51 protein-coding genes (2 of these 51 cut by a window edge) are annotated in these 57,538 nt (G+C 57.2%); 30 read left to right on the plus strand and 21 right to left on the minus strand.

Features of this window, described 5'->3' with window-relative positions:
* From IE156_RS15965 to IE156_RS18460, 3 genes are all read right to left on the minus strand, one after another.
* Window positions 1-1,163, minus strand: partial view of a porin gene (locus IE156_RS15965; protein ID WP_189393640.1) — the 5' portion only. It extends 22 nt beyond the left edge of the window; the window shows 1,163 of its 1,185 coding nt (coding positions 1-1,163); the start codon lies at window positions 1,161-1,163; its stop codon lies beyond the left edge, outside the window.
* A 169-nt stretch (window positions 1,164-1,332) separates the two neighbouring features.
* Window positions 1,333-2,256 (minus strand): dihydrodipicolinate synthase family protein, encoded by a 924-nt coding sequence (locus IE156_RS15970; RefSeq protein WP_189393641.1) that lies wholly within the window; start codon window positions 2,254-2,256, stop codon window positions 1,333-1,335.
* Between the two features lie 36 nt (window positions 2,257-2,292).
* Window positions 2,293-3,207, minus strand: coding sequence for a Rid family hydrolase (locus tag IE156_RS18460; protein ID WP_229841428.1), 915 nt, complete (start codon window positions 3,205-3,207; stop codon window positions 2,293-2,295).
* Between the two features lie 360 nt (window positions 3,208-3,567).
* On the opposite strand from IE156_RS18460, the gene IE156_RS15985 reads away from it, so the two are divergent.
* From IE156_RS15985 to IE156_RS16000, 4 genes are read left to right on the plus strand one after another with little or no spacing between them, the layout of a single operon-like run.
* Window positions 3,568-4,104 (plus strand): helix-turn-helix domain-containing protein, encoded by a 537-nt coding sequence (locus IE156_RS15985; RefSeq protein ID WP_189393642.1) that lies wholly within the window; start codon window positions 3,568-3,570, stop codon window positions 4,102-4,104.
* A 43-nt stretch (window positions 4,105-4,147) separates the two neighbouring features.
* Window positions 4,148-5,377: an NAD(P)/FAD-dependent oxidoreductase gene (locus IE156_RS15990; RefSeq protein ID WP_189393643.1), complete on the plus strand. Its 1,230-nt coding sequence runs from the start codon at window positions 4,148-4,150 to the stop codon at window positions 5,375-5,377.
* Window positions 5,370-5,660: a (2Fe-2S)-binding protein gene (locus tag IE156_RS15995; protein ID WP_189393644.1), complete on the plus strand. Its 291-nt coding sequence runs from the start codon at window positions 5,370-5,372 to the stop codon at window positions 5,658-5,660. The genes IE156_RS15990 and IE156_RS15995 overlap by 8 nt, the downstream gene beginning before the upstream one ends.
* A complete protein-coding gene (locus IE156_RS16000; RefSeq protein ID WP_189393645.1) occupies window positions 5,653-7,086 on the plus strand; it encodes an NAD(P)/FAD-dependent oxidoreductase in 1,434 nt (477 codons plus the stop codon). Before IE156_RS15995 ends, IE156_RS16000 begins: the two co-directional genes overlap by 8 nt.
* A gap of 81 nt (window positions 7,087-7,167) precedes the next feature.
* On the opposite strand, the gene IE156_RS16005 is transcribed toward IE156_RS16000, so the two are convergent.
* The 7 genes from IE156_RS16005 to IE156_RS16035 all read right to left on the minus strand — a co-directional run bounded on the left by IE156_RS16005 (window position 7,168) and on the right by IE156_RS16035 (window position 15,089).
* Window positions 7,168-7,842: a GntR family transcriptional regulator gene (locus tag IE156_RS16005; protein WP_189393646.1), complete on the minus strand. Its 675-nt coding sequence runs from the start codon at window positions 7,840-7,842 to the stop codon at window positions 7,168-7,170.
* A gap of 71 nt (window positions 7,843-7,913) precedes the next feature.
* Complete coding sequence (locus tag IE156_RS16010; RefSeq protein ID WP_189393647.1) at window positions 7,914-9,686, minus strand: TRAP transporter large permease; 1,773 nt, start codon at window positions 9,684-9,686, stop codon at window positions 7,914-7,916.
* Window positions 9,683-10,282 carry a TRAP transporter small permease subunit gene (locus IE156_RS16015; RefSeq protein ID WP_189393648.1) on the minus strand — a complete coding sequence of 200 codons (600 nt, stop codon included), beginning with the start codon at window positions 10,280-10,282 and terminating at the stop codon, window positions 9,683-9,685. Before IE156_RS16015 ends, IE156_RS16010 begins: the two co-directional genes overlap by 4 nt.
* Before the next feature lie 161 nt (window positions 10,283-10,443).
* On the minus strand, window positions 10,444-11,454 hold the full coding sequence (locus IE156_RS16020) for a PDR/VanB family oxidoreductase (RefSeq protein ID WP_189393649.1): 1,011 nt from the start codon (window positions 11,452-11,454) through the stop codon (window positions 10,444-10,446).
* A 51-nt stretch (window positions 11,455-11,505) separates the two neighbouring features.
* Window positions 11,506-13,011, minus strand: coding sequence for a Rieske 2Fe-2S domain-containing protein (locus IE156_RS16025; protein ID WP_189393650.1), 1,506 nt, complete (start codon window positions 13,009-13,011; stop codon window positions 11,506-11,508).
* 34 nt (window positions 13,012-13,045) lie between these two features.
* A complete protein-coding gene (gene ilvC, locus IE156_RS16030) occupies window positions 13,046-14,062 on the minus strand; it encodes a ketol-acid reductoisomerase (RefSeq protein ID WP_189393651.1) in 1,017 nt (338 codons plus the stop codon).
* Window positions 14,063-14,183: 121 nt separating this feature from the next.
* Window positions 14,184-15,089 carry a LysR substrate-binding domain-containing protein gene (locus IE156_RS16035; RefSeq protein WP_189393652.1) on the minus strand — a complete coding sequence of 302 codons (906 nt, stop codon included), beginning with the start codon at window positions 15,087-15,089 and terminating at the stop codon, window positions 14,184-14,186.
* Window positions 15,090-15,258: 169 nt separating this feature from the next.
* On the opposite strand from IE156_RS16035, the gene IE156_RS16040 reads away from it, so the two are divergent.
* Together IE156_RS16040 and IE156_RS16045 are read left to right on the plus strand one after the other, a co-directional pair.
* A complete protein-coding gene (locus tag IE156_RS16040) occupies window positions 15,259-16,098 on the plus strand; it encodes a class II aldolase/adducin family protein (RefSeq protein WP_189393653.1) in 840 nt (279 codons plus the stop codon).
* Window positions 16,099-16,170: 72 nt separating this feature from the next.
* Window positions 16,171-17,253, plus strand: coding sequence for a TRAP transporter substrate-binding protein (locus IE156_RS16045; RefSeq protein ID WP_189393654.1), 1,083 nt, complete (start codon window positions 16,171-16,173; stop codon window positions 17,251-17,253).
* Here the strand turns inward: IE156_RS16045 and IE156_RS16050 are convergent.
* The 3 genes from IE156_RS16050 to IE156_RS16060 all read right to left on the minus strand — a co-directional run bounded on the left by IE156_RS16050 (window position 17,248) and on the right by IE156_RS16060 (window position 20,464).
* The gene (locus IE156_RS16050; protein WP_189393655.1) at window positions 17,248-17,949 is read right to left on the minus strand and encodes a GntR family transcriptional regulator; all 702 of its coding nucleotides are present in this window, start codon (window positions 17,947-17,949) and stop codon (window positions 17,248-17,250) included. The two genes, IE156_RS16045 and IE156_RS16050, sit on opposite strands and share 6 nt — an antisense overlap.
* A gap of 68 nt (window positions 17,950-18,017) precedes the next feature.
* Window positions 18,018-19,109, minus strand: a complete 1,092-nt coding sequence (locus IE156_RS16055; RefSeq protein ID WP_189393656.1) for a porin — start codon at window positions 19,107-19,109, stop codon at window positions 18,018-18,020.
* Window positions 19,106-20,464 (minus strand): MFS transporter, encoded by a 1,359-nt coding sequence (locus IE156_RS16060; protein WP_189393657.1) that lies wholly within the window; start codon window positions 20,462-20,464, stop codon window positions 19,106-19,108. The genes IE156_RS16055 and IE156_RS16060 overlap by 4 nt, the downstream gene beginning before the upstream one ends.
* A gap of 257 nt (window positions 20,465-20,721) precedes the next feature.
* On the opposite strand from IE156_RS16060, the gene argE reads away from it, so the two are divergent.
* The 11 genes from argE (at window position 20,722) to IE156_RS16115 (ending at window position 32,420) form a co-directional block, all read left to right on the plus strand.
* Window positions 20,722-21,891, plus strand: a complete 1,170-nt coding sequence (argE, locus tag IE156_RS16065; RefSeq protein WP_189393658.1) for an acetylornithine deacetylase — start codon at window positions 20,722-20,724, stop codon at window positions 21,889-21,891.
* A 58-nt stretch (window positions 21,892-21,949) separates the two neighbouring features.
* A complete protein-coding gene (locus IE156_RS16070; RefSeq protein WP_229841430.1) occupies window positions 21,950-23,143 on the plus strand; it encodes a pyridoxal phosphate-dependent aminotransferase in 1,194 nt (397 codons plus the stop codon).
* Window positions 23,144-23,470: 327 nt separating this feature from the next.
* Window positions 23,471-24,628: an ABC transporter substrate-binding protein gene (locus tag IE156_RS16075; RefSeq protein WP_189393659.1), complete on the plus strand. Its 1,158-nt coding sequence runs from the start codon at window positions 23,471-23,473 to the stop codon at window positions 24,626-24,628.
* Between the two features lie 79 nt (window positions 24,629-24,707).
* Window positions 24,708-25,553, plus strand: coding sequence for a branched-chain amino acid ABC transporter permease (locus IE156_RS16080; RefSeq protein WP_229841432.1), 846 nt, complete (start codon window positions 24,708-24,710; stop codon window positions 25,551-25,553).
* Window positions 25,550-26,530 (plus strand): branched-chain amino acid ABC transporter permease, encoded by a 981-nt coding sequence (locus IE156_RS16085; RefSeq protein WP_189393660.1) that lies wholly within the window; start codon window positions 25,550-25,552, stop codon window positions 26,528-26,530. Before IE156_RS16080 ends, IE156_RS16085 begins: the two co-directional genes overlap by 4 nt.
* Window positions 26,527-28,140, plus strand: coding sequence for an ATP-binding cassette domain-containing protein (locus tag IE156_RS16090; RefSeq protein WP_189393661.1), 1,614 nt, complete (start codon window positions 26,527-26,529; stop codon window positions 28,138-28,140). The genes IE156_RS16085 and IE156_RS16090 overlap by 4 nt, the downstream gene beginning before the upstream one ends.
* Window positions 28,133-29,650 carry a class I adenylate-forming enzyme family protein gene (locus IE156_RS16095; protein WP_189393662.1) on the plus strand — a complete coding sequence of 506 codons (1,518 nt, stop codon included), beginning with the start codon at window positions 28,133-28,135 and terminating at the stop codon, window positions 29,648-29,650. Before IE156_RS16090 ends, IE156_RS16095 begins: the two co-directional genes overlap by 8 nt.
* Complete coding sequence (locus IE156_RS16100) at window positions 29,650-30,021, plus strand: hypothetical protein (protein ID WP_189393663.1); 372 nt, start codon at window positions 29,650-29,652, stop codon at window positions 30,019-30,021. The genes IE156_RS16095 and IE156_RS16100 overlap by 1 nt, the downstream gene beginning before the upstream one ends.
* Window positions 30,022-30,023: 2 nt before the next feature.
* Entirely contained in the window at window positions 30,024-30,824 is an 801-nt protein-coding gene (locus IE156_RS16105; RefSeq protein WP_189393664.1) for an alpha/beta fold hydrolase, read from the plus strand.
* 12 nt (window positions 30,825-30,836) lie between these two features.
* A complete protein-coding gene (locus IE156_RS16110; RefSeq protein ID WP_189393665.1) occupies window positions 30,837-31,604 on the plus strand; it encodes a GntR family transcriptional regulator in 768 nt (255 codons plus the stop codon).
* A gap of 27 nt (window positions 31,605-31,631) precedes the next feature.
* Window positions 31,632-32,420, plus strand: coding sequence for an enoyl-CoA hydratase/isomerase family protein (locus tag IE156_RS16115; protein ID WP_189393666.1), 789 nt, complete (start codon window positions 31,632-31,634; stop codon window positions 32,418-32,420).
* Between the two features lie 16 nt (window positions 32,421-32,436).
* On the opposite strand, the gene IE156_RS16120 is transcribed toward IE156_RS16115, so the two are convergent.
* From IE156_RS16120 to IE156_RS16130, 3 genes are read right to left on the minus strand one after another with little or no spacing between them, the layout of a single operon-like run.
* Window positions 32,437-33,192, minus strand: coding sequence for an arylmalonate decarboxylase (locus tag IE156_RS16120; RefSeq protein ID WP_189393667.1), 756 nt, complete (start codon window positions 33,190-33,192; stop codon window positions 32,437-32,439).
* Window positions 33,193-33,209: 17 nt separating this feature from the next.
* The gene (locus tag IE156_RS16125; RefSeq protein ID WP_189393668.1) at window positions 33,210-34,178 is read right to left on the minus strand and encodes a Bug family tripartite tricarboxylate transporter substrate binding protein; all 969 of its coding nucleotides are present in this window, start codon (window positions 34,176-34,178) and stop codon (window positions 33,210-33,212) included.
* Window positions 34,179-34,225: 47 nt separating this feature from the next.
* A complete protein-coding gene (locus IE156_RS16130; RefSeq protein WP_189393669.1) occupies window positions 34,226-34,954 on the minus strand; it encodes a GntR family transcriptional regulator in 729 nt (242 codons plus the stop codon).
* Between the two features lie 284 nt (window positions 34,955-35,238).
* On the opposite strand from IE156_RS16130, the gene IE156_RS16135 reads away from it, so the two are divergent.
* Window positions 35,239-36,165 (plus strand): DMT family transporter, encoded by a 927-nt coding sequence (locus tag IE156_RS16135; RefSeq protein ID WP_189393670.1) that lies wholly within the window; start codon window positions 35,239-35,241, stop codon window positions 36,163-36,165.
* Between the two features lie 34 nt (window positions 36,166-36,199).
* Window positions 36,200-37,417: a CobW family GTP-binding protein gene (locus IE156_RS16140; protein WP_189393671.1), complete on the plus strand. Its 1,218-nt coding sequence runs from the start codon at window positions 36,200-36,202 to the stop codon at window positions 37,415-37,417.
* A gap of 172 nt (window positions 37,418-37,589) precedes the next feature.
* On the opposite strand, the gene IE156_RS16145 is transcribed toward IE156_RS16140, so the two are convergent.
* From IE156_RS16145 to IE156_RS16155, 3 genes are all read right to left on the minus strand, one after another.
* Window positions 37,590-38,567 carry a tripartite tricarboxylate transporter substrate binding protein BugD gene (locus tag IE156_RS16145; protein WP_189393672.1) on the minus strand — a complete coding sequence of 326 codons (978 nt, stop codon included), beginning with the start codon at window positions 38,565-38,567 and terminating at the stop codon, window positions 37,590-37,592.
* A 220-nt stretch (window positions 38,568-38,787) separates the two neighbouring features.
* Window positions 38,788-40,311 carry an MFS transporter gene (locus tag IE156_RS16150; RefSeq protein WP_189393673.1) on the minus strand — a complete coding sequence of 508 codons (1,524 nt, stop codon included), beginning with the start codon at window positions 40,309-40,311 and terminating at the stop codon, window positions 38,788-38,790.
* Window positions 40,312-40,395: 84 nt separating this feature from the next.
* Window positions 40,396-41,097, minus strand: a complete 702-nt coding sequence (locus IE156_RS16155) for a glutathione S-transferase (protein WP_189393674.1) — start codon at window positions 41,095-41,097, stop codon at window positions 40,396-40,398.
* Window positions 41,098-41,221: 124 nt separating this feature from the next.
* On the opposite strand from IE156_RS16155, the gene IE156_RS16160 reads away from it, so the two are divergent.
* The gene (locus IE156_RS16160; RefSeq protein ID WP_189393675.1) at window positions 41,222-42,214 is read left to right on the plus strand and encodes a 5'-nucleotidase; all 993 of its coding nucleotides are present in this window, start codon (window positions 41,222-41,224) and stop codon (window positions 42,212-42,214) included.
* A gap of 85 nt (window positions 42,215-42,299) precedes the next feature.
* Here IE156_RS16160 and IE156_RS16165 read toward each other — a convergent pair whose 3' ends face one another.
* A complete protein-coding gene (locus tag IE156_RS16165) occupies window positions 42,300-43,040 on the minus strand; it encodes an IclR family transcriptional regulator (RefSeq protein ID WP_189393676.1) in 741 nt (246 codons plus the stop codon).
* Window positions 43,041-43,291: 251 nt separating this feature from the next.
* Between IE156_RS16165 and IE156_RS16170 the strand changes: the two genes are divergently transcribed.
* Together IE156_RS16170 and IE156_RS16175 are read left to right on the plus strand one after the other, a co-directional pair.
* Window positions 43,292-44,887: a sulfatase-like hydrolase/transferase gene (locus IE156_RS16170; RefSeq protein ID WP_189393881.1), complete on the plus strand. Its 1,596-nt coding sequence runs from the start codon at window positions 43,292-43,294 to the stop codon at window positions 44,885-44,887.
* Between the two features lie 61 nt (window positions 44,888-44,948).
* Window positions 44,949-45,932, plus strand: a complete 984-nt coding sequence (locus IE156_RS16175; protein ID WP_189393677.1) for a Bug family tripartite tricarboxylate transporter substrate binding protein — start codon at window positions 44,949-44,951, stop codon at window positions 45,930-45,932.
* Window positions 45,933-46,161: 229 nt separating this feature from the next.
* Here IE156_RS16175 and IE156_RS16180 read toward each other — a convergent pair whose 3' ends face one another.
* Window positions 46,162-46,620: a MarR family winged helix-turn-helix transcriptional regulator gene (locus tag IE156_RS16180; RefSeq protein WP_189393678.1), complete on the minus strand. Its 459-nt coding sequence runs from the start codon at window positions 46,618-46,620 to the stop codon at window positions 46,162-46,164.
* Window positions 46,621-46,873: 253 nt separating this feature from the next.
* Here IE156_RS16180 and IE156_RS16185 point away from each other — a divergent pair, with 253 nt between their 5' ends.
* From IE156_RS16185 to IE156_RS16220, 8 genes are all read left to right on the plus strand, one after another.
* On the plus strand, window positions 46,874-49,078 hold the full coding sequence (locus IE156_RS16185; protein ID WP_189393679.1) for a thiamine pyrophosphate-dependent enzyme: 2,205 nt from the start codon (window positions 46,874-46,876) through the stop codon (window positions 49,076-49,078).
* Between the two features lie 23 nt (window positions 49,079-49,101).
* A complete protein-coding gene (locus IE156_RS16190) occupies window positions 49,102-50,607 on the plus strand; it encodes an indolepyruvate oxidoreductase subunit beta family protein (protein ID WP_189393680.1) in 1,506 nt (501 codons plus the stop codon).
* A 232-nt stretch (window positions 50,608-50,839) separates the two neighbouring features.
* Window positions 50,840-51,355 carry a MarR family winged helix-turn-helix transcriptional regulator gene (locus tag IE156_RS16195; RefSeq protein WP_189393681.1) on the plus strand — a complete coding sequence of 172 codons (516 nt, stop codon included), beginning with the start codon at window positions 50,840-50,842 and terminating at the stop codon, window positions 51,353-51,355.
* A 96-nt stretch (window positions 51,356-51,451) separates the two neighbouring features.
* Entirely contained in the window at window positions 51,452-51,895 is a 444-nt protein-coding gene (locus IE156_RS16200) for an acyl-CoA thioesterase (RefSeq protein ID WP_189393682.1), read from the plus strand.
* 129 nt (window positions 51,896-52,024) lie between these two features.
* Window positions 52,025-54,361, plus strand: coding sequence for a bifunctional salicylyl-CoA 5-hydroxylase/oxidoreductase (locus IE156_RS16205; RefSeq protein WP_189393683.1), 2,337 nt, complete (start codon window positions 52,025-52,027; stop codon window positions 54,359-54,361).
* Between the two features lie 21 nt (window positions 54,362-54,382).
* Complete coding sequence (locus IE156_RS16210) at window positions 54,383-55,507, plus strand: cupin domain-containing protein (protein ID WP_189393684.1); 1,125 nt, start codon at window positions 54,383-54,385, stop codon at window positions 55,505-55,507.
* 94 nt (window positions 55,508-55,601) lie between these two features.
* A complete protein-coding gene (locus IE156_RS16215; RefSeq protein WP_189393685.1) occupies window positions 55,602-56,525 on the plus strand; it encodes a fumarylacetoacetate hydrolase family protein in 924 nt (307 codons plus the stop codon).
* A gap of 15 nt (window positions 56,526-56,540) precedes the next feature.
* Window positions 56,541-57,538: the 5' portion of a carbon-nitrogen hydrolase family protein gene (locus IE156_RS16220; RefSeq protein ID WP_189393882.1), read on the plus strand. Its footprint extends 31 nt past the window's final position; only the first 998 of its 1,029 coding nucleotides appear in the window; its start codon is at window positions 56,541-56,543; its stop codon lies beyond the right edge, outside the window.

The following is a 57,538-nucleotide window of genomic DNA, read 5'->3' on the forward strand; positions in this document are numbered from 1 at the left end:
ACGTACAACTGGGTGGCGCGCGCGTCAGGCAAGAAGGTCAGGTTCTTGGCGTAACCACCGTACACGTACACCATGGTGCGCTTGGACAGGTCGTACTGATAGCCCACCGAGTACACATGCTGACGTTTGGTTTGCGCATTGGGGCCGGTAATGCTCTCTGGCAAGTTGCGTGGATCAGCCATGTTCCAGCCTAGCGAGAAGCGGCCTCCGGCCAATGGCGTGGTTACACCAAAGGAGTAGGAGTTGATGCGCAGGCCCGGCACGGCAGCAAAGGATGGCAGCGGGTTGGTGACGTTGCTCAGGCCAAAGACCTGGGTGGCGAACAGACCGTCACGAGTCTGGCCGATACCGGCAAACACTTTGACCACATCAAAGTCATAGCTGGCGGCACCGGCCCAGGCGCTGACGCGGGTGGAGTCTGCAGCAGGACGCGAACCGCTGGCGGACTGTTTATTGATGTGCAATTGGTCGTAAACCAAGGCTGCACTCAAGGGGCCGTTGTTGTAGCGCAGACCGGTGGTGACTGCACGGATATTGCTGTCCTTGCTGTTGGTGCCGTCCGGGCGCTCGCTATCCCATTGCTGCTTGCCGTTGATATTGAAGGAATAGCCAATACCGAACTGAAAGCCGTTCAACGTGGGCGATTGGTATTGGATCTGGTTGTCGTAACGCACCGTGTTGGCCACGCTGAAGGTCGATCCAAAGCCCACAATCCCGCCACCGCCACCCAAGGGGTGAGCCATGCTGAAGTATTCGGTCGGCATATTGTTCTTCAGACCGAAATCCACCTGACCCCAGTCCTCGCCAGCCAGACCCAGTGTGGCTTGGCGGCCGAACAGGCGACCACCCTGAATGGATTGGCCGGTGGGCACATCAAAGCCGCTTTCCAGCACAAACTTGGCTTGCAGCCCGTTGCCCAGATCTTCCGTGCCGCGGATACCCCAGCGGCTGCCAAAGTGCACACCGCTATTGGGGCCCAGACGCGAAGTCTTGAACTCGGTAGCATCAGTCCGGTCCCGGCTGTAGCTGCTATTACCCTTGTTCATGTCGTAGCCAACACCCGTGTCCAGAATCCCGTACAGGGTGATGGACGCGTGGGCTGCCGAGCTGGCCATCAGTAAAAACAGGGCAGTACTGACGGCGGTTTTATTTCTTGTTTTCAATTCCTCTTCTCCTTCGTGGTAGATAAAAAAAACGTGCAGCAATCCCCCTACCGCCAGTGATGCGGTAAGAAACGGGCGCAACAAAACAGACAGGGCTATAAAGCCTGCGTGGTGTGTGCCAGCGAAGGGGGTAAGGGGGCGAGTGCCAGAGGCACCCGCAACAGGGGTCTTAGATCAGTTCAAGATCGACCAGGGTTTGGCGTATCAGTTCTATCTCGCTGTCTTCGACCTCCAGAATGGGGCGGCGTACGTAGGGTTGCACGGGCACGCCGCGCATCTTGAATGCAACTTTCAGTACCGCGGGTGAGGAGCCATAGCGGCCAATCAGCTCGGGCGTGTACCAGCTTTGCAAAATTTGTATGTCTTTCTGGCCGCAGGCACGGGCGGCGGCGATCTCACCGCGCCAGATGTGATTGTAAAAATCCGGCTGATAGCGGCCCAACACACCACCGGCGCCAATCGTGCCATCCCCATCCACGGTTTGCAGCAAGGACAGGCCATGTTCATCCATGCGAAACCCGTAGACGCGCACTTTGTCTTTGAGTCGGAACAGAGTCTTGATGAATTGTTCGATGCTGGGACTGGATTGCTTGATACCGACCACGCCATCAATGTCAGTCAGCTGTTCCAGCAGGTCGACCGACAGATCGATGCCGGTGCCGGCAGGCCAGTTGTAAATCACGATAGGCAGGCTGATGTCCTTGGCAATCTGCTGATAAAAAGCCAGGATTTCCTTGTCATTGGGGCGTACATACGGCGGCGGTGCAACCACCACTCCTTCGTAGCCCAAGGCCTGTGCCTGCTGAGCAAGCGCGATGACTTCGGCCGGTGTGTAGCCGGTACAGCCTGCCAGTAAGGGCAGCTTGCCACGCATGGCATCGGCACTGGCGCGGAACAGATCTACTCGTTCCTGGTTGGACAGACTGGTCCATTCGCTGGTGGTGCCGCCTACAAACAAACCGTGCATGCCCTCGGCATGCAGCCATTCCAGCATGCTGTGCAATGCCGGTACATCCAGCTGTCGTGCTTCATCAAAAGGGGTGATGATGGTCGGGATGTAGCCCTTCCAGTTCACCCTGTGTTTCTTACTCATGTGTGTCACTTGTATGGGTTAAAGAAAAGAGGGGCCTTATGGCAGACGAGCCGTTGCTTCGATCTCGACCAGCATGTCAGGCAAGGCCAGATTGGCGACGCCCAGCAAGGTGTTGGCTGCCGGTTCAGCCCCTTCATAAAATTCGTTGATCAGCGCGCAGATCGGGCCCAATTCTTCGGGCGTATGGCCGACCAGGTAGGTGCGTAAACGCACGACATCGTGGGCGCTGGCTCCGGCCTCTTTCAGGACCGTTTTCAGGTTTTGCAAAGCCTGGCGGGTTTGTGCAATGCGATCGCCCTTGCCCACCAGTTGCCCCTGGCCATCCCAGGCAACTTGCCCGGCCAGATGCACCGTGCGGCTGTTGTCCTGTACGACGGCGTGCGAGAAACCAAACTGGGTGCTGTTGTAGAGCGATGCAGGGTTGATGCAGTCGCGGCTTTTAGGTGCGTTCAGGGGCTGGCTGCGTTGAACCAGCTCAAAAATATTGCCCCAGGGGTCGGTGAAGTACTGGAACTGGGCGCCGGCGGTCGGGCCGGAATCAAAGGCGATGCGGTCCAATACTGTGCAGCCGTGCTGTTCAAGCTGTGCTACAGCCTGATCCAGATCAGCCACCAGAAAACCCAGATGGTGTGCACCCACATGGTTGGACTTCAGAGCCCGTTGGGTATCGCTGGCAGGCTGTTCGTAGGCGAACAATTCAATATGAAAACCATTGGGCAACACTAAAAAGGCCAGTTCCAACTTGGCATCAGACACATCCAGATGTGCATGAGTCCAGTCTTTGCCTAGGGCGGAACGAGGTAGATCCGCACTATTGATAGGCCCCAGACGGTAGAGCTGGCGGGCGTCAAACAAACGCTTGTAAAAGGCAATGGCCGCATCCAGGTCCGGCACTGTCCAGGCAGCGTGATCGATTTGTTCAATAGCCAGTGGCAAAACAGGCGATGTCATGAAGTCTCCGTTTATGCCCTTGCAGGGCCTGTACACAGGATTGTGCAATAATACTGCACATAATTTACAGGTCAATAATACTTTAGGCTTTTAGTTTTTTGTTGAAAAACCAGACTACGTATTTTCCCTAGTAAAATATTTGTTTATAAACAATGGCTTGTAATTATTGTTTGATGCTGTGATGTTTTTTGAAGGCATGAGGTGCTTGTGCGCACGTGTAAAGTCTGGAAGAATTCAGCACTGAAACTGCACGGTTTGTGCAGTTTCAGAACATGCATTTGCACACCATTGGGCAGCCTCTCATACCCTATAATTCGTGAAGTTCGGCTACACATAACTACACGAACATAGGACTTCAGAATGATAGGCAAACGACTTCATGAGCTGCGCGTGGCCAAGGGTCTGTCCCTGCGAGAGTTGGGACAGATGGTCAAGCTCTCGCCCACGCTGCTCAGTCAGGTAGAACGCGGTGTTACCACACCGAGTTTGACGACCCTGCGCAAGCTCAGCGGGATCTTTGGGGAATCCATGTCTTCCTTGTTCATGGATTCCAGCAAGGGACCGTCGGTATGGATTAGCCGCCCTGGCGAGCGCATGTTGTTGCGTGGCCCGCGCGGTGGTGTCGTCTATGAACGGCTGACCCGTGGCAATGGCGAGATGGAAGTGTTTCGGGCTGTTTACGAAGTGGGTCAACAGTCTATGGACGATATGTCGCACCCGTCCCTGGAAAGCGTGTACGTGGTCCGGGGTGTCATTACTGCAGAGATTGATAAGGTAAGTTTTGACGTCAAAGCTGGTGAGAACATCAGCTTTGATGCACGCCAGAACCACCGTTACCTAAACCGGGGGACGGAGGAGGCTGAAATCATCATGTCGATTACCCCGCCTGTGCCCTGAGTTGTCGTGATCTGGGGTGAAGGGTGTACCGCATTCCTACACTATGAGCCCCAACCCAGATCCTCTTTCCCCTATTTCCGCCTGTTCCCCCGGCACCCTGCCCGCCCGGACCGATGTTCTGATCATTGGCGGTGGGCTGCTGGGCTGTGCCGCTGCGTATTACCTGAGCCTGGCGGGCGTGCCCGTGACCTTGATCGAGCAAGGGGAGCTAAGCCTTCAAGCGTCTAGCCAGAATGCGGGCAGCCTGCATTTCCAGATGGAATACCGCATGATCGAAGCGGGGCTGCAGGCCAGTGCCCGCGCTCTGCAAGCCATGCCTTTGCATGTAGATGCGATTGCCCGTTGGCGCGCTCTGGAGGATCAATTGGGCGTGTCCGTGGGAGTACGACAGAAAGGCGGTTTCATGCTGGCTGAAACAGCACAGCAAGCTCAGGTTCTGGAACAAAAAAGCCGTTTGGAAAACCAGGCTGGTTTGCAGGTTCAATTATTGGATCGGCACGCTTTACAAGCCAAAGCGCCCTATTTGTCGGACTCCGTGTTGATGGGGGCGTTTTGTGCTGACGAAGGCAAAGCCGACCCGCGCCGCGCCAGCCTTGCGCTGGCTGCCGCTGCCCGTGCCTTGGGCGCACGCATTGTCAGCCAATGCCGTGTGGTGGACCTGAGGCGTGTGGGTTCAGATTGGCAGGCCGAAGTGGCTGGTGGTGCCCAATGCCGTAGCACCCAAGTGCTGATCGCTGCTGGCGTCTGGTCCGGTCGTATCGCCCAGATGACCGGCGCTCAACTACCTGTTACCCCCATTGCATTGACCATGACGGCCACAGCGCGCACGGCTCCCTTTATGGATTATTTGTTCCAGCATGTGGGGCGGCGACTGTCTTTGAAACAAACCGCTGAAGGCACCGTGCTGATTGGCGGGGGGTGGCCTTCCAAGCTGCACCACCGTCACGGCATTGCGGATCTGGAGCGTAAACCCAGTATTTGCTTGGATTCCCTGCAGCGCAGCGTGCAGACCGCCTGTAGCGTGGTTCCCCACTTAGCAACGCTTCCTGTCTTGCGTGCCTGGACAGGAGTGACAGCGCTGGTTGCGGACCAACTGCCCTTGCTGGGCCAAGTGCCGCACCGGCCCGGTTTGTTTATCGCGACGGGGGGTGCCGCTTTTACCCTGGGTTTGACCTACGCCCACCTGTTGGTGGAGCGTATGTTGGGTCAGCCGCCTAGTCTGGATATTTCTGCTTATGATCCCGATCGCTTTAGGAGTTTGACCTTTGCCTGACGCACAACGCTTGTTGCAAAAACGCCAGCGCTTCGAGCCTGCCGTGGTGACTATCAATGGTCGTGAGACATCCTGTTATTTGGGTGAAACCGTGGCAACCGTCCTGCTGGCAGCCGGAGTCGGTGCCTTTCGCCGTACCGCCAGTGGTGCGCCGCGGCGTCCGGTGTGCAATATGGGTGTGTGCTTTGACTGCATCGTGACCATTGATGGTATGCAGGGACTGCGCAGTTGCATGACGCCGGTGCGTACCGGCATGCAGATCGAGGTGGCTGACGATGTATGAAGTATTAGATTTGTTGATTGTCGGGGCAGGCCCGGCAGGACTGTCTGCCGCCCGTATCGCCAGCGCACAGGGTTTGACGGTGGCGGTGGTGGATGAGCAAGCACGCTTTGGTGGGCAGGTTTTCCGCCAGGCCCCCGGGGAGTTCGCGGCGGCTGATCCTGATTCGATGCACACCTACCCCTTTTCGCACAGCTTGTTTGAATGGGCACGTGGCTCTACAGCAGTGCAATGGCACTTCAGCACCTTGGTCTGGGGGATTTTTGATGACCAGCAGGATGAACATCTGCGCCAGGTCGGGATTGCGGGACCCAATGGGGCAAGTGTATTGAAAGTACGCCGGGTGTTGATTGCTGCGGGTGCGTACGACTTGCCCGTGGCCTTTCCCGGTTGGACCTTGCCGGGGGTGCTTACGGCCGGTGGAGTACAAACCATGATCAAAAGCCAAAGCCTGATGCCGGGACAGCGTTTCTTGCTGGTCGGCGGTCATCCCTTGCTGCTTTTGGTGGCTGAACTATTGTTGGATGCGGGCGCACAGATTGCCGAAGTGGCGATCTCCCGCAGCTTGCCTAAGATGCGAGAGATGCTGCGGGCTACGCGGGCACTGCCGGGGCAGTCCAGACTCGTTAAACAATTGATTGCCATCCTGTGGAAACTACGCCGTCACGGTGTGCCTTTACGCTTCGGTACAGGGATTGCGCGTGTAGAGGGAAAAGAGTCAGTACAGGCGGCCATACTGTGCCAGCTGGACCACAATTGGCAGGCCATTGGCGATACACAGCGCCGTGTAGACGTGGATACGGTGGTGGTGGGTTATGGCTTATTGGCCAGCACAGAGTTGGCGCGGCAGGCAGGGTGTGGCGTGTATTGGGACAGTGCAGCCGGGGGTTGGTTGGTAGAGCACGACGATAGGCTGCGCAGCTCTCAACCCGGTGTGCTGGTGGCTGGTGAGCAGACGGGTATTGCGGGCGCCTTCAATGCGCATTTGCAAGGAGAACTGGCCGCTTGGCAGTGCGTGCTTGAGCTGACTGAACAGGCGTACGAGCCTATCGAGCACACCTTGTTGGGCTTGATGGCACGCTTGAAGCGCAACCGCCGGTTTACGGATACCGTCATCACGCTGTCTGCTCCTAAGCTGGACGCACTGACCCAACGTATCACCCCGGATACCGTGGTGTGTCGTTGCGAAGAAGTGACCGCGCAGGAAGTGACTCAATTTCTGGATGCACACCCCTACGTGACAGATATCAACAGCATCAAACTGGCTTGCCGTACTGGCATGGGCATGTGCCAGGGGCGTTACTGCCAGCATACGGTGGCGCAAATGCTGGCCAGTCGTTTGGGCTGTGGCATGGAGCAAGTGGGGATTTATAAAGCCCAGGCGCCAGTCAAACCAGTGCCGGTGATGGCTTTGGCAAATATGGAATGAGACGGAAGTAGTCGCTTCTTGGCTCTACCGACGACAAACCGCCCCTGAAAAGGGGCGGTTTGTCGTTAAGTCTTTCTTTACTTAGCTTGGCTGTTCCAGGATTTCCTGTAAGCGGCTCAACAGTTTGTCGCTGGCATTATTCATGTGCCGTTCGCAGATAGCGATCGCGCCTGCCTCGTCGCCGGAGGCGATGGCAGCGGCCAGTTCTTCGTGTTCGTCCCAGATGGACATGCGCTGTTCGGCCGATTGCAGTACTGCGCCCATCACACGTCGCAGGTGAACCCAGTGTACTTGGGCGCTTTCGGCAATCATAGGATTGCCGGAGGCCTCGTAAATTGCTTTGTGAAAGGCTTCATCGGCTTCGATCATGGCGCGTACATCATGTCCGCGTGCCACTTTACGGCCCAGGCGGATCAGGTCCGGGTCCAGGATGGCACTTTGCTGGGCTGCCAGCTTGGTCGCAAGAGCCTCCAAGGCACCCCGTACTTGGTAAAGATGACCGATATGGTGCAGATTCAATGGGGCCACCATGACACCGCGGCCTTCGGCATCCTGCAGCAAACCATCTTTCTTTAGCAGTTGAATGGCTTGTAGTACGGGTGAGCGTGACACCTTGAGCTGTTCAGCGATGTCTTCCTGCGTAATCCGTGAACCGGGGGCCAGTGAACCGTCGCTGATGGCATCGAGCAGGATGCGATAGACCTCGTCAACATAGTGGGGACGGGCCTGCAACTTACCGGAAAGCTTGGCATGCATGAGGTCTGGAACTCCGATACAAACTAAAAACAGGTTGGTGCCGCGGCATCGCCGCGGCGATGGGTTTTACATCAAGGGCTGGATCGCATGGATTGTAATAACACCGCCATGGGGTCGTGATCCGAGCTCGCTTGTGCCTCAAAGGGATTGCTTAGCGGATCGTCTGCCCGCCTTGCATCCAGGGAATCCAAATCAGGTGCTGGACGGTTCAGCTGGAGCAGGATTTCTTCTTCGCTCAGGCTGACGGTCTTGTGTAAACCCCCTGTGACCAGTTGTGGGTAAGCAATGACGATACCGACCACCAGCAATTGTAGTACGACGAAGTAGGCCGAGCCCTTCCAGATCTGCTGAGTACGAACCCTCGGAATAGTTTGCTGGCTAACTGGATCAATATAGTCGGATCGAGGTGCCACGCTGCGTAAATACAGCAAGGCAAAACCGAACGGGGGGGTCAAAAAGGAGGTCTGTAGCACCAAGGCAATCACAATGCCGAACCAGATCAGGTCTATGCCCAGACTGTTGGCAACGGGTGTTAGCAAGGGCACCACAATGAAGGCAATCTCGAAGAAGTCCAGAAACATGCCCAGTACAAAAATGATGGCACTGACCGCAATGACAAAACCCAGTTCGCCGCCGGGAATGGCGTCAAACAGATGTTCTACCCACAGGTGGCCGTCCGCTGCACTGAAGGTAAAGCTAAAGACGGTGGAGCCGATCAAGATGAACATCACGAAGATGGCCAGCTTGGCGGTGTTTTCCAGAGCTTGATTGAGCAAAGACCAAGTCAGACGCTTGCGTGCCAAGGCTAACACCAGTGCACCAATGGCGCCCATCGCTCCGCCCTCGGTTGGGGTGGCAATGCCGAGAAAAATAGTGCCCAAGACCAGGAAAATCAAAATAACAGGTGGTATCAGGGCAAAAACAAAGCGCTCGGCCAGATGGGACAGCAATCCCCAGCCCGTGACGCGGTTGACTGAGGCAAACAGCAGAGCACTCAGGGAGGCCACGATAAGGGCGGTAATGGCGATTTGATCGCTGGGTGCGTGTGCCGGTTTGGAGAAAACCTGTGCCATGACTTCGTTATGCAGGCCAGCCCAGGTAAAACCGATGAAGGTACAGACCAGTACCAGCATTCCCAGTGAACGTCGTCCGCTGGCACCGGTGGCCGTGGTTTGGCTGCGCGCCTGTTCGGGCAGAGCGGGCATCCAGGATGGGCGTAGCAAGGCCAGAACAACGATGAAAACAATGTAGATGACCAGCAGCAAGAGACCAGGACCCAAGGCTGCCGCGTACATATCGCCGACCGAGCGTCCTAATTGGTCAGCCATCACAATCAGTACCAAAGAAGGAGGCAGGGCCTGAACCAATGCGCCCGATGCCGTGATGACACCACTGGCGATTTCCCGCTTGTAGCCATAGCGCAACATGACGGGCAAAGAAATCAGGCCCATGGAAATCACGACTGCAGAGGTCACCCCTGTAGAGGCGGCCAACAAAGCGCCGACTAGTACGACTGAGACGGCCAGGCCACCACGGACAGCGCCAAATAACTGGCCCATGGTTTCAAGTAGGTCCTCGGCCATGCCTGAGCGTTCCAGGATGATGCCCATCAAGGTGAAAAAGGGAATGGCCAGCATGGTTTCGTTTTGCATAATGCCAAAGATGCGCAGCGGCAAAACCTGGAACAGATTGGTGGGAAACAGCTCCAAGGCGATCCCCAGTACGCCGAACACCAGACCGGTGGCTGCCAGACCGAAGGCCACGGGAAAGCCGGTCAGCAAGAGCACAATCAGGCTCAGGAACATGATGGGGACGAAGTAGTCCGTAATAAAAGTGGCGATCATCGCGGCACCCCGCTGGTGGTGGTGGCGGAGAGGGCCTCAGTCGGTACTGCTATGGGGGTGTCCTGCGAGCCTTCTTCGGCAATGCTGTCTACGCCCTTGCCGATCAGGAACAGAACTCGTTTAGCCAGTTCGGCCAGGGCTTGCAGCAGCAGCAAGCTAAAGCCGGCCGGGATCAGTAGATAAGCGGGCCAACGCACTAACCCGCCTGCATTGCCCGACATCTCGCCAGAATGCCAGGCGGCGGTGAAAAAGCCCCAGCTGAGGTGGATAACGAATACACAGAAAGGGACCAGCACCAGAAGGATGCCCACGACATCGACCAGATTGCGGCCGCGCGCCCCCAGACGGGTGGAAATGAAGTCGATACGTACGTGGCTATTACTTAAGAAGCAGTAGCCGCCACCCAACAGGAAAACGGCTGCGTACAGATACCACTGGGCTTCCAGCATGCCGTTGGAACTCAGATCAAAGGCCTTACGGGTGATGGCATTGCTGGCGCTTAACAGGGTGGTGGCCAGCAATAGCCATTTGATGATGAAACCGATACCTCGGTTCAGGTGGTCTATGCCCCCCACCATGGTTTTTAATGCTGTCATTTTGTCTCCGCGAATATTGTTGTGATCCTTGTCGTGCTGCAAGGGAGTAATGCGTGAATGGCGGCGCATGGGCCGCTGACAGATAGCGTGTTGCTCCTTGGTCAACAAATGTGCTGCGTCAGTGTGCAGTGTCCTGGCGGGACCAGGACTGGCAGGATGGCTTAGAGGTCCAGGACCAGAACTCCCGAGCGGGCTCGGGACACGCAGGCCGTCAGGCAATGGGCCTGCTCGTCGGGACTAAGGATGTAATCCTGATGATCCACCTCGCCTTGCAGGTAATTGACGCGGCACGTGCCGCACAGCCCTGAGACGCAGGAGGTGGCAATGGGCACCCCGGCCTGGTTCAATGCATCGCTTAAGGTCTGCTCAGGAGCCACATCAATACGTTGGCCGGTACTGGCGATCTGGGCGATAAAGGCCCCCGCAGGCAAGCTGTGGGTATCGGCAGCCGGTTCGGGTGCTTTGAAGTGTTCGCAATGCACCGAGCCGGTGGGCCAGTGTGCGCTGGCCTGGGAACAGGCCAGCATGAAACCGGCAGGACCGCAGTAATACACATGGGTGCCCTCGGGAGCCTGGGCCAGCAAATCTTTCAGATTCAGGCCCTGTTCGGGGTTGCCATTGTCCAGATGGAGATGCAGCTGGCCTTGTGCTTGCCAGGCGGCCATATCTGTACCAAATGCGGCAGTGTCTGTGTTGCGGGTGCAGTAGTGCAGTTCAAAAGGCTGACCCTGGGATTCCAGAAAGTGGGCCATGGCCTTGATGGGGGTGATCCCAATTCCTCCAGCCAGCAAGATGGAGCGCCGGGCTTTGGGGTCCAGCTGAAAATGGTTGCGGGGGGGGCTGATGGTGATGATTTGCTGCACGTGAAGCGCATCGTGCAAGGCACGCGAGCCGCCCCGGCCGTTGGCGTCGCGCAGGACGGCGATCACGTAGCGGTGACGCTCATGCGGTGGGTTGCACAGCGAATACTGACGTATCAGCCCAGGCTGGATGTGTACGTCTATGTGGGCTCCCGCCTCAAAGGCGGGGAGCTCGCCACCGTGTGGGCAACTCAGCTCATAGGAGTTGATGCCCTGTGCTTCGTAGCGAATTTGCCTGATTCGCAGGGATAGTAGCCCGTCCTGAGTGGTGACCGCCTGGACGGGGGTAGCGGGTTCTGCAATAGCGTTCATGGCGCTCTCCGTGAGGGTACCCGTCCGCAAGCAGACGGGTGCGACTGGCGATCAGGATTCGGCAGCGACGCTGTTTAGCGACTGTTGCAGTTCTTGCATGCTTTGTTTGACGAAAGCTTCGCGCTCAGCCCCTTTCAGGCCGTCGGCGGAAGTCAGAATGCGTACGATTTCGCGTGTGGCATGACGGCGACGTGCCACTTCCTGAGCCAGATCCTCGGATTCGGGGATTTCCAGCACATTGCCCGAGCAATAACTGTTTGGTGCGCCCCCGCAGTCCCGCAGCCATTGGGCGAAGCCTTCAGGCGTGGCGGCCGGGTTGGTGCCACGCAAAGCATCGCGCAGCATCTTGCGGAACATATACAAGCCTGCGTCGAACTTGGTCGGGTTTTCCAAGGCATGGACGGCAATGGGGCGTTGGCTGATGATGGCCTCGTAGTCGCCGGGCGCCTGCTGGCATTCCTTATAGTTGTGACGGGCACGGTGATCGCCCGGGATAGGGGGGAAGTCTTCCAGCTTGTAGTCCCCAAAGCGTTCGGGGCGGCGCATGGCAACCTGCCCTTCCAGGAAGTCGATGGTCTCGTAACCCACCATGTCTTTATTGCCCACACCACGGGTATCAATGCCTGGGCCCATGACACGCCAGCCAATCATCTTGCTGTTCAGGTCGTCGACTGGAACAGTCCAGCGCACAATATGAAAGCGGCTGAAGAATTTCTGTTGTGAGCCATCTTCCGAGGTATAGGCGTGCAAGCTCAGGTTCGGCAGAATCTGGTGCTGGACCCGGATGAACAGATTGTCTTTGCTGGAACGGCGGGCACCTGCGCAGGCCAAACTGCGACCGTTGTGGACGGGGATGAACTGCATGTCCGGGGCCACTTCCATGGAGGCCGCACCGACTTCGTCAAATGTCGTCCCTTGGTAATTGCCGCCCACCACGTTTTTGGCTGCATGTAGTGCCGTAGGGTGGAAGTTGTCCGCCGAGTTATCTTGGACTTGCAGCCAGTTGCAGTGCTGAAAGTTGCTAAAGGCCACCAGCTCGTCACCGGGCAGAACGGTGAAGTTTTCCTCCCACTCGGGGAAAGGCGGTTCGGCATCGGGAGGGCCCATATAGGCGAAGATCAGGCCGTGGCGCTCGAAGGCTTTGTAAGCGCCCTGGCGAATGGAGCACGCGTATTTTTCGCCCTCGGCCTCTTCACCTTTGGGGTACGGCACGTGCAGACAGGTACCGTCCACATCGAACACCATGCCGTGATAGCAGCACATAATGCCCTTCTCTTGAATGGCACCGTATTCCAGCGAGGCGCCGCGGTGCGCACAATGGGCGTGCAGCAAGCCGATCTGGCCACTTTTGTCGCGAAAAGCCACCAGCTCTTCACCCAGGATTTTCAGAAAACGGGGGGTATCGGTCAGTTCGGCAGCCATGCAGACGGGATGCCAGAAGCGACGCATGTATTCGCCCATCGGTGTGCCTGCCCCTACTTCGGTCAGCTCAGGGTCGTGGTCAGGGGTGCGGTTGGTGTAGTAGCCGCCAAAGGGAATCAGTTTTTTCTCAATCATGTCGGTCCTCGTGTGCAGATCAATGGTGGAAGGGTCAGGCAACGTTGCGATCAACCAGGGCTTGGGCGTTGATCCAGGGCATCATGGCGCGCAGTTGCTCGCCAACAATTTCAAGACGGTGGCGCTGGTTCAGGCGGCGATGGGCGTTCAGGCTGGGCTGCCCTGCCCGGCTTTCCAGAATGAAGTTCTTGGCATAGGTGCCGTCCTGAATATCCTGCAGCAGTGCTTTCATGGCCTGGCGGGTGGCCTCTGTCACGATGCGCGGGCCAGCCTGGTATTCACCAAACTCGGCATTGTTGGAAATGCTGTAGTTCAGGTTGGCGATGCCGCCTTCGTAGAGCAAATCCACGATCAGCTTGAGTTCGTGCAGGCATTCAAAGTAGGCCATCTCTTCGGCATAACCTGCCTCGACCAGAGTCTCAAAGCCGCACTTGACCAAGTCCACCATGCCGCCGCACAGAACGGCTTGCTCGCCAAACAGATCGGTTTCAGTTTCTTCGCGGAAGTCGGTTTCAATGACACCGGAGCGGCCGCCTCCGTTGGCAATGGCGTAGGACATGGCCAGGTCACGGGCCTGACCGGAGCGGTCGGCATGAATGGCAATCAGGTGCGGCACACCACCGCCTTCCACGTAGGTGGAACGTACGGTATGGCCGGGAGCTTTGGGGGCGACCATGATTACATCCAGGTCCTCGCGGGGCTGCACTTGGCCGTAGTGGATGTTGAAGCCATGGGCAAAACCCAAGGTGGCTCCAGACCGGATATGGGGAGCGACATCCTGCTCGTAAACGCGGGCAATATCCTCGTCGGGTAGGAGCAACATCACAATGTCGGCTTGCTGGACAGCAGTCGGGATGTCAGCGACGGTCAGACGGGCGATGGCAGCCTTTTGACGTGATGCGCTGTTGGGGCGCAGGCCCACAACTACCTGCACGCCCGAATCACGCAGATTCAGTGCGTGAGCATGGCCTTGAGAGCCGTAGCCAATGATGGCAACCCGGCGTTGTTGCACCAGGCCCAGGTCGCCGTCCTTGTCATAAAACACCTTCATACTGTCTCCTTTTGGTGAGTTCTGTGTTCTGTATACAGAGTTCAGTATTGTGGGGTGTTATTCGAGGTGTCAAGCAAAAATCCGGAGAGCGGGGGAAATCCCTAGGGCTGGATGGAGCGGCTTAGCGCAGTGGGGTCAAGCTGGCTTCGCGCAGCAGCCAGTCGCGTAGATGTTCGATGCGTTTCAAGGTGTCGCGCTGGTTGCGATAGTAGAAAAAATGCATCTCGCGTTGCAGAGTGCGCTCGTTGGGCGCGGGCAGGATCAGCAGCTCACGGCTGGCCAGTTCGCGCTCCGCAAATCGCACTGTTTCCAAGGTCACACCCAGTTGGTCGACCGCTGCCGCCACGGCCATCGCGCCTCGGTCAAAAGACAGACGCGGCCCAGGAGGCGGCGCCATACCATTGCTGCCAAACCAATCGGCCCAGCTGACGGGGCTGATGGTGGAGTCGATCAGTGGCAGATGCAGATACCAGGGCTGGTGCAGGGCCAGCGTGGCATAGAGTTTGGGCGAGCATAAAGGCAGCAGAGGTTCCGGATGCAGGGATTCCACGACCAGCCGGGGATCATGACGCGGGGCATGGGCGTAGCTGATGACGCAGTCTATGTCGGTGGCTTGATGCAAGTCAGGCGGGGTGGCGTCGGTGCGCAGGTGAATGGCAAGACCCGGATGTTCGCGCATGAAGGCGTGCAAGCGCGGCCCCAGCCACTTTACGGCCAAGCTGGGTGCGCAATGCACTGTGAGTGCTGGGGTGGCACTAGCCTGGCCTTGGGTTTCTTCGCACAGTCGGGCTAGCTGGTCCAGCAGCGGTGCCAGTTCTCGATAGAACTCCTGCCCGTGGCTATTCAGGCTGACACGTCGGTTGTGCCGCACGAACAGGCTGCGGCCCAAATGGGTTTCCAGACTTTTGACTTGGTGGCTGATTGCCGAGGGTGTCAGGTGCAGTTCGTCCGCGGCCATACTGAAACTCTCTAGCCGTGCGGCGGATTCAAAGGCGCGTAACCAGGCGAAATTAGGGATGGACCGCATGGGGGAAATCCAATTAGATGAATATTTTTAATCAATAGCTGAAAAACCTTCGTTTGTCATTCATGGTTTTCGACCCCTACCATGAATTTACGTTTTACCCGTACGCTGCGCTGGATGGGCTGGCGTGCGGGCAACGCAATATCTTGCCGAACCCGAAGGAGTGCTTCCCATGAACGCAAAACCCAACATCAATGAAATACTGGCCATGACGGGCCGAAAATCGATTTATCAGCCCGAGCAACAGGGCCTGATCTACCCTGACGAGCCTGAGTTTGATTCTTTTGAAGAAGCTCGCACGCATTTGAAGCAACGCCTGGTGGCGGCCTGCCGCGCCTTTGCCTTGCATGGTCTGGACTATGGTTTTGCGGGTCACCTGACCGTGCGTGACCCCGAGCATTCTGGTCTGTACTGGACCAACCCGATGGCCGTCCATTTTGCCGATGTGAAGGTCTCCAACCTGATTTTGGCGGACCACGAGGGTAAGGTCATCGAAGGAGATTACGCCATTAACCGTGCTGGTTTTGTGCTCCATGCCGCCGTGCATGAGGAACACCCTGACATTGTGGCTATGTGCCATGCGCATACGGTTTACGGCACGGCTTTTGCCGCCTTGGGGCAGGAAATCCTGCCTATTACCCAAGATGCTGCCGCCTTTTTTGAAGACCATGTTGTCATTCGCGAAGAGGCAGGTCAGGTGGCAGTAGAAACCAAAGCGGGTCATAAGGTAGCTAATGCCTTTGCCGGCGTGAAAGCGGCGATTCACCAGAATCATGGTCTGCTCACTGCCAGCCGTCACAGTATCGAGGCGGCGGCCTTTTGGTTTATTGCCCTGGAGCGCTGTTGCCAGCAGCAATTGATGGTGGCGGCCACCGGCCTTACGCCCACACTGGTCACCCCTGAGCGCGCTCGTTATAGCCGTGAACACGTGGGCAGTGAATACATTGGCTGGCTGCACTTTCAGCCCATCTGGGAAAACTTGCTGCGCACCCAGCCCGATATGTTTGATTGATACGTCCCACTCGCAGCCTGATCCGTTGGGGGCAGGCTGCCTATACCCATAATCAGAACGAGGAGACATAACGTGGAACGACGAGCACTACTAAAACTGACCGGCCTGGCCGGCATTGTGGCCAGTGGTATGGCCCCGGCTGTGGTCAAGGCGCAAGAGAACCTGCGCTGGCGTCTGGCATCCAGCTTTCCCAAGCATCTGGATACCATTTATGGCGGTGGGGAGGTCTTTGCGCAGAAGGTGCGTGAGCTGAGCGACGGCAAGTTCAATATCTCTGTGCATGCCGGTGGTGAGCTGATGCCGGCTATGGGCGTGGTGGATGCCCTGGAGCAAAACTCGGTAGAAGCGGCGCATACCGCACCCTATTATTTCTTTGGCAAAAATGAAGCCTTTGCCTTGAGCTGTGCCATCCCTTTTGGGATGAACTCTCGCCAGTTGACGGCGTGGATGTACCACGGCAATGGCTTAAAGCTGACCCGAGATTTTTATGCCAACTACAACATCGTTAATTTCCCCTGTGGGAACAGCGGTGTGCAGATGGGGGGCTGGTTTCGCAAGCAGATCAATACGCCCGAGGACGTGCGCGGCTTGAAGATTCGTATTGGCGGCCTGCCCGGGAAAGTGATTGAAAAACTGGGCGGTATTCCCCAGAACATCGCGGGGGGCGAGGTGTATCAAGCGCTGGAAAAAGGCGTGATTGATGCGGCGGAATGGGTGGGGCCGTATGACGATTTGCGTTTGGGCTTTCATAAAGTAGCGCCCTACTACTATTACCCCGGCTGGTGGGAAGGGTCAGTGGGTCTAGATTTATTGGTCAACAAAAAAGCGTATGACGGCTTGTCACAGCATTACAAAGATATCGTCGCGGCTGCCAGCACGTATGCACACGTGGACATGCAGGCTAAATACGATGCGCGCAATCCCGGCGCCTTGAAAGAGCTGGTGGGTCAGGGCGCCAAAGTCCTGCCTTTTTCCAAGGAAGTGTTGGATGCCTCGTTTAAGGCCAGTCAGGAGCTGTATGCGGAACTGAACGAAAGCAATCCGCAGTGGCGCACTATTTATGCCGACTACCGCGCTTTCCAAAAAGATGAGCTGCTTTGGTTCCGCTTCGCCGAAGCCCGCTTTGACCAATACATGCAGACCGTGTCTTTATGATCCCAGGGCGGGGGCGGTATCGATTTGCTGTCTACGCAAGAAATACGAAGCCTCCGCCAACTTCAGAAAATCCACCATTTCACTCCGTGCACGCTCTGGATCGCCACTGGTCAGGGCCTTGCCCAGCTTCTCCAGCGCCTCCACGGTGATGTGATAGCTGTTGGTGTCGGTTGTATTGGCAAAGCGCACTTGGTTGGCGTGGTCGGCGGACATGGCGATGGCGTCCAGCAGGCGCTCGTTGTGTACGCATTGCAGCCAAGCCTGGCGAAAGCTGGCGTTGGCACTGAACATTAACGCCGCGTCTTTGTGCACCATGGCCACTTTGGCCAGATCTATCGCTTTACTAAGGCCTGCATTTAACTGATCGCGGTCCGCGATGTTGACAGCCAGAGCGGCGGCAGCGGGTTCCAGAATGCGGCGCAGCTCGAAGATATCGCGCACCATGGCGTCGGTCAGCACGGGGACCTGAAATCCCCGTGTGGTGCTGTTCAGTAATCCTTCGTTAACCAGTCGCAGCAGGGCCTGCCGCACGGGCATGCGGGTGCAGCCAAAGCGCTCGGCCAGCTCGTAATCCAGCAGGCGGTCTCCGGGGTGCCAGTCGCCCGCGTTCAAACGCTTGCGGGTGTCCCGATAAATGGTGTCCACCAGCGTTTCTGCTTTGCTTGCCTGGGTGGATTTACTAGTCGAAGTCGCCATACGAAACCGATCAGAAAAGAATGGATGATTGTATCGTACAGACCCCGCTGCGCTGACCGGGTTTGTGCCTAGAACTTGGTCCGTATCCCCACCCTTAATAAGGTCTGATTACGTCCCGTAGAACTGGGCATGCTGATGACGTTGGCGGTAGCGCCCTCGCCTTGTGCGTGCTGGATAATCGCCTGGGTATAGATATCCGTGCGCTTGGACAGGAAGTAGTCTGCTGTCAGGTTCAGCTGATGGTATTTGTTCGAACCCAGAGTCGTCAGCCCATAGCCCGGCCCCAATACCAGATTGGGTGCCGCGCGCCACGCAAAACCCAGCTGGTAGTTGCGGAAGGTGTGGTTCTTTTGCTGGCCATCGGGGGCCACGTACAACGCTTGAGAGAACACGCCATACACGGTGATTTTGTCGAAGGCGTAGTTGGCTCCTATGCCCCAGTCGCGCAGGTAGCGGCCACCGACCCGATTGGATGCACCACCGCCAGTCAGGGGGCTGATGTCCAGGCTGGCTTCCTTGACTTCGGTATAGGCGGCCCCCGTCGCAAAGTTGCCGTTTTTATAGTTGGCCGTAAAGCTGATGGTGCGTCCGGTTTGAGCTTGGCCTTCGCGTCGTTCCGGGAAGCCGTACATGGCACCCAACTCTACGCCGCCAAAAGAGGGCGTCACGTATTTAACGGATTGATTAACCCGTTGGCCGCTCATTCGGTCGTTATCCAGCGGGCTGTTGGAGTAACCGCCTGCTGACCAGGTCGGGGTGTAAAAGGCTTGCAGGGTATCGGTGAAGAAGTCGTACTGGCGGCCCAGTTTCAGGCTGCCTGCGTAATCGGACTTCAGGCCCAGCCAGGCTTGTCGGCCCCACAATGCCCCGCCCTGACCCATTTCGCCCGTTGCCATGGAAAAGCCGTTTTCCAGTTGGAAGATGGCGCTCAAACCATTGCCCAGGGATTCGGAACCGCGCAGGCCCAGGCGGTTGCCCTGCATCACACCGGTATCCAGCGTGGTTTTGGAGGGGCCATTGGCATTGCTGATCCAGGTCAGGCCCGCGTCCAGAATCCCATACAAGGTGACCGTGTTGCTGGTTTGGGCGATGGCGCTGGGGCTCAGCGTAGCCAAGCCAATACAGCCAGCAACAGCCAGTTTTAGGTGGCGGCGCATCATTGGGCACCGCCTTTGCTGGGAACGGCGTTCAATTTGCCCGCCTGATCCAGGGCGGTTTGTTGGCGAGCAGACGGTAAAGCAAAGACGCACAGCCCACCCAGCACGGCCAGACCGGCGATGGTCAGCACGGCGCTGCTGGTGTTGCCGCTCATCTCTTGAGCCAATCCCATGGCATAGGGGCCAAACAAACCACCTAATGCCGCTACGGCATTGATCAGCGCATAGCCGGTTGCAGCGGCGCGGCCACTCATGAAATTACCGGCCAGGGCCCAGACCAGTGGGGTGCCACCAATAAACATGGCGGTGGCGATGATGACGCCAATAATGCGGACCGTAGGATCGGGGGCCAAGGCGGTCAGCAGCAGGCCTATGGCGCCACCGGCGCAGGCGATGGCCAGATGCCAGCGTCGTTCGCCAAAGTAATCAGAGGAGCGGCCCAGAACCAGCATGGCCAGGGCTGAAGCGGCATAGGGCAAGGCGGCAATATAGCCAATATGCGTCAGGCTCTTGATGCCTGCTTCTTGAATGATGGTGGGCGTCCAGAAGATTACGGCATAAATACCCAGATTCAGGGAAAGCAGCACGCAAGCTAGCCACCACACATTGGGTTTGCCCAGCACTTCAGCAATTTTGTCTTTCCGGGGCAGTTCGCGTTGCGCGTCCTGGTTCAGCGTATGCAGAAGCGTTTTTTCTTCCTGGCTAAGCCACTTGGCGTCTTCCGGACGGTTGGGCAAGGTGACCCACAGCAAGGCGGCGACAAAGACGGCGGGCAGGCCCTGCAACAAGAACAGCCATTGCCAGTTATGCAGGTGTGCCGAGTCGGAAAACACGTCCATGATCCAGCCCGACAGCGGGCCCACAATCATGCCGCCCGCGGCGGCTGCCGTGACCAGCGTAGCCATGACACGGCCTTGGCGTTGCGGCGGAAACCATTGCGCCAGGTAGTACACCACGCCAGGCAGAAAGCCGGCTTCAGCCACACCCAGCAGGAAGCGGATGATATAGAACTGCGTGGGGGTGGTGACGAACATGGTCAGCACGGACAGGATGCCCCAGGTGATCATGATGCGTGTCAGCCAGGCGCGTGCTCCAAAGCGATACAGCAAGAGGTTGCTGGGGATCTCAAACAACAAAAAGCCCACAAAGAATATGCCTGAACCCAGGCCATAGACTTCCGCTGAAAAATTCAGGTCTTGCAGCATTTGCAGCTTGGCAAAGCCCACATTGACGCGGTCGATGTAGGCAACGATGTAGCTGATGAACAAGATGGGCATCAGCCGCCAGAGAATTTTGCCGAACAGCAGATCTTCGGCCTTGGAGGGGGCCGGGTCTGCGGGGCGCGATTGTTGTCTCATAGTAGTCCTTATTGGTAATCGCAGTAAGTGAATTCAGTTGAACTCAGTTGTGGTGAATATATTCATTTTCATACTTGATGGTCAATAAGAACTATAGGTATAAAGCAACTGCTTGATTTATTAGTTAATTGAATTTAAAGGAATTTATAAAAATAAAAAGGCAAATTTCTAGTACAAACACCTAGATGCGTTGACACTCGTATACCTGCTCTATAAACTGAATTCAGTTTTGAATAATAGCAATAAGGAGCAGGCATATGAGCAGTCAGGTGGCCCCCTCGGCCCAGGTGATTGAACACGTTTCGTCCCTGATTGGCTTTGATACGGTGAGCAGGAACTCCAATCTGGCATTGATTGAGTGGGCTGCCAATCGGCTCGAATCGGCCGGAGCACAAGTGCGTTTTGATTACAACGAATCGCGCTCCAAAGCCAATCTGCTGGCGACCTTTGGGCAGGGACCCGGCGGTGTGGTGCTATCCGGCCATACGGATGTGGTGCCGGTGGATGGGCAGGCATGGTCAGGCGATCCTTTCCAGGCCCAGATTCGGGATGGGCGGCTGTTTGGCCGTGGTGCCTGCGACATGAAGGGTTTTATCGGTGTGGCCATGGCGCAGGCGCAGAGCCTGGGCTCGATGAGGCTGCGCGAGCCCGTGCATTTGGCTTTGAGCTACGACGAAGAAGTGGGCTGTCTGGGTATTCCCGGCCTGATCGAAGAAATGCGTAAAGCAGGCATCCAGCCCAGTGGCTGCATTGTGGGCGAGCCCACCAGCATGCGGGTGGTAGCCGCCCATAAAGGTGGCCGTATTTACCGCTGCCGTGTCAAAGGCTGCGCCGCGCATTCTTCTTTGACACCGCATGGGCTGAACGCCATTGAATATGCTGCCAATCTGGTGTCGCACATTCAGCATCTGGCTGATGAGGAAGCCAATAGCGGTAAGCGCATCGAAGGGTTTGATGTGCCCTTCTCCACCATTTCCACCAACACGATTTCGGGTGGCAATGGCATGAATATCATCCCGGCCCACTGTGAGTTCTCCTTTGAGTATCGCTACCTGCCGGGCGTGGACCCGGACGGCTTCATCAGCAATTTGCGTCGCTTTGCTTTTGAGCAGGTCTTGCCGCGCATGAAGGCACGCCATGGTGATGCCGCCATTGAGTTCGAGTGTCTGGGCAGCATTCCTGCCCTGGACGATGAGGAAAGCCAGGAACTGAAAAAAATGGCTATGGCCTTGCTGGGTGAATCGGCGGCACAACGCGTGGCCTATGGCACAGAAGCGTCGTTTTTCCAGGAAGCGGGTGTACCCAGCATTGTGTGCGGGCCCGGCTCTATCACCGTGGCGCACAAGGCTGATGAGTACGTCAGCCTGGAGCAATTGGCGGCCTGCGAGTCCTTTTTGGGCAAAGTGATCCAGTCCTTGGCTGCTTAGGGCGGGATAGTTTCCGGCAGGCGCAGTGGCCTGCCTTATTCTGAAGGAAAATTTTTTCATGAAGCTAGCAAAACGTATTACCGGCACCTCTTTGAAATCCTTTGGCATGTACGAGCAGGCGGCTCGTTTGCAAGGCGATACCTCGGACTTGATTCATCTGGAAGTGGGCCGTCCGCATGCCGACACCCCCGTGGCAATCAAACAAGCGGCTGCCGATGCCCTGATGCGTGGCGAGGTGCATTACAGCGATTTGCGCGGTGTGCCCGCCTTGCGCGAAGCCTTGGCCGCCAAGCTGCGCACGCAAAACAAGCTGGATGTAGGCCCGGATGATGTGCTGGTTACCAATGGGCTTACCCACGCCTCCTTTGCCGCCTTTTTCGCTACTCTGGACGAGGGCGATGAGGTGATTTTGCTCTCACCGCACTACCCGCAGCACATTGGCAAAATCGAGCTGGCTGGAGCAAAGCCCGTGTTGGTGCCCTTGAACCGCGAGCAGGACTTTGCCATTGATCCGGCCGCCATCGAAGCCGCGATTACGCCGCACACTCGCATGGTGGTGCTGGTGAATCCGGCCAATCCTACCGGCCGCGTCTATCGCCGCAGCGAGCTGGAAGCGCTGGCGCAATTGGCCATCAAGCATGATCTGATCGTGGTGTCGGACGAAGTCTACGAAGACATTACCTACGACGGGGCCGAACATATCAGCATCGCCTCCCTGCCCGGAATGCAAGAGCGCAGCGTGTCCATGTTTGCCTTTACCAAGTCTTACGCCATGGACGGCTGGCGCATTGGTTATCTGGCCGCGCCTGCCTGGTTGATGCCCGGCCTGTTGAAGATCACCGCCAATGACGTCACCCATGTGAATACCTTTATCCAGGCGGGGGCGCTGGAGGCCGTGGTGGGACAAAAAACCGCCCTGCGCGAGATGATTGCCGAAGACGACACGAAGCGCCGCATGATGCTGCAACGCCTGAACGCCCTGCCCAATGTCAGCTGCGCCCATGTGGAAGGCACGATTTATGCCTTTGCGGATGTACGCGCTACCGGTGTGCCTTCGCAAGAGCTGGCCGAGCGGCTGCTGAATGAGGCCCGTGTGGTGGTTGAGGCAGGTAGCTTTTACGGCCCACAAGGCGAAGGCTTCTTGCGCCTGTGCTTTGGCTCCGCCTCGTATGAGCAGATCGAGCAGGCTATGGATCGCTTGCAGTTCTTTTTTGCTCAGCTGGAAACACAGGCCAGCCCAAGCGCTGCTTGATGCCTTAATTCTGTGGGACCAGAAGGCCGCTTTCTGTCATGGAAAGCGGCCTTTCTTTATGTCCGGTGTTTATGGGATGCTGTAGCGCCCCTCACTACAAATGCACGCCCCCGTCATTACTTTTTCTTATAAATATATAGGCTAAAGTCCGTACAAATAAGCCGACAGCGACTCTCGGTGTTTTCCCTTAAGTTTTAACAAATCCCCCTATAGATCAGCGTTATAAGGTCATTATCAATCCATATTTCCGTAGACAAGTATTGCCTCCTTATTATATTGTTCGTATCAAACAACAATTATGTCCGGTCAATTAATAGGAGCAGGTCCATGAAAAACGGGATTCGGGGTGTACTGGCAGCAGCAGGGATGGTGGCCGCGCTAGGCGCGCAGGCTGAAACGCTCAAGCTGGGTGTAGTGGGAGGCATGACAGGTCCAGGCGCACCGTGGGGTCTGGCCATTGATGGTGGCGTGAAAATCGCCGTGGACGAGATCAATCAGGCCGGTGGCCTGGCTGTGGGTGACAAGAAGTACACCGTTGAAGTGCTGACTTATGACGACCACTACAAAGCAGCAGACGCGGTCACCGCCACCAATCGTCTGATTGATCAGGATGAAGTGAACTACATCATCGGCCCGATTGGTTCGGCCTCGGTCATGGCCATGAAGCCGATTACCGAGCGCAACAAGGTCATCATGCTGTCCAACAGCTACTCGACTGAGGTGCTGGATGCGAACACGAAATATATGTTCCGCGTGCTCCCTACTCAGTACGAATACAACCGCCAGTTGATCGGCTGGTTGAAACAGGAACGCCCCGAGCTCAAGCGTCTGGCAATTTTGTCGCCTAACGATGCTACCGGCTGGAGCACGCAAAAAATCCAGACCGCCGCTTATAAGGACGCCGGTTACGACGTAGCCGAAACCAAGTTCTTTGAACGCTCGCAAAACGACTTCCGCACCTTGCTGACCAGCATTCTGGCCAAGAACGTGGACTTCATTGAACTGGATACGGTGCCACCCGGCCCGGCCGGCATTGTGATTCGTCAGGCGCGTGAAATGGGCTTTAAAGGCCAGTTCACCAAGTTTGGCGGCAATAACGTGGCTGAAACAGTGAAGTCCGCCGGTGCAGACAATGCGCAGGGCACTTTGGTGTACCTGTCAGCAGACCCATCCAGCGAGCCTTACCAAAAGCTGAGCCAGTCCTACGCCAAAATCCACAGCAACAGCATGGATGACTTCGTTTTCTACTTCTACGACGCCACCCATTTGCTGTTTAAGGCGATCCAGGAAGCAGGCACTGTGGATGATACCGACGCTGTTCGTGCTCGTATCGAAGCTAATAACAGTTTTGACGGTATTCAAGGCGCCATTGTCTGGGGTGGCAAGGACGTGTACGGCGTCAACCATCAGATCGCCACACCGGCCTATCTGGGCGTGATCGAGGGCGGCAAGGCCAAGGTCATCAATAAGTTCGACGCCCGCTAATTACCGGTTTTGTTTCAGTACGCACTCCGCCACGGCGGTGGAGTGCACCTTAATACGGTTAGCAATTATGCAGATCGCAATGCAAATCGCCATCATCGCCCTGATGTCCACCTTTGTGTATGCCCTGGTTGCCCTGGGTTTCACGCTGGTGTTTGGCATCTTGCGGGTGGTGAACTTCGCTCACGGCGAGTTCTACATGCTGGGCGCTTACGCCATGTATGTATTTTATGGTCAGTTTGGCTGGCCTTACCTGCCCTCTATCGCGGCCGCTGCCGTGCTGGTGGGGTTCCTGGGTTTACTGGCTGAACGTGGCCTGTTCCGTCGCTTTGTGGGTGACGAAATGGGCGGCATGATCATGTCCCTGGCATTGGCCATTACTTTGCAGGCTGGGATCTCGCTACTGTTCTCGGTGGATGAGCAGTCGGTACGTCGTCCGGTTGAGGGTGCCTGGCAGATAGGCCAAGCCTTCTTTGCCAAGGATCAATTGCTGATCGTGGGCATGAGTGTGCTGGCCTTGGCAGGCTTTTATTTCCTGATCGAACGCACCCGTGTCGGCATGACGATTCGCGCTGTGGCGCAGGATCGGGAAGTGGCGCGTCTGCAAGGTGTCAGTTCCTGGAAGATCATGGCCCTGACCTTTGCCTTGAGCTGTGGTCTGGCCGGTTTGTCCGGCGCCTTGATGGCCCCGGTCTACACCGTGCACCCCTATATGGGCGAAGCCGTGGTGGTGAAGGCCTTCATTATTGTGGTTTTAGGTGGTTTGGGCAGCTTGCCCGGTGCGGTCATTGCCGCCCTGATTCTGAGTGTTACCGAGGCCGTGGCGTCCACTTTCTATAACGCCACCGTTGCAACCATGCTGTCCTTCTTGATTGTGATGGCTGTGCTGTTGGTTAAACCCAGTGGCCTGATGGGGAAATCGTCATGAGCGCGATCAAAACAGCTTCTTTTTATCCGCGCGACGGTGCTTTGCAATGGGCCTGGCATCTGGTCCTGATCGTGGTCTTGTTGGGCTGGCCCGTGTGGGCCGGGCAACCGCGCTTCTTTCTGCATTTGGCCATTATGGTGTCCCTGTACGCCTGTCTGGCCATGAGCATGAATCTGGTTTTGCGCATTGGGCAGCTCTCGCTGGCCCATGGCGCCTTGTTTGGGCTGGGGGCGTATGCCTCGGCCATTTTGAGTCGAGATTATGGCTGGTCTTTTCCAGCCGCGTTTTTGGGCGCCGGAGTATTGACGGCAGCATTAGCTGTGATCACCGGCCCTATTTTTATGCGTATCAAGGGTGTGCATTTCGCGCTCTTGACCTTCGCCCTGGGCGAAGCCGTGGTGCTGTGCTTTATCGAGTTCCACGAACTGTTTGGTGGCAATAACGGCTTTGGCCAGATTCCATCCCTGCAAGCCAGCTTGCCAATTCCCGAGGGACGCTACGGCGTGTATCTGGTGACGGTCAGCTTTGCTTTGGTGGTGTATTTCGTGCTGCGGGCCCTGTACCGCCGCGAATGGGGCATGGTGGCGGACTCCTTGCATCAGAACGAACAGCTGGTGCGTTCGGGTGGGCTGAATGTGCTGCGTTTTCGGGTCAGCGTGTTTGTACTGAGCGCCCTGATTGCTGGCTGGACGGGCAGCTTGTACGCCCATTACCAGGGCTATATCTCGCCGGATTCTTTTGGCTTCTGGACTGCGGTGAACGCCGTCATCATGAATGTGCTGGGTGGTGTGGGTGCTTTGGCCGGTGCGGTGATTGGCGCTGCCATTTTGATCCCCTTGCCCGAGCTGCTGCGTGATTTGCAGCAGTACCAGCGCCTGATCTACGGCCTGACCTTGATTCTGTTGCTCTTGTTCATGCCGCAAGGTCTGGCTGGACTGTGGCGTAAGTGGCGCGGCGCGCGCAAGGAGGCAGCATGAGCGTGCAATTGAACGTCCAAGGCTTGAGCCGAAATTTTGGTGGCATCCGAGCGGTGGATGAGGTGTCTTTCAGCACCGCACCCGGCCAGATTACCGGCGTTATCGGCCCTAACGGTGCGGGTAAAACCACCCTGTTTAATCTGATTGCAGGCACGACCCGACCCAGCGCTGGTGCTGTCACCATGGATGGCGCAGCCATTACGGGCCGACCTGCGGCGTATCTGGCCCGTCAGGGTCTGGTGCGTACCTTCCAGATGACGCATGTGTTTGCCGGTCATACCGTATTTGAAAACCTGTACCGGGCCGCCCTGTTTCGTCAGTTTCCTTCGCCCTGGTTGTTGTTTAACCCCTGGGGTGTGCGCCGTGGTCGGCAGGAAGCGGCGCGGCAAGCGGAACAGGCTTTGGCCTTGATTGGTCTGGAGTCGGTTGCCAACGAGCAGGCCGATTCTCTGGCCTATGGTTTGCAGAAGATTTTGGGTGTGGGCATGGCCTTGACCGCCACGCCCCGCCTGCTGTTGATGGATGAGCCCGCCGCCGGTTTGAACCCGGTAGAAACCGTGGCAATGGCCGACCTGATTGAACGCATTCATGCCAGCGGTATTGATGTGGTGGTGGTCGAGCACGATATGGGCTTGGTGATGCGTTTGTGTCAAAAGCTGGTGGTGTTGGTCAATGGCCGCTTGCTGGCCGAAGGCCCCACTGCTCAGGTGCGCCAGGACCCACGGGTCATTGAAGCCTATCTGGGGGCCGACCTGGACAATGAGCCAGGGCTGGAACCGCTTGTTGAGAGCAAGGTGTATCAGGGCGGTATGGGCCGTGGGACGCAGGCGTCTGCTTCCCATCAGAATGGCATACCCGCCATGCCACCCAAGCCCGCTCCCATGCTGGAAATCAAGGATTTGAGTGTTTCCTATGGCGCAGTACGTGCCTTGGGCAAGGTCAGTTTTGCTGTTGAAGAAGCCAGTGTGTGCGCGGTCATTGGTGCTAATGGCGCTGGCAAATCCACCTTGATGAAAGCCATCAGCGGTTTGGTGCCGGTTGCCGGGGGCGAAATCCTGATGGAAGGCCAGCCCATTCAGAACTTGAGTGCCGAACGACGCGTGAATCTGGGCATTGCCTTGTCACCCGAAGGCCGCCGTTTGTTCCCCGAACTGACCGTGCGCGAGAACCTCTTGATGGGCGCCTATCTGCGTCGTGATCAGGCTGACATTACGGTGGATCTGGAACGTATTTACGCCTACTTCCCGCGCCTTCTGGAGCGCGAGCAAAGTCAAGGCCGTCACCTGTCCGGTGGGGAGCAGCAAATGTGCGCGATTGGCCGTGCCTTGATGTCCAGGCCCCGCCTGCTCTTGCTGGATGAACCTTCTTTGGGCCTGGCCCCTGCCGTCACCCTGGAAGTGGCCCGGGCGATTCGCCAGATCAGCCAGGACGGCACCACGATTGTGCTGGTGGAGCAAAACGCTCGTCTGGCTTTGAAGCTGTCCAGGCACGCCGTGGTGCTGGAAACCGGGCGCTTGAGCCTGGCGGGCGACAGCAAAGACATCATGAATAACCCACAGATTGCGGCGGCCTATTTGGGCCATGCCGCAGAGGCTTCGCATCATGCCTAATATTTACCAGGTCGCCATGTTTAACGCCGAGCGCTACCCCGACAAGGTAGCGGTCTCGGACGAGCGACAGGCTCTGTCCTTTGGCCAGTTTTGTGCCCGTACGCGTGCCTTGTCGGCCTATTTGAAAGGCTTGGGGGTGAAGCCGGGGGATCGGGTGGCCATCATGACACCTAACTCCATCGATTACCTGGCTCTGTTGCATGCCACTGCCGTGGGTGGTTTTTCGCTGGTACCGGTCAATACTCGTTACGGTGCGGCCGAACTGCGCTACTTGCTGGACGATGCCCAGCCCACGGTGTGTATTGTGGACCCGGCCTACCGCGCTTTGCGTGAGCAGATCGAGCAAGAAGGCGGTTTGAGCAGCGCTGTGCAGTGGCTGGAACACCTGCCGGAGTCCTTGCCCGACCATCGGGCCGATGACCCGGTACAGCACCGCTTTGGCCGTGTGGGCGATGAGGATGTGGCCATCATTATGTACACCTCGGGCACGACGTCCTCCCCCAAAGGGGCCATGCTGACACACGGTAATTTGTCGGCCAATGCCGTGAACTACATCATGGAGCTGGGCATTGATGCCAATAGCCGTTCGCTGCTGGCGACGCCGCTGTTCCATATTGGTGGTTTCGGGGTGGTGAATGGCCCCATTCTGTATGCCGGTGGCAGCCTGCATGTGGTGCCGCGCTTTGAAAGCGATGCGGTTATGGATGCGCTGCGCTTGTACCAACCTACGCATGTGTTTTTGCTGTCGGCCATGTGGGTGGGTTTGACGGATCATCCGGACTTTAAAGACCTGTCCCTGCCCGGTGCCCAGTTTGTACAAACGGCTGCCGCGCCCTTGGGCCAGTGGCGTCAGGATTTGATTCGCACGGTGTTCTCCAATGCGGAATTCAGCTGGGGCTTTGGTATGACGGAAAGCTGTGTCACCACCATCAAGAATCGCTATACGCAAGAGATTCTGGAGCATCCCGGCTCTATTGGTTATCTGTGGCGGCATGTGCAGTATCGATTGGTGGATGCAGACGGGAAGGTGTTGCCCGATCAGCGTGGCCCCGGTGAAATGCAGGTGCGCGGCCCGACTGTATTCAAAGGCTATTGGCGTCAGCCAGAGTTGACGGCCCAGGTGCTGGATGCAGAAGGCTGGCTGCACACGGGCGATCTGATTCGTGTGGACGATGAAGGCTTTGCCTATTTCATGGGCCGTAGCAAAGATATGATCAAGACTGGCGGGGAAAACGTGGCCGCGCTGGAAGTAGAAAACTGTCTGGCCAGCCATACCGATGTGCGTGAAGCGGCAGCGTTTGGTCTGCCCCACGAATATTGGGGCGAGGAACTGGTGGCAGCGATTGTGCCCGCCAATGGCCGCGAGCCGGATGTGGAATCGCTGCGCGAGTTTTGCCGTCAAAAACTGTCTGGCTTTAAAGTACCCAAACGCATCTTTATTGTGGATTCCCTGCCTCAGTCCTCGTCGGGCAAAGTGCAGAAGTTCCTTCTTCGACAAAGGTATGTCTGATGCAGACTTCGTTATCTCTGTTTGACCCTGCTGTGCTGAGCGCTTGGGCGCAACGCGCCAGTGCGGATAATTTTGTACAGCAGCACAGTGTGCTGGCTGATGTATGTGTGGCGCTGCGTAATACCGAAACGGGCGAGAAACTTTGGCTGGCCGTGTCTGAACAGGATGTGCAGGCGGGCACCGGCCCGCGCGAGGTGCCCTTCTGGCTGGAAGGCGATAGCGCCGCTTTTGCCGATCTGGCCCAGGGCTACCCCTTTAACCGTCTGGTGCGTCAGCATAGGCTGGTGGTGGGGGGCGATTTGCGCGCCTGCGTGCAGAACTGGATGTTGTTGTATGCCCTGACCCGTCTGACGGGCGAGCTGGAGGTCTGACCATGCCTTATGTGAAAACTGCGGATGGTATTCGTGCCTATTACGATCTGGCCGGTTCTGGCCCGGCCTTGGTGATGGTGCACGGTGCCAGCCAGGACAGCTTGTCCTGGCAATATGTGCTGGAGCACTTCGCCCCCTTTTACACGGTCTATGCGCTGGATCTGCCCGGTCATGGCAAGAGCGGCATGCCAGTGGGTGGGCCGCACACGGTCACGTCGCAAAACGCACAGTATTTATTGCAGTTTCTGGATGCCGCAGGCATTAGCGATCCGGTTTTGATGGGCCATTCCATGGGCGGTGGCGTTGTTGCACAGGCCGCTGCTATTGCCCCCGAACGTATTCGTGGCCTGGTGCTGGTGGATGGCGCCTCGGTGAACGTGGTGAAGTCCTCGGGCTATAACCCGCGCATTCTGGAGATGGCGCGCATCAATCCGGGCGACTGGTTTGAAGTGACTTTCCGTACCTTGATGGGTACTTTGTCTGATCCAGCCCGTGCGCTGGAAGTGGTGACAGACGCCCGGCGCTGCATCCCGGCCGTGGCCTTTGCAGATATCTGCGCCTTTGGCGGTTTTCGCATGGAACAGATTCTGGATGACATACGCTGCCCGGTGGTGATTGTGGAGGGCGGCGAGGACTGGTCTGTACCGCCAGAGTCCGCCAGAGAGGTCGAACGCTTGCTGCGAGAGGGCAAAGTTCCGGTGGAGTATATAGAATGGCCGGGCATCGGGCATTTTCCCCAAAGTGAATGCCCTGAACAGTTCACCCGTGACACCTTGGCAGCCATGCGCCGCCTGTCTCTTTAAGCTGAAACCCGTATGGCAAACAACGAATCCCAGTCCAACGCCAAACCTACTCTGTATCAGAACATGAGCGATCGCTTGTTGGAGCTGATCCGTTCGGGCCATTATCCCGTCGGTTCCAAGCTACCCACCGAGATGGAGCTGTGCGAGATGTATGGCGTGGGGCGGCATACGGCACGTGAAGCCATACGCAAGCTGACCGATCTGGGTTTGATCGAGCGGCGCCGGCGTGCCGGTACCACGGTGATTCGCCAGCATCCCAAGCCGCAGTTTGGTCTGGCGCTGGACACCACGGACCAGTTGCAACGCTATCTGGAGTTCACCGATCTGCACGTGCATAAAAAGGCCGTCTGTGTCGACAAGCAGCCGCCTGAAACCGCGCTGGACGGTGAACCGGGTGATTGGGTGAAGGTGGAAACCTACCGCAGTGTGCCGGGCAGCAAGCGTGGCATTTCCTGGACAGATATTTATCTGCGCAAGGAATACCAGGCCGTGGCCGAGCTGATTTCGACTCAGCCCGGCGGTGTGTATCCTTTGTTGGAAGAGCATTGCGGTGAAGTAGTGGAAACCATCGAGATGGAGATTTCTGCCTCGCGCTTTCCGCCGCATGTCGCTCGTTTTCTGGGCTACGAGGACTCTGACCCCGCTTTGCTGATTATCCGTACCTTCCGCAATCTGGCCGGCAAGGTTATGGAAGTGGCGGTCAGCTTTTACCCACCTTATGAATTCCGCTACCTCACACGCCTGTCGCGCAGTGATGGCAGCCATCGCTCGCAGAGCTGATTTTTCCGAACCTTTGGGGAGACATTCATGAAACGCAAATATGGCCGCAGTGTGACGGTCAAGGTGACGGGCGACCATGCGCTGGTGCGCTTTGATCGTGGCGTGAACCGCAATGCTATTGATCAGGACACCTTGCTGGCCTTGACGCAAGTGGCGCAGGACCTGGCCTTGTCGCTGGAAATTCACACCGTGGTGCTGACCGGGGCCAAGGATATTTTCTCGGCCGGGATTGATCTGAAAGACCCGCAAAAATGGAACGACGAACAGGCCGGTTTGCTGGAACGCCGCGATGTGGCCCAGCGCGGTGCTCGCCTATGCCGTTTGTGGGAAGAGTTGCCACAGCTGACTATTGCCGCCATTGAAGGCGCAGCCGTAGGTGGCTCGGTGGCGTTGGCACTGGCCTGTGACTGGCGGGTGGCCTCGCAGTCGTCCTTTTTGTATCTGCCCGAAGCTAAAGTGGGCCTGAACATGGGCTGGGGCGCGATTCCGCGCATGGTGAATATGCTCGGTGCAGCCCGTACCAAGCGAGCCATTTTGCTGGCAGAGCGCTTTGGTTCTGCCCAGGCGCTGGACTGGGGTTTGCTGGATGAAGTCTGCGAACCCGGCCAAGCTGTGACAGTGGCGCAGTCGCTGGCACAGCGTGCGTCGGAGTCGCCTGCAGCGATCATCCGCATGACTAAAGAGGCAGTCAATCAGGTCGCCAATGCCATGAACCGTTTGGGCATTTATATGGATGCCGATCAGGCCCTGGTGTGCCGCGACAGTGTAGAGGGAGCCCAGGCGCGTGCGGGCTTTTTGTCACCGAACCGCGCCTAGGTAAAGCGGCTTGTGGTCAGGCTGTTTGGCGCTCTTGTGCCAAACGTCCCATCGCCTGTGGCCATAAATCCAGCCCGGCAGTGGCCACCAGATCCCAGAAACCCGCAGGCGAGCTGGACACGACCGTCACGCCCAGCTTGTCTTCAACCTGACGCACGGCTTCCAGTGAGACCAGACCGCCACAAGACAGCAACAAGCCTTGCGCTTGACCGGGGGCCTGTTCCTGAGCCATGTCCCAGGTTTTCAGACACAGGTCTACCAACTCCTGCGTGCTGATTTTTGCCATGGCCGTGACGTCATTGACACCCAAGCCATAGGCGCACACGGCCTGAATCTGGTTCTGGCCCAGGAAGTGGACCAGACGCTGGTTCACGTCATCGATATAGGAAGATGCGACGGCCACCCGTTCGATGCCACTGACACGCAGGCCGCGCAAAATGGCATGGCTCATGGTGGAGCATGGCAGGCCGGTGGCTTCACGCAGGCGGGCCACCAGTTCCTCGTTAAAGTCCGTGCCACGGTAAAAGCTCAGTGAGGTTCCCATCAAGGACACCGCCTGGGCGCCACGGGCCGCCAGTTTCTGGGCCGCCTCGACCACTTGGTCGATAACCTGGTCATAGCCTTCCTTGTCCACCGAGCTGAGTGCCAGTCCTTGGGCGATGAAGTCAATTTCCGGGTACATTTCCGGGCCTTCCGGAGGCACCAGACCAGCGGCAGGTGGCACGATCAAGCCCAGTACGGGGCGCTTGGCGTCAGAGTTGTCAGTCGTCATAAAAGTAGCTGCTAGTGTCATTGTTTAAAGTCGAGCTGGGCGGTCTTGATGACATTGGCCCAACGTTCTGTTTCTTCGCCCAGCCATTGTTCGGTGGCCTGGGCATTTTTATAGCCAGCTACCGAGCCTTGGGCCAGGAAGGCGTCCTGTACTTGTTTTTGCTGCATGCTGTTTTCCAGCGCTTTGCTAACCGTGGCGATCAGGGCCGGGTCCACGTTTTGCGGGGCCAGCATGAACAGCGAAGGCGTTACGCTGTAGCCAGGAAGGGTTTCCGACACGCTGGGCAGGTCGGGCATGCCGGGAAAGCGGCGCTCGGACAAGGTAGCCAGCAGGCGGATGCGACCGGAGTTAGCCAGGCCAATCGATGAGGCCAGACTGGCAAAAGACATGGACACTTCACCCGAGGCCAAGGCTTGGCTGGCTGGCGCACCACCGCGATAGGGCACGTGGACCAGTTCGCTTTGTGTCTGCATGGCAAACAGTTCGCCACCCAGGTGGTGGACTGAACCTACACCCACCGAGGCAAAGGTCTCCGTCTGTGGGGGAGCCTTGCGAATGGTTTCGATCAACTCAGCCACGGTTTTAATCGGGCTGTTGCCGGGGACGGCCAAGGCTAGATCGGACTGGCCCACCATGCCAATGGGCGCGAAGTCGCGCTGCAAGTCATAGCGCAGGGCTGGGTAGATATAAGGGGCAACCAGCAAGGAGGTATCGGCAAACAGCAGCGTGTTGCCATCGGCCTGGGACTTGGAGACGTAGTCGGCTGAAATCGTGCCGCCCGCACCGGACTTGTTTTCCACAATGACGGTGCGGTCCAGCTCCTTGCTCAGGGCCTGGGCAGTGACGCGGGCCAAGGTGTCAACTCCGCCGCCGGGGGCAAAACCGACGACCAGACGAATGGGTTCAGCGGCGTGCAGCGCAGCCAGAGGGGTTAATGTCAGGGCGAACGCGGCCAGCGCCCGCCGTGTGAAACGGCTTGCAAACATGAGAAAGTCTCCTCGGTATGAGTGGTGGTTTTTAGCTAGTTATTTGTTCAGTGCCGCATGTAAAACCCGGCCAAAGGGTTGAGCTGGGCGTTGAGCCAGCTATAGCGCTCGCGCTTGTCGAACTCCCATTTCTCGGGATGGGCATGGGCGACACGGCGCAGAGACTCTGCACCGGACAGCACATGGCTGGCCGCCGCTTGCATGGCACTGGGGCCGTCGCGTTGGGCCAGGGCCTGAGTCAGTGCCTGATGTTCATGCCAGGACTGCTCCATGCGGTTTTCCTGATCCAGATGGCGGTGGCGGTAAGGGTTGGTCAAACGGCGCAGGTGTTCAATTTGCTGCACCATGAAAGTGTTGCCCGCAATGCTGTGAATCAAGGCGTGCAGTTCGGCGTTATAGGTGGCGTAATCGCTCAGACTTTTGTCCTGCAAGGCCTTGGCCCCACGCTTTTGCAAACGCTCCAACTCGCGAATCTGGGCATTGCTGATGCGGTAGGCCGCCAGTTGGGTGCAAGCACCTTCCAGCAAGGCCAGGGTTTCCAGCATTTCTTCCAGTTCTTCAATCGTATGCTGGGTTACAAAAATGCCAGCACGCGGGGCGATGCGTACTTGCCCGGTGGCCGCCAATTGCAGCAAAGCTTCGCGGACAGGAGTACGTGATACCCGGAAAAAAGTGCACAGCAAGGCTTCGTCAATGGCGCTGCCCGGCGGCAGATCACCGCTGGCAATGCGGTGCTCCAGTTCGATTCGTACTCGGTCGGTATTGCTTAGCGTCATGTCGGTCTCCGAAGCCTTTTACTATTTTTTAGGCTTAAATGATTCTATGTAGAGCTTTTTGATATATCAATTAAGGCTTGCCCGAGGGTAAAGAAATCTCGGCCCCGTTTTGATTCGGGTGGATTTCGCGGATAATCAATTTTTTCTACCGTTCCCAAGTCCCCAGGTGGGGGTTGGTGCAGACAGCGCGGTTTGCATGGGGACGGTTTCCTTGTTCAGGGCTGGCCTGCTGTTGGCGCAGCTCCCCGCGGGGCAAGGCACGATATTTTTCGGATAAAAAAACCATGAGCGAAGAACGTAAACCCCTGGACGCGCTGGCCAGCAGTGCCATGCTGGTCCTGTGCCTGATCTGGAGCTTTCAGCAGATTTTGCTGAAAGCCACGGCGGATGATATGGCGCCGATTTTTCAGATCGGTTTGCGCTCGGGCGTGGCCTGTTTGCTGGTGGCGATGCTGGTTCTGGTGCGTACCCACAGACTGGCATTTTCACCGGGGGCCTGGAAACCAGGATTGATTGCTGGCTTGTTGTTTGCGCTGGAGTATTTGCTGTTGGGTGAAAGCCTGCGTTTTACCTCGGCCGCGCACGTGGTGGTATTTTTGTATACGGCGCCAGTTTTTGCGGCCTTGGGTCTGCATATTTTGCTACCGTCCGAGCGTCTGGCTCGCTTGCAATGGGTGGGGATTGGTCTGGCGGTGGTGGGTATCGCGATTACCTTTTTAGGCCCGGCAAGCCTGAATGGGGCTGATTTGGGCCGTATGCTGATCGGGGATTTGATGGCGCTGGCTGCGGGTGCCTTGTGGGGCTTTACGACGGTGCTGATTCGCAGCACGCGCCTGTCTACCGTGCCGCCTTCGGAAGCCTTGTTGTATCAACTGTTCAGCGCGTTTGTAATCTTGATGGTAGCGGCGGTAGTGACCGGGCAAACTCAGGTGCATTGGTCTGGGCTGCTGGGGGCCAGTCTGGTGTTTCAGTCTGTGGTGGTAGCCTTCTTGAGCTTTCTGGTGTGGTTCTGGTTGCTGCGCCAGTATCAGGCCTCGCGTTTGGGGGTGTTCTCCTTTGCCACGCCGTTATTCGGTGTGCTGTTTGGTGCATTCCTGCTGGGCGAAACGATCGAACCGCGCTTTGTGATGGGCGCTTTGCTGGTACTAATGGGCATTACTTTGGTCAGTGCCTATAGCTGGTTAAGTCAGCTACGCAAACGCACCTCCTGAGCATGTATGTCCCCGTTTTTCAGGTAGACGGTATATGAAGACGCCTCAGTCTGCGCCCATTCCGGTCACCTTATTGACTGGCTTTTTGGGCAGCGGCAAAACCACACTGATCAATCGCGCCCTGCAAGAAGCGCAGATGGCCGACACCTTGGTCATCATCAATGAGTTCGGGCAAACGGCGTTGGACCATCATCTGGTGGCGCATAGTCAGGAAAATGTGATTGAGGCCATGGGTAGTGGATGCCTGTGCTGCACCATACGGCGCGATCTGGTGCAGACGCTGCGTGATATTACCTGGCGCTTTTCACGGGCAGGCCAGCGGCAGTTTCGGCGGGTGTTGATTGAAACCACAGGCTTGGCGAATCCTGCGCCTATTTTGCATACCTTGTTGAGTGAGCCTCAACTGGCCGGGAAATACAGTCTGGCTGGTGTGGTGACGGTGGTGGATCTGGAGCATGGACTGAATACCCTGGCTCGGCACGCTGAGGCACAACGGCAGGTGGCGGTGGCGGATTTGCTGTTGCTTAGCAAACGTGATCGGGTGGATGAGCAGGCGGAGGCTATGTTGCGTAAGCACTTGCTTAGTCTGAATCCGTTGGCGCAGCAGCAGATTTTGTCGGCCACACAGCCTGTCGCACCCAGCCTTTTGGGACTGGGCGAGCAAGCGGGGCAAGGACGGGCATGGAGCCTGGAAGCGTTTCAGGCTTTGGGGCAGGATAGTGGCGATCACGATCACGATCACGATCACGATCACGATGATGTGCATAGCCATAGCCATAGCCATAGCCATAGCCATAGCCATAGCCATAGCCATAGCCACGCCATTGGCACCCTTGTTGGCAACGGAACCAGCACTAGCAGTCCTGCGTCTGCTGACTCACATGACAAGACTGTCAGAACGTTTGCGAGCTGTGCTCCCGATATCTCCCGTCACGGAGATTCCATCTACTCTTTAAGCGTGCTTTTCCCTCAGCCTCTGCCTGCCGACAAGTTGCAATCCTGCTTGTCGGATCTCTGCCAATGGGCAGGCCCTCGCTTGTTGCGCCTGAAAGCCGTCCTGCCCGTGCAGGGTATGGAGCAGCCGCAGGTGATTCATGCTGTGCAGCACCAGTCTTACCCTTGGCAGGCCGTATCGCAATGGCCTTGGCCTGATCATCAGGGGCGTATGGTGCTGATTACTCAGGATATGGATTATCAGGAGCTTTGGGCTCGGTTGCAGGCTCTGGATAGCGCGGTGCGCAAGATAGATTAACGTTGAGATCAGCCCGATCGTTCAGGCGAGGGGTTTTGTGGGTGATACGGCGTTTTACCGTGGCGGTGGCTAGTTAAAGCACTAGAAGGTCTGGGTAGTAGCGAGCGGACTGCCCCCCCGAAAAAAAAGGACGCCGAAGCGTCCTTTTCAAAAGCCGTTGGGCTATCAGGTTTTATTGGGGCTCTACACCCACTTTCTTAAACAATGCGGCCCACTGGGGCACTTGTTGTTCCACCTTGGCCTGTAAGGCGGCCGGGTTGGCTTCTTTGTCCATCACCGTGGCCCCCAGGGTGGCCATGCGGTTTTGGAAATCCTTGTCGGCCATGCCGGTTTGCAGTGCCTTCACTAAGGTATCGACGACAGGCTGGGGCGTATCTTTAGGTGCCCACATGCCATGCCAGATACCCACTTCAAAGTCCTTGAAACCGGACTCCTGCATGGTGGGAACGTCCGGCAGGGTAGGGACGCGTGCTGGACTGGTGACGGCGTAGACCTTCACTTTGCCGGATTTGATCTGTTGGGTGGTGTTGGTGGTTTGGTCACACATGACGTCCACCTGCTTGCCCATCAGGTCGGCAATCGCCGGGGCCGTTCCTTTATACGGGACGGTCAGCAGCTCGATTCCCAGGGCTTCGGTGAGCATAGTGCCGCACAGGTGGCTGGCTGCACCAATCCCGGCGTTGGCCAGGGACACCTTGTCCTGATTGTCTTTCAGGTACTGCACCAGTTCCTGGATGTTGTTGGGCGGAAAGTCCTCGCGGGCAATGATGGTCATGGGTACATCGACTACCAGGCCAATGGGCGACATGCCATTGATGGCGTCATAACCGGGTTTTTTATACAGCGACGGAGCGGTGGAAAAGCCGATATGCATCAGCAGGATGTTGTAGCCGTCCGGCTTGGCGCGGGCGACCTGGGAAGTACCGATAGAGCCGCCTGCCCCGCCCTTGTTCTCGACCACAATGGTTTCACCCAAGACCGGTCGCATGGCTTCGGCCAGGGCGCGTGCCACGTTATCCGTGGGGCCGCCAGCTGCAAAAGGCACAACCATATTGATGGGGTGATCCGGGTAACCCGCTGCCTGTGCGGTGACTGAGCAGGCTAGCGCTGCGCCCAGACTGACAAACAGCTTGTTTAATGCAACAGCCATGATGCCTCCTTGATAAGGATTGCTTATTCTTTGGGAGATGCTTGGGTCCGGTCGCTTTGTGTTGCCACGCGCTGCGGGAGTGGCTTTTATTCTACTGAGGGTAGGCGCGTTTCTTTTTCAGGTCTAACCCTAGTAAGGGACCTAAATGGACTAGGGGAATATACGGGGGCGGGAGGGGGGCAAGCCGTCGCCAGAGGCCGCGGCTTGCCGGGATGACTGCTTAGGTGGCAGCCGGTTTATGCAGTACCGGCGTCAGGTAGGCAATGATGGCGACCGTCAGTGCGGCAATGGCGATCAGACTGCAAAACAGCACCAGCCCTTGATCCAGACCCAGATGGTCGGCGAGCCAGCCCAGCCCCAGAATGGGCAAAATGGCGCCCAGATAGCCGGTAATCAGATAGGTGGAGGTCAGCCCTGCCCGTTGGTGTGGGGGCGAAACGCGTTGCACGATGGACATGCCGCCGTACATGCACAGGCCATGACCAAAGGCGGTCAGCAGCACGCACAGGATGAACAGCAGCGAAGAGCTGGCCCACAGATTGATCAGCAAAGCGATACAGGCCAGGGTGAAGGCCAGCAGCCCCACAATGACGCTGCGCTTGGCAGGCCAACGACGAATCAGTAACTGGAAACCCGAGGACAGGAACAAGATGATCCCGATAGACAAGCCGCTGGTTGCCGGGCCATGCCAAGGCACCATTTGTGCCATGAAGCTGGGTGCCAGGGACGCAAACAGGCTGAACATGGCAAAGGCGCAACAGGCGGATAAGCAGCCAATCAGATAGGGGCGACGCAGATGGGTAGCGGGCAAAGTCAGGCGCGGCATCCAGGTGCGCCAGCTGCTCTTTTCCTGGGGTAGCGGCTGCTTGTTGGCGGGAGGCTTGATCTGAAACAGCGCGTAAATCGCCAGCACGCCCAGCAGCATGGACGGGATATAGCTGGAGAACAGCGGATTCGGTATCCATTGCGCAATCAGGCCGCCTACGACCGGGCCCAGGCCAAAGCCGAAGGCCAGCATCAGCGAGGTGGTGGCGGCCGCACGTTGTACGTCTCCGCCCCGGTTGACTTGCCCCAGGCCGATGGAGGCTGAGGTCACAATCATGCTGGAGGCCATCCCGATCATGATGCGGCTAAATACAAAGCTGCCCACGTCCCAGGCAAAGGCCGACAGGGTTACTCCACTGGTGACTAGAATCAGGCCTGTGCGTAGCACAGGCATAAAGCCCTTCAGGTCGCTCAAGCGGCCCAGGAACAGCAGGCCCGTCAGACCGGCGGCCATATAGGCCACGTACAGTTGGGTGATGTGGCTGGCGTTCAGGTCCCAGCGGTCCTGGTACAGGGGATAAAGCGGGCTGGCCAGCGCGGTGCCCATTACCCCGATACACATGGCGATGCTGATCCAGATGTAGGGGTCCCACTTGCTTTTCTTGCAGGCCGGTCGGGCAGCCGCAGGCTTGTCGGCGGCGGTCTGGGGGGCCGGGTGGCACAGGCTTTGCTCCACCCGTGCTTGTTGCAAGGCTTGGGCTTGGGCGCTGGCGTGAAAGTTTTTGCAGCTTTGCGAGTCCCGCCAGCTTTCGTGCAGTACCCATTGTTCTGGGGGCTGGTCTTTGCGCAATACATCAAAGCGTAGACAGGCGCTGTTGGCACGTGCTTGTTCAGTCAGCGTGCGTACATAGGCGTTCTGCGCCTGAGAGTCCAGATCGGAGAAATGGTAGTTTGTAGTGCGAAAGTACGTATCGCCCATGCGGCGCAATCCTTGACAGCGAAATCATTCGGGACCATCAAGGATACTCTTTCGTGCCTGCACTGACATGGCAAATCGCTGACACTAGGCTGGCTGGCGTAAATCCAGATGTATATCAGCCACACGCAAAATTTCGGCCTCGTGATCCGGGTCGCGCCAGGCATCCTGGCAGGCCATTTGATGCCAGCGCTGCATGGCGGGCAGCTCCAGCAAGCGGTTTACATAGTCCTGACAGGTTTCATCCAGCTTCAGGCCATAGGTTTGCAGGCGAAATACCACGGGGGCATAAAAGGCATCGACCGCACTGAATCGTTCGCCGGCCAGGAAAGGGCCACCAAAACGGCTCAACCCTTCTTGCCACAGAGCTTGCAAGCGTTCCAGTTCCCCTTGCAGGCGCATATCGTGTTGATGATGGTGGGCACGCAGGGCGACGGCAAAAGGGCAGAGGTTACGTAGATAGGAAAAATTGGCGTGCATTTCTGCGCTGGCGCTACGGGCCCAGGCACGAGCCAGGGGGTCAATGGGCCAGACGCCAGGGTGTTGTTCAGCCAGGTATTCGGCAATGGCCAAGCTGTCCCAGATGATTTGCCCATTGGCATGCAAGACGGGTACTTGACCTGCCGGAGCCATTTCATGAAAGACCAAGGTGCTAAAGGGGGGGCCAAAGTTGAACCAATGTATGTCAAAGGCTATGCCCAGGTGGCTCATCAGTAACCAGGGGCGCAAGGACCAGGATGAGTAGTGAGGATTGCCCAGAATCAGGGTATAGCTTTTGGAGGGTTTCATGGCGGCACGGTTTCACGAAGGTGATGGTGTTTGCACTGTAGTAGGCTTTGTTCTGCTTGGGTAGTACCAGAACTGGCTTGTCCTTTTGGTATGCTGTTTTTTTTGCTGATTTGTGGAGCTGTGCATGGCATATGACCTGGAAAAACGACTGGTGATTGGGTTGGCGTCGAGCGCCCTGTTTGATCTGAGCCAGTCCCATCAGGTCTTTCTGGAACAAGGCGAGGCCGCTTACCGCGACTACCAGTTGGCGCGCGAGCACGACCCCTTGAAACCGGGTGTGGCCTTTTCCTTTATCCGGCGCTTATTGGCCTTAAATGATTTGTCGCCAGATGATCCTCTGGTCGAGGTGGTCCTGCTCTCGCGGAACGACCCCAATACGGGGTTGCGGGTGATGAACTCCATCCGCCACCATGAACTAGACATTACGCGGGCAGTATTTCTACAAGGGGGCGATCCCAACCCTTATATCCAGCCGCTATCCATCAGTCTGTTTCTGTCGGCAAGCCAGGACGATGTGCACCGGGCGGTGCAGCAAGGGTATCCAGCTGGTCAGGTCTTGAATTCTTCGTATGAGGACGCCTACGATGATCAGCCCATCCGCGTGGCCTTTGATTTTGACGGGGTGATTGCGGATGACGAATCCGAACGCGTCTACCAGCAAGAAGGGGGACTGCCCGCGTTCTTTGAGCATGAAGTGCGTTTGGTGCAAAAGCCGCACAATCCCGGCTTATTGCAGGCTTTTTTGAAGAAGTTGGCGCACATTCAAACCGTAGAGCAACAGCATCGGGAGCAGAACGCCGACTATGTGCCGCGCTTGCGGATTTCGATTGTGACGGCGCGCAACGCACCGGCCCATGAACGGGTCATCAACACGATGCGCAGCTGGGGTATTGAAGTCAATGAAGCCTTCTTTTTGGGCGGTATTGAAAAGCGGCGTGTGCTGGAAGTCTTGCAGCCGCATATTTTCTTTGATGACCAGACCACGCACTTGATCCCCACGGCGCTGACCTTGCCGTCAGTGCATATCCCGTTCGGGGTGGTTAACCATCCGCGTACAGACGAGGTGGAGCCAGAGAAAAAGAAAAGCCGGAAGAAGACGCAGCCAAAACCAAAGTAGTAGATCAGGGGTTCAGATCCGCCAAAGACGAAGCCGCGAACTGATTCGGAATCAGACGCGGCTTTGTCGCAGTGGCACGGTGTCTTTAGACTTGCGCCAGAGATCGGCTGACGGCGCGGGCGGCGGGCTGAATCAAGCTGGCCAGCGCCTCGGGGTTGATGGCATCAAAACGTTCCAGGCTACCCAGCAAAGTCAGGCTGCCGAAGATACGTTTGGAATCGTCAAAAATAGGCGCGGAAATACCGCCGATGCCCGGATTGATCTGTTCTTTGGTGACGCAATAGCCCGCACGGCGCAGTTCCTGCATATGGGTGGAAAAGGCGGGCCAATCCTTGCCCAGTCTTTGCACATAATCCAGTTCCTGATTTTTCTCGTACAGACGGCGCAGGTGGCGGGTGGGCAGGTGGGCGGTCACGATACGGGCCGTGGAGCTGCGGAACATATCCATAGTGCGGCCTCGGCCAAACAACAGTTCAAATCGCTCCGGACCGGTTTCTTGATGGGTGGTCAGGATGCGTTCGCCATATTGTTGGCCGATCAGCACATCCAGCCCGGTCTGCTCCACCAGGGAGCGCAACAGGGGGCGGCAGCGGCTGACCAGTGGATCAAATTCGCGGATCAGTAAATCCATTTCTATAAACCGGGGGCCGGGCGCATAGCCTTCTGGGCTACGTATTAACAGGCCGCTATTGCATAACTCTTTCAGGTAGCGATAGGTGGTGGCGGGAGGGTAGCTTAGGCGGGTGCAGATGGTCTCCACATCCAGAACCGGCGTGTGTGCACCGTACAAGTCCAGAATTTGCAGCATGCGTCTTAGACTATTCATGTGCCCTCGTAGAAACGGAGTTGTTGATTCTCTATTCTAACCACGCTCTGGCCTGTCAGTGGGGCGCAACAGCGGGCATTGCCCTGACCTACTGGTTTATACCTAAACCTTCGGATTATTCGGAAATTATTCTCAGACTGCGGTAATAATCTGAAGCATCAACAGGTTCATCGTGCATTTTTTGCATATGAACGTTCCCTTTTTGCAGTCGGGCCATGCTCTTGCCTTGCCCGGCCTTTTTCGAGGCGGACATGGATCAGGCAGAACCCAGCCAGGTGTCTTCAGATATCAAGAATGTGCTGTTCATCATGTGTGACCAGCTGCGTGCGGACCACCTGTCCTGTTATGCCCCTGGCGGCGCATTAAAAACACCGAATCTGGACCGTCTGGCGGCCATGGGTGTGCGCTTTGATCGCGCCTATGTGAATTCCGCAGTCTGTGGACCGTCGCGGGCCTCGTACTACACCGGCCGCTATCCCTTATCGCACCGGGTGACCTGGAATCGCGTCCCTCACCCGATTGACGAGCTGTATCTGGGCGATTATCTGGCCCAGGCGGGGCGGGACTGTTATTTGTTGGGCAAGACCCATCATGTGCCGGACCCGGCAGGAGCCAATGCACGCCGCTTTGAGGTTCAGCCCGAGGGTGCCGAGCGTTTCTGGCAAGGTGGCTTTACTGCCATCGAACGTTACGACGGGCACTTTGAAATGGGGCCGGACAGCGAGTATCGCCAGTATCTGCAGGCCAAGGGCTACAACAGCGAGCGTCCTTGGGAAGACTATGTGATTGGCAGCCAGGACGCACAGGGGCAGTTTGCTTCGGGCTGGTATATGCGTAATGCCAATTTGCCCGCACGGGTGCAGGCGCAGGACTCCGAAACCGCTTATTTCACGCAGCGGGCCATGGACTTTATTACGGCCAAGGGGCAGGAACCCTGGGCCTTACACCTGTCTTTCATAAAACCGCATTGGCCGTACAAAGCACCGGCGCCCTACCACGATCGCTTCGGGGCGGAGGACGCCTGTACGCCGCTGCGCGCCGAGCACGAGCGCCACGATGCGCATCCGGTGCATGCGGCGTATCAGCAGCATGAAGAGTCCCAGTCCTTTGCCCAGGACGAGGTCTGGCGCACGATCAAGCCTGTCTATATGGGCCTGGTGCAGCAGATTGATGACGAGGTCGGGCGTTTGCTGGACATGCTGGAGCAGCAGGACCGTTTGAAAGACACCCTGATTATTTTCAGCTCGGATCATGGCGACTTGCTAGGCGACCACTGGTTAGGCGAGAAAGAATATTTCTTTGAGAATGCCATCCGCGTTCCGCTGATCGTGGTGGACCCGCGTGCGTCGGCCAATGCCACGCGGGGCCAGAGCAGCGACGCGTTTGTGGAATGCGTGGATGTCACCCCCACCATTCTGGATGCCCTGCACCTGCCGGCCCAGGAACACCGTGTAGAAGGCCGCTCCTTGATTCCTCTTTTAAATGGCCAGTCAGATTGGGCGCGTGAATACACGGTGGCCAGCCTGGACTATGCCTATCGGGAAGCACGGCAGATTCTGGGGCGTGGTGTGGATGAGTGCCGGGGCCTGATGCTGCGTGATACCGACTATAAATACATACACTGGCAAGGCTACCGCCCGCAATTATTCGATTTGAAGCAAGACCCTGACGAGCTGCATGACCTGGGCGCAGACCCGGCGCACGCGGCGGTATGTCGGCGTATGAAAGAAGGCCTGCTGGATTGGCACGACACCTTGAAAGGACGTGCCAGCGAGGGTTGGGCTGCGGTAGAGGATCGTACCAATGCGCACGAGCGCATGATGAATATCTTGATTGGACGATGGTAAGAGCGCTGCGGAGGCCACTTGTGGTGGCTGGCCGCAATCAATAACGATAAGGAGTGGACATATGAAGCAGCTAAAAAATACAACGCTGGCCCTGTTGTTGGCAGGCGTGGGAGCCTTGGCCCCGATGATGGCTCAAGCCGCCTGGCCGACCAGTGATCAAGTACGTATTGTGGTGCCCTACCCACCCGGAACCGAGCCTGACATCCTGGCCCGGGATCTGGGGGTGCATCTGAATAAAGCCACCGGCAAGGTCTTTGTGATCGAGAACCGTCCAGGTGCCAATGCCATTATCGGCACTGATAACATTGCCAAAGCCAAGGGTGATGGCGCGGCCCTTTTGATGGTCGATAGTTTGGCCGTTTCGACCAATCCGATGCTCTACAGCAACCTGCCTTACAAATGGGAAACTGATCTGAAGCCTGTGACGACAGTCGCGGGCGTGAACCTGTACCTGATTGTGCGCAATGATTACCCCGCTAAAGACTACAAAGAGTTCATTGCCCAGTCCAAGAAAGCCAATGGTGATACCAATGCGGGCACAGGCGGTCGCGGACACGTCACGCACTTGGGCATGGGCCTGCTGGCACGCGAGGAAGGGGTGAACTTCACCTACATTCCTTATAAGGGCATGGCCCCGGCCACTAACGCTATTCTGGGCGGCGAGACCGATGCCATGCTGGTGGGGGGCATTTTGGCTTCGCAACACATTAATGGCGGCAAGGTTCGAGTGCTGGCAGTGGGTTCAGACAAGCGCACCGAGCTCTTGCCAAATGTACCGACTGTGCAAGAAGCAGGCGGTCATGCCAATAGCATTCCAACCACGACCTTTGCGCTGTTTGCCCCCGGCACCACGCCTGATGAGACCGTGAAAGAAATTCAGGAACAGGTTGATGCAGCTCTGAAAACGCCCGAGATGCAGGCTGCTTTTAAGAACCGTGGTCTGGCCCAGTTCTTTACCACCCCTTCCCAGACCCTGGAGCGCGTCCAGAACGACTCCAAGGTCTATGCCGAGTTGATTCCTACCTTGGGTATCCAGCCTGAATAAGGCTTTGGTATCCCCCGGCGTGCACACCTGTCCTGTTGCGGGATCACAGGCGGGTGTGCGGCTTTTTTCAAAGCCTGGGGTAATCAGCTGGCAATAGATGATAGGAAAACACCACCGGCGTGCTGTGTAGTAGCACGGGTGGTGTTTGCAGATCAGGTAATGAGCAGAGCAGGCGAGAGGTCACCCCGTTCAGGGTTTGAACTGATAGTGTGGCCAGCCCCGCTGCGCTTTACTGTTCGTTGTAGTCGTGCTGCTCGGAGATCAGACGCCGCAAGGTGGTCTTGAGCGCGTTGACATCCAGCGGTTGCAGGCGCTGCACCACTTCTTGTTCGTGCAGGCGGGCCTTGGCAATCAGGCCGGAGATCAAGGTTTGGCCTTCTTCAGTGATGCGTACCAGCGTGATGCGACGATCGACATCGTGGGCCACGCGGCGCAGCAAGCCCTGTTTTTCCAGCCGGTCCAGCAAACGGGTCACGGTGGGTTGCTTGGTGGTGGCAATACGAGCCAGATGACCAATGCTGACCTCGCCCGCGCCGGACAAAGTGGACAGGACACGCCATTCGGAAATGGACAAACCGTTGCTGAGCACCACTTCGTGGAACTCGGCAGAGATCAGCTGGCTGGCCTGGGCAAGTAAGGCGGGCAGATAGTTTTCGACGAAGACACTGTCGTGTTCGGTGGGGCTCATGGTGCGTTATTGTCGTTACGGGCTAGTGGGTGCCGCGGGGCTTCATGGGCTTGAGGCAGGGGCGCAACATCTGGTTGAAGAGCCCCGCGCGGCGGCAACAGGGCTCACTATAACCAAGCTGTTCGTTTGCGTGTCGCAAATAATTTGCCGACTTTACTAGGGAAAACCATGAGGATGGATATGTTGAGATATAAACATATTCATATGAAAATAAATACCATGTTCACAATGAGCGGTAAGTAAGGAAAGAGAAATGGCTGAGCGATCGTTTGTCGAAGAAGTCAAAAAGCTGCGCCTGGGTGATGGAGACGTATTCAGTGGCGAAGGCATCCTGGCGGTGACCAAGGCCCTGCTGGAGTCGGGCGTGTCCTACGTGGCCGGTTACCAGGGTGCGCCTATCTCGCACTTGATGGACGTGCTGGCCGATGCCCAGGACATCCTGCAAGAGAACGGCATCCGTTTTGAAAACAGTGCCAGCGAAGCAACCGCGGCGGCCACCTTGGCAGCGTCGGTTAACTACCCGCTGCGTGGTGCCATCACGTTTAAAGCGACGGTCGGCACCAACGTGGCCTCGGACGCGCTGGCTAACCTGGCCTCCGGTGGGGTCAAGGGTGGTGCGCTGATCATTGTGGGCGAAGACTACGGCGAAGGCTCGTCCATCATGCAGGAGCGTAGCCACGCTTTTGCCATGAAATCGCAAATGTGGATGCTGGACCCGCGTCCTAACCTGCCCTGTATTGTGCAAGCGGTAAAAGACGGCTTTGATCTGTCTGAAGCGTCCAACACCCCTGTCATGTTGCAGCTGCGCATTCGCGCCTGTCACGTGCATGGTCAGTTTGTGGCTTCGGATAACCGTCGCGCCAAATTCACTATTAAAGAAGCCATGGAGCAGCCCACACGCGATATCAATCGCATTGTGTTGCCGCCCGCCAGCTTCATGCATGAAAAAGAAAAGATCGAACAGCGCTGGCCTAACGCCGTCAAGTTCATCGAGGAGCGTCAGCTCAATGAATTCTTCGCTGATGGTACCGATGACGTCGGTCTGATCGTTCAAGGCGGTGGCTACAACACCGTGATCCGTGCTCTGGAACACCTGGATATGGCCGATGTGTTCGGCGAATCCAAAGTGCCTATGTACGTCATGAACGTGGCCTATCCGCTGATCGAGTCCGAAATCGTTCGCTTTTGCGAAGGCAAGCGTGCGGTGCTGGTGCTGGAAGAGGGTCAGCCCAACTTTGTTGAGCAGAACATCTCCGACATCGTGCGTCGTCACAAGGTGGACGTAACGCTGCACGGCAAGGATCTGCTGCCTCTGGCCGGTGAATACAATACCGCCACCATGCTCAAGGGCCTGCGCGCCTTCATGGAAAAGTACGAGCGCGTGGAACCCTTGCCAGCTCGCAAGCCACGCGTCATCCCGATGAAAGTCGAGACTGTGGAGCGTCCTAAAGCCGAAGAAGCCAGCTTGGTGGAAGCGGCCGAGATCAAACCCATGGGCAGCCTGGATGAGAACGTCCACGCCCGTCCTCCTGGGTTTTGTACTGGCTGTCCAGAGCGTCCTATTTTTACGGCGCTCAAGATGGTTGAGCGCGAGTTGGGTGAACACCACGTATCGGCCGACATTGGCTGTCACCTGTTCTCCATTCTGCCGCCGTTCAATCTGGGTAACACCACCATGGGCTACGGTCTGGGTGGAGCCGGTTCAGCCGCATTGAACGTGAATTCGGACAAGCGCGCTATTTCGGTGATGGGCGATGGCGGTTTCTGGCACAACGGTTTGACCAGTGGTATTGCCAACTCGGTGTTTAACCGCAGCGATAACCTGACCATTGTGATCGACAACAGCTACACGGCAGCGACGGGCGGTCAGGACATCCTGTCCTCCAAAGCCAAGAACGAAACCCGTAGTACAGGTCACCTGATCGAGAAAGCCGCGCGCGGTGTGGGTGTTGAGTGGTTGCATATGGTCCGTAATACCTACGACCTGAAAGCCATGACCAAATCCTTGCGTGAAGCCCTGACGACCAAAGAAAAAGGTCCCAAGGTGCTGGTGGCGCAAAGCGAATGTATGTTGAACCGTCAGCGTCGCGAGAAAGGCCAGGTGCGTAAAGCCGTGGCTGCGGGCGAACGTGTGGTGCGCGAGCGCTTTGGTGTGGACCCGGACACATGTACCGGCGATCACTCCTGCATCCGTTTGTCGGGTTGCCCTTCCTTGTCGATTCGCCCCAACCCCGACGCTCTGCGTCAGGACCCGGTGGCAAACGTCATGAACAGTTGTGTTGGTTGCGGTCTGTGTGGCGAAGTTTCCCACGCTGCGGTTCTGTGCCCGTCTTTCTACCGTGCACAGGTAGTGAGCAACCCGACAGGCTGGGATAAGTTCCGCGAAAAAACCCGCCGTGGCTTTATCGGTTGGTTGCAGCGTCGTGACGCTGCGCGTCGTGATCGTCTGGCCTTCTAAGCACACCCGTAGAGATTCTTATCATGCAGATCAAACCAATCAAGATTGCCATTTTGGCCATGGGTGGCGAAGGCGGCGGCGTGTTGGCCGACTGGATCGTCAACCTGGGCGAACAAAACGGTTACTTCGCACAGACTACTTCGGTGCCCGGTGTGGCCCAACGTACGGGCGCCACGATTTACTACGTGGAACTGTTCCCGCATTCGGCGGTGCCGGATGGCAAAAAACCCGTGCTGGCCCTGATGCCCATGCCCGGTGACGTAGACGTGGTGCTGGCCTCCGAACTGATGGAAGCGGGTCGTGCTGTTCAGCGTGGCCTGGTCTCCGATGACCGCACCACGCTGGTTGCATCGACTCACCGTGTCTATTCCATCGCCGAAAAATCGGCCATGGGTGATGGCCGTGTGGATGACAATGCACTGATCGCTCACGCCAGCCAGGCTGCCAAGCGTTTTGTGTACTTCAATATGGAAAAAGCGGCCGAAGATTCGGGTAGCGTGATTTCCGCTGTGCTGTTTGGCGCCTTGGCCAGCACCGGTGTGTTGCCCTTTAGCCGCTCGCAGTTCGAGCAGACAATCGAACGCGGTGGTGTGGGCGTCAAGCCTAGCTTGAAAGCGTTTGGTGCAGCCTACGCTCGCGTGGCCGAAGGCGATGCCGGCAAGGCCGAGTCTGAAAACAAGCCAGTTGATATGGCCAGCCTGGCTCCGCGTGACCCTGCCGTGGCCAAGCTGATTGAGCGTGTGCGTGCCGAAGTGCCCGCACAGGCCCAGCCTATCGTGGTGGAAGGGGTGCGTCGTGTACTGGATTTCCAGGACGTGGCCTACGCCAATGTCTACCTGGACCGCCTGAAAAAGATCAGCCAGTTTGCCCGCCCTGACGATGTGGCCCTGATCCGCGAAACCGGCCGTTATCTGGCACTGTGGATGTCCTACGAGGACGCCATTCGTGTAGCCGAACTGAAAACGCGTTCCAGCCGTTTTGACCGTGTGCACAAAGAAGTGCGTGCGGCGGATGGCCAGATCGTGGCGATTAATGAGTACATGCACCCCCGTGTGGAAGAAATCAGCGAAATCCTGCCTTTTGCAAGCGTAGGCCGTTGGTTGATGCGTCCTACCTGGGGTAACAAGCTGGTCAAGTCCCAGACCAAGTCCGGTCGTGTGATTCAAACCAGTTCCGTGCGTGGTTTCATTCCCTTGTACCTGCTGTCCGGCTTTAAGCGCTGGCGTCGTCGCACGCTGCGTTACCAGGCTGAGCAGCAGCGCATTGAAGGTTGGTTGAAGCAGATCGAGCAGGCGGCTGATGCCCACCCGGCTCTGGCCCTGGAGATTGCCCAGTGTCAGCGTTTGGTCAAAGGCTATGGCGATACCCATGCCCGTGGTTTGCGTAACTACCAGACCGTGATGTCGGCGCTTGAGCGTAACGCCAGCACCATGTCGCCTGCCTTGTTGGGCACCCTGCGCGATGCGGCTTTGGCCGACGAGCATGGAACCAAATTGGAAGCGGCACTGCGCCAGTACGCACTGGTGTAAGGGGCTCACCAGGCCGCTTTCGGGCGGTCTTGGTGAAAACCCTTGAGGACGCATTTTTAACCCGCCAAATACTTTATTTCTAAAATATTCATAGTAGAATGTAAATTCGGATTGGCACTGCGCCCAAGGCCTTTAACGCCAGACAGCCTGTGTCTACTTGGCCACTTGTTCAAGCAAGCATATCCCGCCGGTTGGTCAAACGAATTAGCCAAAGTTTGGGGGACAAAAGAATATGAATCAAAGCGAAGCAGCACTTGAATTCCTGGTAGAGCCGGCCGATGCCGGGTTTGAGGGTCGTGTCGGCCCCAAGGACCCCGCCAGCCTGAAATTGTGGTTGCGCATGCTCACCTGCACCAAGCAGATCGAGGACGAAATTCGTCGCCGCCTGCGCCAGAATTTTGATATTTCGCTGGCCCGCTTTGACTATATGGCCCAGCTGTACCGCTATCCGCAGGGCTTGAAGATGGGCGAGTTGTCGCGCTATCTGATGGTGACTGGCGGCAATATTACCGGACTGACTGACGAGCTGGCCCGCGAGGGCATGGTGTCTCGCCAGAGCAGCCCCACCGATCGACGTGCTTGGGTGTTGCGTCTCACCCCCAAGGGCAAAAGCAGTTTCGAGGCAATGGCCCAGGCCCACAGCGACTGGATTGCAGAAATGTTTGAAGGTCTGGGTTCCGAGGAAGTCGTGCACATCCATCAGCACCTGGGCCTGTTACGGGTTCATCTGCAAAGCGCGGCTGGCTAGCATTCGGGGCATCTTGCCGGTTTTTTAACGCCGGGCAGGATGCGGATAGCGCCGTATAAAGGCGCACAAAACACTGGCTGAAAAGGTGTCTACAACATGGTTTCCAAGCTGTACGAACAAGAACATCGCATCCGTTTTTCGGAATGCGATCCAGCGGGTATCGTTTTTTATCCGCAGTACTTTGTGATGTTTAACGACCTGATGGAAGCATGGATCGACTCCATGACCCCCGAGGGTTTTCACAACATGATCACCAGCAAACGGGTGGGTATGCCCTCGGTGCACATTGAGGCCGAGTTCAAATCCATCAGCCGTATGGGTGATGATGTGGTGATGAGCCTGGGTGTGGAACGCATTGGCAACAGCTCCTTGAAGCTGCGTTTGCGTTGCACGGGTAAAGACGGTGTGTTGCGCATGCAAGTGCGCCAGACCGTGGTGACCACCTCGCTGGAGACGCACCTGGGTATTGCGATCCCTGATTTTCTGCGTAATCCCATGCAAGAGTATGTGATTGCCGAGCAAGAAAACAGCAATGCATAACGCAGTTTGATGTAGTGGCAGGCAGTATGCAGGTCGGCTATTTTTTTGACTTAAATAGTTGACTTGTATAATATTTATTAATAAATATACTATGCTCAGAAGCATGTATTCAGACCATACGGACATATCATGAATATCGTATGTATTGGCGGCGGCCCATCCGGCTTGTATTTCGGTTTGCTGATGAAGTTGCAGAATCCTCAGAACGAGGTTTTTGTGATCGAGCGCAACCGACCGTACGACACTTTTGGCTGGGGTGTGGTGTTCTCGGACGCGACCATGGAAAACCTGCGTGAAGCTGACCCTGTGTCCGCGCAGACCATCGGTGATGCGTTCAACCACTGGGACGACATTGAGTGCCATTTCAAAGGTAGCGCCGTGCGCTCCAGCGGTCATGGCTTTATCGGGATTGGTCGCAAGAAATTGCTGAACATCCTGCAAGCTCGCTGTGAAGAGGTCGGTGTCAACCTGGTCTTTGAAACGGTTGTGACTGACGAGGCCGAACTGGCCCGCAAATACAACGCCGATATCCTGATTGCTTCTGACGGCATCAACAGCGCGATTCGTACACGCCACGAAGACGTATTTCAGCCTGACATTGATACCCGTAACTGCCGCTTTGTCTGGTTGGGTACGGAAAAGGTGTTTGACGCCTTTAACTTCATCTTTGTTGAAACTGAGCACGGCTGGTTCCAGGCTCACGCCTACCGCTTCCAGGACGGCCTGTCTACGTTCATCGTGGAAACGCCTGAAGAGACCTGGCAGAAAGCCGGTATTGGTGAGATGTCGCAGGAAGAGGCCATTGCCTACTGCGAAAACCTGTTCGCCGACCACCTGGATGGCAACAAGCTGATCAGCAACGCCACGCACCTGCGCGGTTCGGCTATCTGGATCCGCTTCCCACGCGTTATCTGCAATAAGTGGGTGAATTGGCAAGATTACGGTACCGGTAAACAGGTTCCTGTTGTGCTGATGGGTGATGCAGCCCACACCGCTCACTTCTCTATCGGTTCCGGCACCAAGCTGGCTCTGGAAGATGCCATCACGCTGGCTAAGCACATGGACCACGAGTCCATGGAAGAAGCCTTGAAAGATTACGAAGCAGCCCGGAGCATTGACGTATTGCGCATTCAGAACGCTGCCCGCAACTCGACCGAATGGTTCGAGAACGTGGCCCGTTACGCCAATATGAAGCCCGAGCAGTTCACCTACTCCATGCTGACCCGTTCGCAGCGCATCTCGCACGAGAACATGCGTATGCGTGACGCCGCCTGGCTGGAAAAATACGAGCGCTGGATGGCGACCGAAGCTGGTCTGCAACTGGCCGACGGTGAAAAAGCCCCTTCGCCCATGTTCACTCCCTTCAAGCTGCGCGATATGCAGTTGAAGAACCGTATTGTGTTCTCGCCTACCCTGATTTACAGCGCTCAAGACGGCGTGCCCGGTGCTACGCACCAGGTGCATTACGGTAGCCGCGCTATGGGTGGTGCTGGCCTGGTGATGGCTGAAATGACGGCAGTGACGCCTGAAGGTCGCGTCACCCCCGGTTGTACCGGTCTGTGGAACGACGAGCAGGCCAATGCCTGGAAACCGGTCGTGGCATTTGCCCATGAACAAGGTGCCAAGATCGGTGTGCAGTTGGGTCATGCTGGCCGTCGTGGTTCGACGCAGCTGGGTTGGGAAAAAGCCAATAAGCCGTTGGCTGAAGGCAACTGGCCTTTGGTGTCGGCCTCGGCTCTGCCCTACCAGGCTGGCGTAACCGCGGTTCCTGCCGAGATCACTCGCGCCCAGATGGACGAGATCCGTGATGCTTTTGTGGCCGCTGCCAAGCGCGCTGACCAAGCCGGTTTTGATTGCATCGAATTGCAAGCCGCCCACGGTTACCTGCTGTCCAGCTTCATCTCGCCGCTGACTAATCAGCGTAGTGACGAATTTGGTGGTAGTCTGGAAAATCGCATGGCTTACCCGCTGGAAGTGTTTGCAGCTATCCGCGCCGTCTGGCCAGAGAGCAAGCCCATCATGGTGCGTATCTCGGCAACAGACTGGGCCGAAGGCGGCAACACGGCGGACGACGGTGTGGAAATTGCCCGCCTGTTCAAGCATGCCGGTGCCGATCTGATCGACGTGTCCTCGGGTGAAGTGGTGCTGGAACAGCAGCCAATTTACGGCCGCATGTACCAGACCCCATTCTCTGACCGTATCCGTAACGAGGCCGGTATCGCCACCATGGCGGTGGGCTCGATTATGGAAGCGGATCACGCCAACAGCATTATTGCCGCAGGCCGTGCTGACCTGTGCGCCTTGTCGCGTGGCTTTTTGGCCGAAGCGAACTGGCCACAACGTCAGGCTGCGGACTTGGGCTACACGGACCTGGCCTGGCCTGTTCAGTACGAATGGGGCAAGGACTGGTTGCAGCGCCAAACTAAACGTGCGCCAGTGGCCCAGGACGGCCCTGCTAAGTCATAAAACACGAAAGGAGACAGCATCATGTCGGAAGAACGTTTTGACTCCCACCGCGAAAGCGTGCTCGGTCGTGCGAATGTTGAGGACACGCCCGAATTGGTGAAGTACTACCAGGATTTGACTAAATTTGAGGCCGCCGCCCTGTGGACTGTTGCCAACAAGATTGAGCCCTGGGAACCCAAGTCCGAGTCCGTGCCGGTTGTGTGGCGCTATCGCGATCTGCGTGACTACGTGTTGCGTTCCGTGGATCTGGTCAGCCCTGAAAAGGCGGGTCGTCGGGTGATTTACCTGAACAACCCCGGTCGTCAGGATGTGGCAGCGGCAGTGGGCTGGTTGTACTCCGGTTTGCAGGTCATGAAACCGGGCGAAGCGGCTTCCGCGCATGCACACTCTGCGTCGGCCTTGCGATTCATTATGGAAGGCCGTGGTGCCTACACCATCGTGGACGGCCACAAGATGACGCTGGGCGCCAACGACTTCGTGCTGACGCCTAACGGCTGCTGGCACGAGCATGGCGTTGAAGCCGATGGCCTGCCGTGCGTTTGGCAAGATGGTCTGGATATTCCCTTGGTTAATGCCTTGGAAGCCGGGTTTTACGTTGTTCATCCTGATCTGTCGCAGGCAGTGACCCATCCGGTCAATGATGCAGTGGGTATCTGGGGTGGCCGTGGCCTGAAACCGACTTTGCACGACTGGCAAAAACCGTACTCGCCCCTGCTCAAGTACGAGTGGGAGCCAACCTACGAAGCCTTGTCGGCCTACGCCAAAGTTACCGATGGCAGCCCGTTTGATGGCGTCATCATGGACTACATCAACCCGCTGACCGGCGGCCCTGTCATGGCCACCATTGGCGCCAGCATGCAAATGCTGCGTCCTGGTGAGCACACCAAGGCCCACCGTCACACGGGCAGCATTATTTACCAATGCGCCAAGGGTGAAGGCTATTCCATCATCAATGGCAAACGTTTTGACTGGCGCGAACGCGACATTTTCTGCGTACCATCCTGGATGTTCCACGAGCACGTGAACGGGTCTTCGTCTGATGACGCCTGCCTGTTCTCGTTCCACGATCTGCCTGTGATGCGTGCCTTGAATCTGTACCGCGAAGAAGCGCTGGCCGAGAACGGTGGCCACCAAGTCTTGCTGTAAGACTACTTAATTAAGCTATGTGAACGGCCTGCTCCGGCAGGTCGACCTGATTTACTTAAGCCATCCGCATAGATGGCCCAATCTGGAGATAGAAATGCGTCTTGTAACGTACCGTAGTGAAGTTGCTGCCGCTGGCCGCCTGGGTGCCATTGTGGGCGATCTGGTGATTGACCTGGGTTACCTGGGTGATGCCACGGGCCACATGCTGCCTGACAATATGCTCGATTTCATCGACCTGGGCCCAGCTGCTGTGACCTCCACGGCTCGCTTGCTGGAAACCTACGCCGACGACATGCCTTTTGGTGTGGCTCTGCCCCTGGCTAACGTCAAGCTGTTGGCTCCTATCCCACGCCCACGCAAGAACATCTTTGGTATCGGCCTGAACTACGTGGAACACGTGGCCGAATCCAGCCGTACTTTGGACACCTCCAAAGAACTGCCTAAAGAGCCTGTGATTTTCTCCAAGCCACCAACCTCGATTGTTGGCCCTGGCGATGCCATCGAGCACAACAAGAACATCACTCAGCAAATGGACTGGGAAGTTGAACTGGCCGTGATCATGGGCACCCGTGCTCAGCGCGTGGCTAAAGAAGACGCCCTGAAATACGTGTTTGGCTACTCCGTCATGATCGACGTGAGCGCCCGCGACTGCCGTCGTGCCGGTCAGTGGATCTACTCCAAAGGCCAGGACACTTACGCTCCTTTCGGTCCTGTGATCGTGACCGCTGATGAGCTGACCGATCCGCACAACCTGAACCTGAGCCTGACTCTGAACGGTGTGACCAAGCAAAGCTCGAACACCAAGCACCTGCTGTTCAACGTGAACCACCTGATCGCTGACATCAGCGCCGGTATCACGCTGGAGCCCGGTGACATCATCGCAACCGGCACCCCAGAAGGCGTGGGCGCTGGCCGTACTCCTCAAGAGTGGATGTGGCCTGGTGACGTCGTGCACGCTGTGGTTGAAGGCATTGGCGAACTGCGTCACCCCATCGTGGACGTGACCCCCCAAAACTAAGTAAAGGAGAGCATGATGCTGGAATTGCGTCAGTTCAAGGCCGCCGCCGTTCAGGCAGCGCCGGTGTTCCTGGACACGAATGCGACTATCGAGAAAGTGTGTCGTCTGATCAATGAAGCTGCCGACAACGGTGCTGAGCTGATCGCCTTCCCCGAGGTTTTCGTATCCGGTTACCCCTACTGGAGTTGGGTGATGAACCCGATCGAAGGCAGCCCGTGGTTCGAGCGCCTGTGCAAATCGGCCATCGAAGTTCCCGGTCCCGAGATCCAGAAGGTTGCGCAAGTTTGTCGTCAGCGCAAGGTCAACGTGGTGTTGGGTGTGAACGAGCGCAGTCCCGTTGGCATCGGCACCCTTTACAACACGCTGGTCACCATTGGTGCCGACGGCCGCATTCTGGGCCGTCACCGCAAACTGGTTCCAACCTGGGCTGAAAAGCTGACCTGGGCCAACGGCGACGCCTCCTCGATGCGTGTTCATGACACCACGATCGGCCCGCTGGGTGCCTTGGCGTGCGGCGAAAACACCAATACGCTGGCTCGTTTCAGCCTGTTGGCTCAAGGTGAACTGGTCCACGTGGCCAGCTACATCTCTTTGCCCGTCGCGCCGAAAGACTACGACATGGCCGAAGCGATTCGTCTGCGTGCCGCTGCTCATTGCTTTGAAGGCAAAGTGTTTACCGTTGTGGCGTGCTCCACCGTATCCGAAGAAATCATGGATGCGATGTCTGCTACCCACCCCGAAGCACGCGAGTTGCTGGCTCGTCCCAACAGTTCGTTCTCGGGCATTATTGGCCCCGACGGCCGCGTTCAGGGCGAAGCACTGATCGACAAGGAAGGCATTGCCTACGCCGACATCGATCTGTCGCGCTGCATTCAGCCTCGTCAAATGCACGACATTACCGGTCACTACAACCGTTTTGACGTGTTCGACCTGCGTGTGAACCGCAAGGCTTTGACGCCTGCCCGCTTTTACGAAGGCGATGCAGCGTCCCAGCCAGACCTGAATCCTGCCGA

Source organism: Alcaligenes pakistanensis (assembly GCF_014652815.1).
In the GTDB taxonomy this organism is placed as follows: Bacteria; Pseudomonadota; Gammaproteobacteria; order Burkholderiales; family Burkholderiaceae_B; genus Alcaligenes; species Alcaligenes pakistanensis.

Coding starts and splice junctions, on each gene's coding strand:
- IE156_RS15970 (WP_189393641.1), bottom strand. CDS start 2,256: ATGAGTAAGAAACACAGGGTGAACTGGAAGGGCTACATCCCGACCATC.
- IE156_RS18460 (WP_229841428.1), bottom strand. CDS start 3,207: ATGACATCGCCTGTTTTGCCACTGGCTATTGAACAAATCGATCACGCT.
- IE156_RS15985 (WP_189393642.1), top strand. CDS start 3,568: ATGATAGGCAAACGACTTCATGAGCTGCGCGTGGCCAAGGGTCTGTCC.
- IE156_RS15990 (WP_189393643.1), top strand. CDS start 4,148: ATGAGCCCCAACCCAGATCCTCTTTCCCCTATTTCCGCCTGTTCCCCC.
- IE156_RS16000 (WP_189393645.1), top strand. CDS start 5,653: ATGTATGAAGTATTAGATTTGTTGATTGTCGGGGCAGGCCCGGCAGGA.
- IE156_RS16005 (WP_189393646.1), bottom strand. CDS start 7,842: ATGCATGCCAAGCTTTCCGGTAAGTTGCAGGCCCGTCCCCACTATGTT.
- IE156_RS16010 (WP_189393647.1), bottom strand. CDS start 9,686: ATGATCGCCACTTTTATTACGGACTACTTCGTCCCCATCATGTTCCTG.
- IE156_RS16015 (WP_189393648.1), bottom strand. CDS start 10,282: ATGACAGCATTAAAAACCATGGTGGGGGGCATAGACCACCTGAACCGA.
- IE156_RS16020 (WP_189393649.1), bottom strand. CDS start 11,454: ATGAACGCTATTGCAGAACCCGCTACCCCCGTCCAGGCGGTCACCACT.
- IE156_RS16025 (WP_189393650.1), bottom strand. CDS start 13,011: ATGATTGAGAAAAAACTGATTCCCTTTGGCGGCTACTACACCAACCGC.
- ilvC (WP_189393651.1), bottom strand. CDS start 14,062: ATGAAGGTGTTTTATGACAAGGACGGCGACCTGGGCCTGGTGCAACAA.
- IE156_RS16035 (WP_189393652.1), bottom strand. CDS start 15,089: ATGCGGTCCATCCCTAATTTCGCCTGGTTACGCGCCTTTGAATCCGCC.
- IE156_RS16040 (WP_189393653.1), top strand. CDS start 15,259: ATGAACGCAAAACCCAACATCAATGAAATACTGGCCATGACGGGCCGA.
- IE156_RS16050 (WP_189393655.1), bottom strand. CDS start 17,949: ATGGCGACTTCGACTAGTAAATCCACCCAGGCAAGCAAAGCAGAAACG.
- IE156_RS16055 (WP_189393656.1), bottom strand. CDS start 19,109: ATGATGCGCCGCCACCTAAAACTGGCTGTTGCTGGCTGTATTGGCTTG.
- IE156_RS16060 (WP_189393657.1), bottom strand. CDS start 20,464: ATGAGACAACAATCGCGCCCCGCAGACCCGGCCCCCTCCAAGGCCGAA.
- argE (WP_189393658.1), top strand. CDS start 20,722: ATGAGCAGTCAGGTGGCCCCCTCGGCCCAGGTGATTGAACACGTTTCG.
- IE156_RS16070 (WP_229841430.1), top strand. CDS start 21,950: ATGAAGCTAGCAAAACGTATTACCGGCACCTCTTTGAAATCCTTTGGC.
- IE156_RS16075 (WP_189393659.1), top strand. CDS start 23,471: ATGAAAAACGGGATTCGGGGTGTACTGGCAGCAGCAGGGATGGTGGCC.
- IE156_RS16080 (WP_229841432.1), top strand. CDS start 24,708: ATGCAAATCGCCATCATCGCCCTGATGTCCACCTTTGTGTATGCCCTG.
- IE156_RS16085 (WP_189393660.1), top strand. CDS start 25,550: ATGAGCGCGATCAAAACAGCTTCTTTTTATCCGCGCGACGGTGCTTTG.
- IE156_RS16090 (WP_189393661.1), top strand. CDS start 26,527: ATGAGCGTGCAATTGAACGTCCAAGGCTTGAGCCGAAATTTTGGTGGC.
- IE156_RS16095 (WP_189393662.1), top strand. CDS start 28,133: ATGCCTAATATTTACCAGGTCGCCATGTTTAACGCCGAGCGCTACCCC.
- IE156_RS16100 (WP_189393663.1), top strand. CDS start 29,650: ATGCAGACTTCGTTATCTCTGTTTGACCCTGCTGTGCTGAGCGCTTGG.
- IE156_RS16105 (WP_189393664.1), top strand. CDS start 30,024: ATGCCTTATGTGAAAACTGCGGATGGTATTCGTGCCTATTACGATCTG.
- IE156_RS16110 (WP_189393665.1), top strand. CDS start 30,837: ATGGCAAACAACGAATCCCAGTCCAACGCCAAACCTACTCTGTATCAG.
- IE156_RS16115 (WP_189393666.1), top strand. CDS start 31,632: ATGAAACGCAAATATGGCCGCAGTGTGACGGTCAAGGTGACGGGCGAC.
- IE156_RS16120 (WP_189393667.1), bottom strand. CDS start 33,192: ATGACGACTGACAACTCTGACGCCAAGCGCCCCGTACTGGGCTTGATC.
- IE156_RS16125 (WP_189393668.1), bottom strand. CDS start 34,178: ATGTTTGCAAGCCGTTTCACACGGCGGGCGCTGGCCGCGTTCGCCCTG.
- IE156_RS16130 (WP_189393669.1), bottom strand. CDS start 34,954: ATGACGCTAAGCAATACCGACCGAGTACGAATCGAACTGGAGCACCGC.
- IE156_RS16135 (WP_189393670.1), top strand. CDS start 35,239: ATGAGCGAAGAACGTAAACCCCTGGACGCGCTGGCCAGCAGTGCCATG.
- IE156_RS16140 (WP_189393671.1), top strand. CDS start 36,200: ATGAAGACGCCTCAGTCTGCGCCCATTCCGGTCACCTTATTGACTGGC.
- IE156_RS16145 (WP_189393672.1), bottom strand. CDS start 38,567: ATGGCTGTTGCATTAAACAAGCTGTTTGTCAGTCTGGGCGCAGCGCTA.
- IE156_RS16150 (WP_189393673.1), bottom strand. CDS start 40,311: ATGGGCGATACGTACTTTCGCACTACAAACTACCATTTCTCCGATCTG.
- IE156_RS16155 (WP_189393674.1), bottom strand. CDS start 41,097: ATGAAACCCTCCAAAAGCTATACCCTGATTCTGGGCAATCCTCACTAC.
- IE156_RS16160 (WP_189393675.1), top strand. CDS start 41,222: ATGGCATATGACCTGGAAAAACGACTGGTGATTGGGTTGGCGTCGAGC.
- IE156_RS16165 (WP_189393676.1), bottom strand. CDS start 43,040: ATGAATAGTCTAAGACGCATGCTGCAAATTCTGGACTTGTACGGTGCA.
- IE156_RS16170 (WP_189393881.1), top strand. CDS start 43,292: ATGGATCAGGCAGAACCCAGCCAGGTGTCTTCAGATATCAAGAATGTG.
- IE156_RS16175 (WP_189393677.1), top strand. CDS start 44,949: ATGAAGCAGCTAAAAAATACAACGCTGGCCCTGTTGTTGGCAGGCGTG.
- IE156_RS16180 (WP_189393678.1), bottom strand. CDS start 46,620: ATGAGCCCCACCGAACACGACAGTGTCTTCGTCGAAAACTATCTGCCC.
- IE156_RS16185 (WP_189393679.1), top strand. CDS start 46,874: ATGGCTGAGCGATCGTTTGTCGAAGAAGTCAAAAAGCTGCGCCTGGGT.
- IE156_RS16190 (WP_189393680.1), top strand. CDS start 49,102: ATGCAGATCAAACCAATCAAGATTGCCATTTTGGCCATGGGTGGCGAA.
- IE156_RS16195 (WP_189393681.1), top strand. CDS start 50,840: ATGAATCAAAGCGAAGCAGCACTTGAATTCCTGGTAGAGCCGGCCGAT.
- IE156_RS16200 (WP_189393682.1), top strand. CDS start 51,452: ATGGTTTCCAAGCTGTACGAACAAGAACATCGCATCCGTTTTTCGGAA.
- IE156_RS16205 (WP_189393683.1), top strand. CDS start 52,025: ATGAATATCGTATGTATTGGCGGCGGCCCATCCGGCTTGTATTTCGGT.
- IE156_RS16210 (WP_189393684.1), top strand. CDS start 54,383: ATGTCGGAAGAACGTTTTGACTCCCACCGCGAAAGCGTGCTCGGTCGT.
- IE156_RS16215 (WP_189393685.1), top strand. CDS start 55,602: ATGCGTCTTGTAACGTACCGTAGTGAAGTTGCTGCCGCTGGCCGCCTG.